This window comes from Microcoleus sp. EPA2, from assembly GCA_020882975.1.
In the GTDB taxonomy this organism is placed as follows: Bacteria; Cyanobacteriota; Cyanobacteriia; order Cyanobacteriales; family Microcoleaceae; genus Microcoleus.
In genome coordinates this window covers 1,453-46,319 of record JAHRFD010000035.1, presented here as the reverse complement: position 1 = coordinate 46,319, position 44,867 = coordinate 1,453, and the positions used below count along the sequence as shown (strand labels likewise).

Sequence of the window (44,867 nt, the reverse complement as noted above, 5' to 3'; positions counted from 1 at the left end):
AGTGACGGTCACTGTTGTACCTGCACCTGCACCAACTCCTGCACCTGCACCAACTCCTGCACCTGCACCAACTCCCGCGCCAGCACCAACTCCCGCACCAGCACCTGCACCAACTCCTGCGCCTGCCCCCGCACCAGCACCTACACCAGAAACCGTCACTGTTGTACCTGCACCAACTCCTGCGCCAGCACCAACACCCATCACAGTTGAGCCGATCGCCCCCACCATCCAAACACCAGCACCTATCACAGTTGTGCCTAACGCCCCCATCATCCAAACACCAACACCCATCACAGTTGAGCCTAACGCCCCCATCATCCAAACACCAACACCCATCACAGTTGAGCCTAACGCTCCCATCATCCAAACACCAACACCCATCACAGTTGAGCCTAACGCCCCCATCATCCAAACACCAACACCCATCACAGTTGAGCCTAACGCCCCCACCATCCAAACACCAACACCCATCACAGTTGAGCCGATCGCTCCCATCATCCAAACACCAACACCCATCACAGTTGAGCCTAACGCCCCCACCATCCAAACACCAACACCCATCACAGTTGTGCCTAACGCCCCCATCATCCAAACACCAGCACCTATCACAGTTGTGCCTAACACTCCCACCATCCAAACACCAGCACCTATCACAGTTGTGCCTAACACTCCCACCATCCAAACACCACCGCTAACAGTAGCAACAGTCTCACCTCCGGCAGTTTCAGTTAATGGGATACCTGTTGTGCCTGCCGTCGCGCCCATTAATCTCGACACCATACCCAAACCGACTCTGCCTCCCACACTCCCAGTGAATCCCCTACCGATCGCAAATCCTGTATTTTCCCCGAACTCACAACAGCTTTATCAAATATCTAATTCCTTACAACAGCCTAATTTACTTTCACCCAGCAATATCAATGTTTCTAATTGGCAAACGAACTTGGACACAGTTATTTTTCCCATAGAAGAAAGATTGACCAGGGATTTTGTTAATTATCTAAATTTGCCATCGACAAATGCGATCGCTACCCTAGAAGATGCTCAAAAAAAGCTTAGTGCGATTGAAAAAGCCACAGGCATTAAACCAGCTCTGATCTACATCACTTTTCTACCCAAAGGTAATACTATTGTCGATCGCCCCTACAGCGGTTCTTCAATCTTGCGAGTAGAACAGCAAATCCCCAACAGCGAGGAACTAGAAATAATACTGGTAACTGGTTCTGGCGAACCCATTCGCCGGAGGATACCCCTCACCTCCCGCACCGAAGTCCTAGCCTTAGTTAAGAAATTTCGCAATGAAGTTACTAATCCGGTGAAGCGCAATACTAAAAGTTATTTGCCTGTAGCTCAGCAGCTTTATCAAATGATGGTAGCCCCCGTCGATGCCGAGCTTCAAGCGCGAGGCATTAACAATTTATCTTTTATCTCAGATCTGGGGCTGCGATCGGTACCCATGGCCGCCCTCCACGACGGCAAAGGTTTTCTGATCGAACGTTACAGTGTCGGCTCCATGCCCAGTCTCAGTTTGACCGATACCAGCACTAGCAATTTCAAAGATACCCAACTTCTGGCCATGGGGGCATCCGAATTTGCGAATATGAGTCCTTTACCTGCGGTGGAAATAGAGGTATCCACCATCGCTCGGCAGGAGTGGCCTGGCAAGTCTTTCTTGAACCAAGCTTTCACTCTGGCCAATTTGAAATCCCAGCGCCAGCAGCAACCCTTTGGCATGATTCACCTGGCTACCCACGCCGAATTTAGATCGGGAGACCCCAGCAATTCTTTCATTCAATTGTGGGATACTAAATTGCGCTTAGATCAGTTGCGACAAATGAACTGGGACAGCCCGCAAGTTGAACTGTTGGTTTTGAGTGCTTGCAGGACTGCTGTGGGCGATCGGGATGCAGAGTTGGGCTTTGGCGGGTTAGCGGTGCAAGCAGGTGTTAAATCGGCTCTAGCTACTCTCTGGTATGTGAGCGATGAGGGGAGTTTGGGATTGATGTCCGAGTTTTATAGCCAGTTAAAAAATGCTCCGATTAAGGCAGAAGCCCTGCGACAAGCACAATTAGCGATGTTGCGCCAAACCGTCCGCATTGAAGGGGGAGTGCTGCACACTTCTTCTGGAAGCTTGCCTCTGCCACCTTCAATGTCCAATACAGGCAGTGGGAATTTTTCTCATCCCTATTATTGGTCGGCTTTTAGAATTATTGGCAATCCTTGGTAGTCAATATTAGTCGATCGACTCTCCCAAGCAACCGCTAACACCACAGCATACTCAGAGTCCCCACTTCTGAAAAAAGTCGGGAATCTAAAGCCCCTCTCCATCACCCAAAAATCCCGAATCCCAGTACGATCGATCTAGTTAGTATCAAACAAATGAAAACTTTACCGGGGTAATTTTTATGGATCTGGTTGTACTCCAGAACTGGCTGGACAACATCTCCTTTGCCGTTCTCCTCTCAACAATGCTCGTTTACTGGGTTGGGGCTGCTTTTCCCGGCATTCCCTACTTGTCAGCCCTCGGTACCGCCGGAATGGCAATCGCCAATCTATCCATCGCCGCCCTACTCGGTGCTCGATGGATAGAAGCCGGCTACTTCCCTCTGAGCAACCTTTACGAATCCCTATTTTTCCTCACTTGGGGAATCACCGCCATCCATCTAGTCGCCGAAAACATGAGTAGATCGCGCTTAGTAGGAGTAGCCACATCCCCCGTAGCCATGGCCATTTCCGCCTTTGCAGCCCTCACCCTACCCGCAACCATGCAGTCGGCGGAACCCCTAGTACCAGCCCTCAAATCCAACTGGCTGATGATGCACGTCAGCGTCATGATGCTGAGTTATGCAACTTTAATGGTAGGAGCGCTACTGGCGATCGCCTTTTTAGTAGTCACCCGCGGTCAAAAAATCGAACTCACCGGCAGTTCCTTCGGTACCAACGGCAATCGCCACAACAACTACCGCCTCCAACGCCCTCAAAACCCCGAACCTCAAATTGCGGCCACCGCAGCCGACAGTGGATTAGCATTCAGCGAACCCTCTTTCAATTCCAGCAATAACGGTTCGGCAACCACCGCAGTCCTAGAACTAGCACCAGTTCAAACCTCTTCCCACCATCAATCTCAAACCGCAGAAATTCTCTCGCCCCAGCGCTTGAATCTCGCATCCACTCTTGATAACATTAGCTATCGCATCATCGGTTTAGGATTTCCTTTACTGACTATTGGCATTATTGCCGGCGGTGTTTGGGCCAACGAAGCTTGGGGTTCTTACTGGAGTTGGGACCCGAAAGAAACCTGGGCATTGATTACTTGGTTAGTGTTTGCAGCCTACCTCCACGCCCGCATCACCCGCGGCTGGCAGGGAAGACGCCCAGCCATCTTAGCAGCCACAGGTTTTGTGGTGGTTTGGATTTGTTATCTAGGCGTTAATTTGTTAGGCAAGGGTTTACATTCCTACGGTTGGTTTTTCTAATAAAAACCATTAACAGTTATTGTTACTGAGTTATTTGTTATTAGTTACTTGTGATTAGTAGCTGTTAACAAATAACTAATAACACCACCTATCAACCAAAATTCAACAGTTAGTTGTTGCGAATTATTTTAGGTTAATAGCTGCTAACAAAACACCACTAGAAACAGCAAAAAATCAACATCGAACAGTCAACTATTTCCTGAAAATTCAATAGATATGAAACAAGCAAAAGTTTTTCTCCGAGAAGACGATGTTTTGTCTACTCCCGCCAGCGCTTTGATGTATCAATGTACTTTCAAAGTTAGCGAATTTTTGACTATTATGCAGTCAAAACTCCTAGAAGAAAGATTGTTTTTAGACGGTATGGATTGCGAACTTTTGAGTGCAGGTAAAGCCTGGACAAAAGGAAAAGTCAGAGTGCGCCTGGAGTTTTACGCCGACGAACAGGAAATAGAACAAAAATCTCTTCCGGCTGCTTCCGAGGACTCAGATACCGCACCAGAAAATACCCAAAATATCACGTCTCCAGTTACGGAAAACAACGGCTTAACTCTCCAGGATTCACCAGAAAATATGACTTTTCCGCGGTATAAGTATCGCGATAACAACCGTCATAGTGTAGGAATGTGGAGCTAAAAACCAGTATAATTTAGTTGGTTTTTAGTTGTTGTTTGTTGTTTATTGATTGTTGATTCTTGTTTCTGAGAACTCATAACCAATAACTAAAAAATTCTTCCCCAACTCTAGCCAGCGCTGAGTATAGCCTTTCTCAGGTAGGTGGGTAATGGATAATGGGGAACCCCCCCCTGCCCCCCCCTTGGGGGGAAGGGCATTACCAATTACCAATTACCAATTACCAATTACCCATTACCAATTACCCATTACCCATTACCCATTACCAATTCTCTTCGGATGCCACCAGAATTGATATAATATCAAATGCTCTTTTCATCCTCCTGTATTAAACTCTCTCTTCTCTTCCTTCGCGTCCTTAGCGCCTTCGCGGTTAAATCATTCCGATACAACCGGAATTAATATAAAAACAAAATACAGTTTAGGGCTACTTAAAATTAAAAATTCGCGAACGCACGAGGCTTTCACGAATTCTTTTTTAAAGCTGGTGACAGGATTTGAACCTGCGACAGGCTGATTACAAATCAGCTACTCTACCAACTGAGTTACACCAGCAACATAAACTAATATAGCAAACCGATCGCCATTAGCGCAACCCCCCCAGCCAAGTTTTTTTTCTAATTCGCCCAAAAGCCCTCCCCACAAAGGCTGAACCCCAACGATCTTTCTCAGAAGCAACCACAAACTGTCCACCACCAACTGCGCACTGACTAATCACACCGCCAAATCTTAATCGTCTCATCCGCACTTCCACTGACCAGTATATTGCCCAAAGGTGCGATCGCCACCGAATACACCGTACCCCCATGACCCTTAAGAGTGCTCAACAACTCCCCAGTCTGCAAATTCCAAATTTTCACCGTATTATCATCGCAGCCACTAGCCAAAGTCAAACCATCCCCACTAATCACCACCGAATCGCCCCGACTCACATAATTCTGCAAAATATGCACACCCTCATTACTTCCTAAAGTCGGCACACCATTATCTTTGTCATAATTAAAATTTAAAATCCGCAACAAACTGCCAGTCTGCAAATTCCGCAACTTAATCGTATAATCATTACTAACACTAGCCAAAATCTTGCCATCAGGTCCGATCGCCACAGAATTCACCCCAACATTCAACCCCGAAAGAGTCCGCAACAATTTCCCCGTTTCCACATCCCAAATCTTACTCGTGGCATCAGAACTCCCGCTCGCCAAAATGTTACCATCCGGGCTAAAAACCACCGCATTCACATTATCAGAATGACCCTTCAAAGTCCGCAGCAACTCCCCACTACGCAAATTCCAAAGTTTAATCGTATTATCCGCCCCACCACAGCTAGCAATTACTCGCCCGTTGGGGCTAATCGCCACGGAATTCACCTCCATAGAATGTCCGGGAAAAGTACACAGCAATTCGCCATTATACAAATTCCAAAATTTAATAGTCTCGTCCGAACTACCGCTGGCTAGAATTTGCCCATCCGAACTAATAGCCACCGAATTTACTCGATCGGAATGTCCAGTTAGAGTACCAATTAATTCCCCGGTTTCTAAATTCCAAATCTTAATAGTTTTATCCCAACTACCGCTAGCCAAAGTGAGACCATCAGGACTAATCGCCAAAGAATTAACAAAAGATGAATGTCCCGGTAGCGTGTGTACGCAGCGCCATTGATGATTTTTTAACTTATAAGCCAATTCCTTTGCCCGTTGCGATACCGCCAAGGCTTCTTCTCTACGTTTGAGTTCATTCTCCTCCAAACGCTTGCGTTCCGCCTTAGCCTTAGCTTCTCGAAGTGCCAGCCGTCGCATTTCCCCCTCATAGGCTATTCGCTGCTGTTTCTGAATTTCTTTGAGAGTTTCAATGTATGGCAATTCCCAATCTTGAGAAAACCATTCTTGAGCGAATTCTTCCTTTAAATTAAATAGCTGAGGTTCGTGGGTAAAATCAATATTAAGATAATACAAATCTGCTAAAAATGCAGCCAATAACTTGTGAATAGTCACAATAATCTGCCGAATTATTCGCAGGCTAATCTTGGGATTTTTCCCCTCTGCTTCCAACTGATGGTAAACTTCTTCCCAATTCCAAGGCTGCATCGCCACTAAAGAAACACTTTGATTAATCACTCCCCAAAACCCGACATGAAAATTCACTTCATAGTCGCTGATATCGCTATACAATATAGCAGTCGGCACTGGAGACAATACAGTCTGTAACCGCTCCACATCAATATCAGAAATGGGCTTTTTGAAATAATCTCCGTAAAACTGAACAGGACACAAATCTCCGTACTGAGGATAGTGTTGGTTCAAAAAAGCTCTTAACTTTCCCGGAAGTTCGATATTCAGATTGTGGCGAAAGGAGTCGGGGCAATCTTGGCTAATTTTGGCAGGAGCAACTAATAACAGCAATCGGTGTTGCTGCTGCTGCAAAATTTGTTCGGTTTCCTGTCTGCTCAAATTAGAAAACCAGTTGTCTCGGTCCCAAACAATTTGAATTTCGCTCAGCTTAACTCGAATTGCTTCTGCTTGAAACTCGCGCATTAATTCGCGACATAGCCGACTAATTGCCCGTCTATCTCTCAATTCTTCTGCCTTAATGCGATTAGTGCGTTCTTCTTTGACCCATTCTTCATTTATATTGGCTATCTCCATTAATTCTTCTTCTCTCGCCTGTTGTCGCTGCAAATATTTAACCTGTGCTTTAATCCAGCGGGGGTCTTTTTTGATTTGTTGATTTAAAGTTGAAGAAGCCGATGGTTCAATTTCTGCAAAACGTTCGTTGACAGCGCTTGCTCCCAATCTTTCTCCCAGTTCGTTGGCAATCGGCTTCAACAGTTCAATTAGCGCGTCTGAAATGGGGGGGAATAAGGACATAAGTTACTACACATATAAAATGATGGCCAGGAAGAGGAACAGACGGAAATAGCTAAATTGTATAGTTGTGAGTTGGTGAGATTGCTGCATCAATCACAACACGAAGCGTTGCATGAGTTGGGGAATGGAAGAGTGTGAGCCTGTTTCTGATGCCTTTTTACCTTTGGTCTTTTGCCGATCGAGCGGGATTTTTTAGCGCCCGTTCAAAATGAATAAAAAAATCTACGATAGCTTAAAAGTTAAAATTTTTTGTGACTAGGCGGGGATTTATTAGCGTCGCCTTGGGATTTAACCGATCGCACCGCCTCACCTAGTTATCCACACCTTAAATTAATAGTTTGTATATTCTTTACATTTTACCGTAAATCCGCCTACAAAACACTGATAAAAGAGACTCAGGCATATTCGATCGCCCGGACCTGCTGCCTAGTAATTTTCCTATTGCCATTTTACTCGCTCTCGTATATGATTTGAACTCATGACAATAATTACGGTATTCCGACCTAATAACCGTACTTTCAGTAAAGGAACCAATATAATGAGTCCGTGGCAACGCCTAAGTCAACGTCTTCGCCAATCACAACCGCAGCCAGTGGGCAAAAGTCAATTATTGACTTCGCTTAAAAGCTTTGTGTCGCTATTTTTACTGGGAATCACATTAAGTTTTGCGATCGCATCATGCAGCCCCAGTAGCAACAACAATCCCGGAGCCAATCCCGGCGGGGCTGCTAGCCAAGGCGCCAACAAAAGCAACGTAGAATTAACCCTCGTTTCCTTCGCCGTCACCAAAGCCGCCCACGAAGCCATAATTCCCAAATTCGTAGAAAAGTGGCAAAAAGAACAGGGCCAAACCGTCACCTTCAACCAAAGCTACGGCGGTTCCGGTTCCCAAACCAGAGCCGTAATTGACGGCTTAGAAGCAGACATCGTACACCTAGCCCTCGCCCTCGACACCAAAAAAATCGAAAACGCCGGACTAATTGAGCCTGGGTGGGAAAAAGAAGTCCCTAACGAAGCCATAGTCAGCAAATCTGTAGCAGCCATAGTCACCCGTGATGGCAATCCTAAAGGCATCAAAAACTGGGAAGATTTAAGCAAAGGCGGAGTGAAACTGATTACCGCCGATCCCAAAACATCGGGGGTAGCTCGCTGGAATTTTCTCGCACTTTGGGGTTCGGTGCTCAAAACCGGAGGAGACGATACCAAAGCATTGGACTTGACTAGCAAAGTCTACAAAAATGTCCCCATCCTGACTAAAGATGCCCGCGAAGCCACCGACGTATTTTTCAAACAAGGCCAAGGCGACGCCTTAATCAACTACGAAAACGAGATTATTTTGGCTGGTCAGAAAGGGGAAAAACCGACTTATACTATTCCCGAAGTCAATGTTTCTATCGACAATCCCATCGCCATTGTTGATAAAAATGTCACCAAACACGGCACCAAGGAAGTAGCCGAAGCCTTCATCAAATTTCTGTACACCCCAGAAGCTCAACGAGAATTTGCCAAAGCCGGATTCCGCCCAGTAGATGCGACAGTGGCCGCGGAACCAGAATTTGCCCAAAAATATCCCGCCATCAAAACTCTTTTTACAGCTCAAGATTTAGGAGGTTGGGGAGAAATTCAGAAAAAATTCTTCGATGACGGAGCTGTTTTTGACAAAATCCAAGGTTCAATTAAACGGTAGTAGCTGTAGGGACATAGCTAAAGTCTTCGGTCGAGGACTAATGAGTTGAAAATTCTTCTCTTGAGTCCTATGCAAGAGGACTTTAGCTTTGAGGCAGGGGTTTCAACCCTTGCCGGACTATGAGTTGTACTTTAATGCGATCGGTAAAACCCTCCCCTAGGGCAATTCTTCTCAACTCAAAACTATTCTTATATGACTGTATCTTCTCCAACCAATAATCCTCAATCTCCGATTAAGCAGATCAAAAGGGCGATCGGCAAAATCACACTACCTTGGGGAATCACCCTCGGCTACCTGAGCCTCATGCTATTGCTCCCAGTGGCCGCCATGCTCTTGAAAGCCAGCACCGCAAACCCCGCCGAATTTTGGGCAATTGCCACAAGTCCCATCGCCCTTTCCGCCTACGATGTCACCTTCGTTACGGCATTAATTGCAGCATTAATTAACGGATTGTTCGGAACATTAATTGCCTGGGTTTTAGTGCGTTACAACTTTCCCTTAAAAAGGATTATCGATGCGATCGTCGATTTGCCCTTTGCACTGCCCACTTCCGTTGCAGGTTTAACTCTCGCCACAGTTTACAGCGACAACGGCTGGATTGGTTCGCTGTTTGCACCCTTGGGAATCAAAATCTCCTTTACTCGCTTGGGCGTAGGTATAGCGATGATATTTATTTCCTTGCCATTTATCGTCCGAACTGTACAGCCAGTTTTAAACGAGATGGAAAAAGACATCGAAGAAGCAGCTTGGTGTCTAGGTGCTTCTCAATTTCAAACCTTTTGGCGAGTAGTTTTGCCGCCCCTATTTCCGTCTATTTTAACCGGAGTTGCCCTAGGATTTTCGCGAGCGGTTGGCGAGTACGGTTCTACTGTAATTGTCGCCTCTAACATACCGTTCAAAGATTTAATCGCCCCTGTTTTAATTTTTCAAAGATTGGAACAGTATGACTATGCAGGAGCCACAGTTATCGGTACTGTCATGTTAGGTATTTCCCTAAGTATGCTGTTTGCAATTAATCTTTTACAAGCATGGAGAAGGCGCTATGACGGCTAATATCAATTCATCCACCGATTACAAACTTCCGGGGGGTAGTTCGACGCAGAGTCAGGAAAAACCCTGGGTTAAGCCAACTTTAATCACCATTGCGATCGCCTATCTGGCTCTCGTCTTATTTATCCCCACCCTCAACGTTTTTTACCAAGCTTTCAAAAAAGGAGTAGAGCCATTTTTTGCTAACTTAACCTCGCCAGATTTTCTGCACGCCGCCCAACTTACCCTGGTGATTTCTTTAATTGTTGTGCCTATTAATACCGTATTCGGTTTGTGCGCCGCCTGGGTAATTGGTCGCAATAAATTTCCGGGCCGCACGCTATTAATCAGCATTTTAGATGTCCCATTTGCCATATCTCCCGTAGTGGCTGGCTTAATGATTGTACTGCTTTACGGTCGGTTGGGATGGTTCGGTCCGTGGCTGGAAGCTGCTAATATTAGGGTAATTTTTGCCTTTCCGGGAATGGTGCTGGCTACTGCTTTTGTCACTCTACCTTTTGTGGCTCGCGAAGTAATTCCGGTGTTGGAAGAAGTCGGAACCGATCAAGAAGAGGCGGCGAAAACTTTGGGTGCAAATGACTGGCAAATTTTCTGGAATGTCACTCTTCCCAGTATTCGCTGGGGATTGCTTTACGGAGTAATTTTGACTAATGCTAGAGCCATGGGAGAATTTGGAGCTGTTTCTGTGGTTTCGGGAAATATTGCTAAAAAAACCCAAACTTTGCCTCTGTTTGTAGAGGATGCTTACAAGCAGTATGCGACGCAAGCGGCTTTTTCCGCGGCGGTTGTTTTGGGTCTTTTAGCAGTTGTTACTCTCGTACTTAAGGAGATTTTGGAACGAAAAACTAGCATCAAAGAAGTTGAAGAATAGTCAGTAGTCATTGGTTATTATTTATTAGTTATTGGTTATTGGTTGTTGGTTGTTGGTTGTTGGAAGCAAGTAGCAAATAACCAATCACCCTTCGACTCCGCGATTTATTAATCGCAAACGTTGCCATCACAAACAACAAATAACCAATAACAAAGAACAAATAACCAATAACAAAGAACAAATTAATTGTAACAAACATTCGGAGGTTGAAATGTTAGATCACAATCGTAGCGAATCTCAATTTGAACCCATCGACAATTTTCATAAAACTCAAGAATCAGACCTTCCCAAATCTGAAATCGGTGATACCAGACCAACTCAAACCCGGATTCGCATTCGCGTTCCTAAAGAATACCATCAGGAACCAGTCATCTCTAACCTGATTTCTGAATACGGTTTAAAGGTTAATTTTAATGCTGCTTTCTTGGGGGTCAAAAATTCTGATGACGGTTGGTTTGATTTGGAACTAAATGGTCCGGCGAATCAGATTGAGAGTGCTCTGATTTATCTCAATGATTTAGATGTGGAAATTTGGAGTAATTCCAATAATCCCGTTGAGGAAAGTTGGTAACTCACCATCACTAATTACCCCGAACTCATCAAATTAATACGGGATGGGGGAAACGAGGGAGACTTCAGTCCTTCCTAGGGAAGCTGCGCGAGGGACTTCAGTCCCCGTCTTTTTTTTTTCTTTATTTCTTTTTTTATTTCTTTATTTCTAAATATTTTATTGAGGGAGCTTGAGATATCTAGTATAATAGCTAAAAGTAGACAAATCAACCAATATTCAGGAAAATAGAGGTGACTAAACCTCAAAACAAAATGGGAGTTCAGCAAGTATTACTGTCTCCAACCAAAGAAGTTAAAGCATTGTTGGAGTATCTCTGCCAACAATCAGGTAAACTTTACAACAGTGGGGTTTATTTCGCTCGTCAAACTTTTTTTAAGACCGGAAAACTCTTTGAGTGTCAAACTCTAGGACTAATTAACCATCACTAAGGACCCAGGGCTGTGAGATACCCGACCTGTTCAATGGGTATTCTGTTTTTTGCAACAGTTATTTACCTATCTTAGTATTGACATTTTTCATGAATTGTGGTAATAAGTTTAATTTAAACAGAAAATGTGGGGCGTAATAATATATAAAAGTATATAAAAAGATGTTTGTAAAAACAGGAACAAATTTGCTAGGGGAGAGTTCTAAGCAATCAAATTAAATAACTTATTGTATCCAAGCACAAAAAAACGTTGCTGTCAATAGATACAAAAGCATATGTGGAAGCAGGGGCGATCGACTTTATGGGCACAGGAACAAAAGGCGATCGCTGCTAGGGCTGGTTTGTGTTATGAATTTGATGTGTGGGTGTACCAGAGGAATTAAATCATGGAATTTGACAAAGTACGAAACCAACAGATAGTTTTTGTAGATCCCAAAGTTAAAAATTGCGAAATTTTAACGAAAAGCACTGATTTCGATACAGAAGTTATTGTTCTCAAGGGCGATCGCGACGGCATCGAGCAAATAGCAGCAACACTCAAACAACGGCAAAATATAGGAGCAGTTCACATTCTGTCTCACGGTGCCGAGGCGTGCGTGCAAATCGGTGCAACAGAACTGAACCTAAGTAACATTGAAACTTATCGCGATCGCCTAGAAACATGGTTTGCTTTACCAGCAGAGGAAAACTCGAACTCTCGAATTACAGCTAAACCCGAAATTCTACTTTACGGTTGCAACGTCGCAGCCACAGAAGCCGGTGTCGCTTTTGTCCAAAGGCTGAGCCAGCTCACCGGAGCAGAAGTTGCCGCTTCCAATAACTTGACTGGGAATGCAGCCTTGGGTGGAGACTGGGAACTGGAAGTCACTACAGGCAAAATAGAGACGGCTGTGGCATTTTCCCCAGAGGCGAGAGAGGCTTACAGCGGTGTTTTGGCTGACTTGCAACAAAAAGTTGCTAACTTTAACGAACTGGTAAATGCCATCAATGTTGCCAACACCAACACTGGGATTGACACGATCACCCTCACTGGCAATATCACCCTCACAGGCCTATTACCGAGAATTACGGACACCACCACAATTGTTGGTGGTGGCTTCAGGATCAGTGGCAATAATAACAACCGTGCCTTCGTAGTTGATAACACAACATTTAACCTCTCTAACCTCACCATAGATTCTGCAAAAGCAGTAGGCAACCCAGGAACCACTGGTGGTGGTGGGGCTGCGGGTTTAGGAGGCGCACTTTTTATCAACGGTGGGAATGTAATTGTTGACAAAGTAACTTTCTCCAGTAACCAGGCTGTCGGCGGTGCAGGTGCTGCGGGGAATGGTGGCAACGGTGGCAACGCGGATCTGGCTACTGTCTTTGAAGGCACAACAGGGACAAATGGTAGAGATGGTAGAACTGGTCTAGCAAGTAATGGCCTTGCCGGTGGGGTTGGCGAGGCTGGCGAGGCGGGGGGTGCTGGTACTGCTGGCGGTACTGGCGGTAAAGGTGGTACTGGCGGTACTGGTGTTGGCGGCACAAACGGTGGTGATGGAGGTATTGGTGGTACTGGTGGTGCTGGTAGCGTTGTCGGTAGTGGCGGCGGTGGTGGTGGTGCCGGTGGTGTTGGCGGTGCTGCTGGTACTGGTACTCAAGGTAATGGTGGTAATGGTGGTACTGGCGGTGCTGGCATCTTTGGTGGCGGCGGCGGTGCTGGCGGTGCTTTTGGTACTGGTTTGGCGGCTGGGACTAACGGCCCAGGTGGCCCAGGTGGCTTCGGCGGTGGTAGCGGTAGCGGTAATGCTGCGATCGCTGGCGGGACTTTTGGCGGTGCAAGTGCGATTGGTTTTGGTGGCGGCGGTGCTGGTTTAGGCGGCGCAATTTTTATCAACGGTGGCACATTCACCATGACCAATAGCACCCTGTATAGCAACACCGTGACGGGGGGTGCTTCCGGTGGTGGTACCGCAGTTGCAGGTCAAGCTGCTGGCGGTGCAATTTTTGTCAACACTGGTGCTACAGCCACTCTCACTAACAACACCATCGCCTACAACAGTGCCACAGCGGGAACTACAGGTGGCATTTACAACAACGGCGGTACAGTTACGGTCAAAAACACGATCGTGGCTGGCAATACTGCCACCACTAACCCCGACCTTACTGGAGCATTCGTCGGGAACAACAACCTGATCGGGGCTCTCGGCACTAGCACTGGTTTGACAGTAACTCAACAACTAACCGCTCCTCTGACCATTGCCAATGTATTAGCACCAGTGGGCTCTGCCGGATTGAATGGCGCCACTGCTCCCGCTCCTTTTACCCTGGCCCTAGTTGACAACAGCCCCGTTACCACTAGCACTAACCCTGCCATTGGCGGTGGCGACAACACTGCCGCTACCGGTACTACAGACCAACGCGGCACAGGTTTCCCTCGAAAAATTGACAACACTCTTGTCAGTAAACCCAATGTTGACATTGGTGCTTACGAGTACGGCCCAGTCGTCCAGGGTCAGAAATTCAACGACAGCAACGGCAATGCGGCCAAAGACGGGACAGAAGCAACTGTAATAACTCCAGTCCAAAACTTTGTTGTTTATGTAGATGACAACAATAACAGCACCCTAGATGGTGCGGAAAAACGGGTGACAGTCGCAACGGGTGGGAATTACACCCTCCTCGACACCAAGAGTAATAGCCCCGTTCGAGAACAGGCAGTAACTAATTGGCAGCAAACTTTCCCTACAGCTACCGCTACTCCCTACAACACAGGTATTGCTGACTCTAACAGCAAAGACTTTGGCAACTTCCAGTCCATGACCATTAATGGTCTCATCTTTGATGATAAAAACGGCAATGGAGTCCAAGACACAGGAGATACCGGATTAGCAAACATCCCAGTCAACTTAATCAACTCCGTCACCGGAGCCACTATCACCACCCAAAACACAACTAACACTGGTGCTTATAGTTTCCTGAACCTTGGTCCGCTGACCGGCGGTGCTAGCTACCGAGTCCGCGAAGTAGTGCCGACAGGTTCCACAAAAACCACAGTCGATCCCGCCGACATCCCCCTCCAAAGCGGTGCAACTGTCGCTGGCGGAAACTTCGGCAACTTCACAAACATCACCATTAGCGGCACCAAATTCGATGACAAAAACGGCAACAGTGTCCTAGATACCGGAGAAGTTGCACCGGCAACTCCTTTTGATATTCAGTTACTTAACGCCGCCGGTGCAGTGGTCAAAACCCAAACCACAGCTACCACAGGCAACTACACCTTTACCGATGTTGGGCCAGGCACCTATACCCTAAAGGAAGTGGCACAGACTGGTTGGCGGCAAACTCTTACCCCTACTGGTAGCATCACTGCAACCAGTGGTGTCAACATCACCAACACCGCAGCCACTCCCACCAACTTCGGTAACTTCCTGCTAGGCAAAATCGGCGGGCTCAAATTTAATGACTTCAATAAAAATGGTGTCCAAGATCCAGCAGAACCAGCCCTAGGAGGCTGGACAATCTACCTGGATGCTAACACCAACAGTACCCAAGAACCAGGAGAAACTGCCACCGTTACTGATAGCGCCGGTAAGTACCAGTTCATCAACCTGACAGCCGGCACTTACAACGTCCGGGAAGTGCTGCAACCGGGCTGGACGCAAACGGTACCGGCTGCCCCAGGTGCGTTTACGATCGCCGTCACCAGTGGTACAGACTCCCAAAACAACAACTTCGGCAACTTCAAGCCCAACTCGATTAGCGGTATCAAGTTCAACGACATCAACAAGAGTGGCTTCCTGGATGCAGGGGAAGCCGGACTACCCAACTGGCAATTTTTCCTTGATACCAACAGCAACGGCACTCCCGACACAGACGAACCCAAGGCCGACACCGATCCCGCCGGCAACTACAAATTCCTCAATTTGCCCGCAGGTACTTACAAGGTGCGGGAAGTACCGCAAACCGGTTGGACACAAACTACCCCCAACCCGGCAGATATTACTGTCACCAGCGGTCAAGACATCGCTAACATTAACTTCGGCAACTTCAAGTCGAGTACAATTAGCGGGCAAAAATTCAGCGACGCTAACAACAACGGCATCAAGGATACCGGGGAATTGGGGCTGCAAAACTGGCAAATCTTCCTGGATATCAACCAGGATGGCGTCTTTCAACAAACCGAACCCACGACTATTACCAACACCAACGGTAACTACACTCTGGTTGAGATTCCCGCAGGCACTTACCAGGTAAGGGAAGTCCAGCAAAATGGCTGGACGCAGACTACTCCTAATCCGGCCCCGGTGACGATTGTTGGTGGTAATAGCATTACGGGTATTGACTTCGGCAACTTTCTGCCCCAACCGGCTACGATCCGAGGTCTGAAGTTCCGAGACTCTAATAATAATGGCACTCAAGACAGCGGAGAACTGGGTTTGCCCGGTTTCCAAATTCAGTTAACTAATGTTACGACTGGGGTAGTTGCTGCTACTCCTGTTAACACCACTACAGACAATAGTGGGAACTACCTATTCACGAACCTGACACCGGGAACCTACCGCGTCCGGGAAATCGCGCAAACTGGGTTTAGCCAAAGCACCCCTAACCCCGCCGACATCGTGCTGGCTTCTGGGGCTATTGTCAATAACGTCAATTTTGGTAACTTCCCGGCACCGACTCCGACTCCGACTCCGACACCAACTCCGAGGCCGACTCCGGTACCGACTCCGGCACCGACTCCGACACCGACTCCTGAACCAACTCCGGCACCGACTCCGGCACCGACTCCCGCACCGACTCCGGCACCGACTCCGGCACCGACTCCGGCACCGACTCCGGCACCAACTCCGACTCCAGATACTCCTCTGAGCTCGCAAACCACGGATTTGGTTTGTCCTGACAGCTTCCCCAGGGTGGATACTCCTAATGAGTTGGGTATCCCGATCGCGGGTACTGTGATTAATGGCCCTAATGGTGATGATACGATCTTCGGTAGTGCAGCCCGTGACTCTATCTTCGGATTGGGTGGCAGTGATTTGATCTTTGGGCGTCAGGGCGGTGACTATATCAATGGCAATATTGGCAACGATAGTGTCTACGGAGGTGTCGATAACGATACTCTGCTAGGTGGCAAAGGCTTTGACGCTATCTTTGGCGATCTCGGCAACGATGTCCTTTATGGTAATCGTGGCAATGATTCCATCTCTGGCGATGAAGGTGATGATTTATCCTACGGCGGCAAAGGCGATGATGTCCTCTTGGGTGTCAGTGGTAACGATGTGCTCTTTGGCGATCAAGGTAATGACACTCTGTGTGGTGGCGACGATAACGATAGCTTACTTGGCGGCAGTGGCGATGATGTCTTGTTTGGCGACACTGGCGATGACTTGCTGTTTGGTGGCCTTGGCAACGATACTCTGATTGGTGGCGACGGTAGCAACAGTTTCTTGTTGACAGATGGCGGCGGTTTGGACACGATTGTTGACTTCACCCAAGGAGTTGATTCCCTGGTTTTGACCGGTGGCTTGGATTTCAGTCAATTGTCGTTTAGTCAAACTAATGGATCGGCTGCGATCGCCGTTACCGCTACTGGTGAAGTTTTGGCTATTCTCAATGGCGTGCGATCGAGCTTGCTAACAGCTCAGGATTTCAACGTATTGGTATAGTTCATTAGTGTGGCAGGGGAATAATACCCACCCCTCGCCCAGGGCTGTTTCATTCTCAAACAAATCATCGTTTTGTAGGGGTAGTGCCCAGGGCTGTTTCATTCTCAGGAAAACGATGATTTTGTAGGGGTAGTGGATGGTGCGTGCCTACCCTCCTCATCCACGATTTTGTATGTGTTTGGTGAGATTGGGGCGGGCACTCACAGGCACCCCCCCTACAAGAGAATGAAACAGCCCTGGCGTGAGTCCGACTTTGCTTTCTGGTTCAAATTTGTTCCAGATATATGAGCAAGTCGGCCATTTCTTGGGGACTTGGCTGGAATTGTGGCATGGGTGGGGTTTGTCCGCTGGTGACTTGGCGGATTAAATCGAATTCGGATTTGCGCTCGGATACTAAATGTAAGTTTGGCCCCACTTGACTGTCGGACAGGGATATGTGACACCCGGCACAGTTCATTTGAAAGATGGCTGCACCCTGAATGGGGTCTCCAGTCAAGGATAGTACGCTGCTGACGTAGGGATCGACCGCTTGAAAGTGGCGTATTGCTAAGCTTGATAACACGATCGCGAGTAAGAACGCTAGCAAAAATATGCCAATTCGCTCGATCGGGTTTTCAGTTTCATTTTTGGCAATTTGGTTATTCAAAGGAGTTCAATTAAAAAAAGTATCTACAAGAAAATTTATTTCTCATAACATAGCTTAATCCTTCCCCGTGGGGAGATCAAGATCTCAGACCGCTGTTATCGTTGTTTTCCGAAAATTCATCTGTGTAAGTGCTGGTAATATTAAAAATAGGTTGTTAAATCTTAACGATAAGGAGCTCTCATGGTAGAACCGTTGCTTTCAGGTATTGTTCTCGGCCTCATCTTTGTTACTCTGTCGGGGCTGTTTTTTGCTGCTTATCAGCAGTACAAGCGTGGCGATCAGTTGGGTATCAACAAGTAAATCGGCTTGTAGAGTCTTGGGGAGATGGGGAGATGGGGAGAATTTTTCCCTCTTCCTTCTTCCCTTTTCCTTCTTCCCTCTTGCTTCCTTAAACATAGCGATCGAGAATAGCAGCAGTTTCCCCACCAGTTTTTTCCCAGCTAAATAGTTTTGCTCTCGCCAAACCTAGTTCCCGTAAGTGCGATCGCACTCCAACATCCCTTACAAGCTGGTGCATAGCAGCGGTAATTTCATCCACGCTGTAAGGATTCACTAACAACACTGCATCCCCCCCTACCTCTGGCATAGAAGACAGGTTAGAGGTGATGACAGGAGTGCCACAAGCCATTCCTTCGAGCACCGGGAGGCCGAATCCTTCCCAAAGACTAGGAAAAACCAGGGCGATCGCCTGATTGATGACTTTCGGTAAATCACCGGGGGGAATGTAGTCTAAGAATTTGACGCGATCGACCAATCCCAATTCTTGCACCTGCGCTTTCAGCAGTGGCGTATAGCGTTTATCTTCCGATCCAGCTATCCACAACTCATACTCACCACTGCTGGGTAAAGCAGCAAATGCTGCTACAACTCGCTGCAAATTTTTATAAGGATTGTGACGACCAATATAAAGAAAATAATTGCTAGTTGGCAAGTCTAAAAAACGGAAAAAACTGCTATCATATCCAGGGGAAATTGACGTAATTAAATCTCTCGGAATTTTACAAAATTCAGCAATATCTTTAGCCGTTGCTTCCGAATCGCAAATAACGTGTTGAGCCTGTCGCAGCACTTGGGGAATATAGTAGCGGTGGTAGGGTGTGAGCGGATCGAAACGGCGGGGAAATCGGAGTGCAATTAAATCGTGCACTGTAATTATATAGCGACAAGCTGCAAATACCGGAGCTTCTGGAATTGGCGAAAATATTAAGTTGGATTTTAACTGTTTGTAAATTTTGGGAAGCTGGGTTTGTGTCCACAGCAATCGGTTGATGTGTCCTTTGGTTCCTTGTTCGGGAGTTAAGTTTGATGGGATTTTATAGCAGCTATAATTGGCAATTTCCGTGGCGCTTAGTAATGTTGGGTTGAGGGATTTTAGGTGGGGAAAGAGGTTTTTGGCGTAGATTGCTAAGCCTGTTGGTTTGGAAATTAGGAAGGAGAGGTTGATTAGTAAGTTGGATTGGGGATTTGGCATGGGATAATATATTCGATATAATTAACCATAATTCCTGTAGGGGCGGGTTTTACGAGGAATATTTGATGAATACAAACAATCTAGATAAACCCGCTAATTAACCATAATTCCTGTAGGGGCGGGTTTTACGAGGAATATTTGATGAATACAAACAATCTAGATAAACCCGCCCCCACACAGTATTTGGATTGTGTGTTGGGTGGGGGCGGGTTTTACAGATTGTTAGTTTCTCACATAGATTATTGGTGAAACCCGCCTCTACAAATATTTTTGTAAGATTTTTTTTAACCGCAGAGGGCGCAGAGGGCGCAGAGGGAAGAGATTAAGAGAGATGATTTAAAGGTGTTTTTGTAAAATATTGGCAGTGGCTTCTCCGGTTTTGTTCCAGCTAAATTGCTCTGCTCTAGCTAAACTAGCAGTCTTTAAGTGCGATCGCAATTTTGCATCTGTGGCTATGGCTTGCATTGCTGCGGCGATTTCTCCAATGTTGTAAGGATTTACTAATAATGCCGCATCTGAGCTCACTTCTGGCATTGATGACAGGTTGGATGTAATTACAGGAGTGCCGCAAGCCATTGCTTCTAAAATTGGTAAGCCGAATCCTTCCCAAAGTGTTGGGAAAACTAGGGCGATGGCTTGATTCATTATTATGGGTAATCGATCGTAGGGAACGTAACCCAAAAATTTGATGGCAGATTCTAGTCCTAATTCTGCAACTTGTGCTATCAATTTTGGTGTGTACGCATTGCTTGGCCCCGATAGCCAAAGTTCGTAATTTGCCCGATCGCCCAAACTCGCAAAGGCTGCAATTAACCTTTCCAGGTTTTTATAAGGATCGTGTCTCCCTGTATACAGAAAATAATTTTTGACTGGTAAGTCTAAATATCTAAAATTAAGGCGATCGCAAGCTAGGGGAATTGCCGTCATTTTTTGGGTCGGAATTTGATAAAATTGAGCCACATCCTCCACCGTAGCTTGAGAATCGCAAATAATGTGTTCCGCTTGTCGCAAAACCTGGGGTATATAGTAGCGGAAATAAGCTGTCAAACGCGAAAATTTTTGGGGAAATCGCAAAGGGATTAAATCGTGTACTGTGACTATATAGCGGCAGCCTGAATACAAAGGTGCTTCGGGAATTGGAGAAAATATCAGGCTTGAGTTCAATTTTTGGTAAATTTTAGGTAAGTTAAATTGAGTCCACAATATTCTGTTTATCTGTCCTTTACTCCCACTATCGGGGGTGAGATTTCCCGGAATTTGATAGCAAGTATAATCCTCAATCTGTTGGGAACTAAGTAAGGTTGGTTCTAGTTTTTTAAGTTGGGGAAACAGATTTGCTGCATAGATGCCAATTCCCGTTGGTTGGGGAGTTAAAAATGACAAATTAATTAACAGTGAATTGGACATGATTTTAGGAAACACAATTTATCTATATTTTAGGGGCGGGTTTTACCAAAAATAATTGCCGAAAACCCATAATCTCCTAAACCCGCCCCCACTCAGAATCAAAATGTACATTTTTATGGTTGGACAGAAGTCAGATTTGGTGTAAGTTATTGGCGCTGTGGGGGCGGGTTTATATAAATTGTTTGTCATCATTAAATATTGTTGGTAAAACCCGCATCGGAGCAATTTATCGAGCGCGATCGATATCGAGCATTTGAGCTACATACCCTGGATTGGGCAGAGGCATTGTAGCATATTCTTGGCGAATGAGATCAAAAAATTGCTTGACTTTTGCCTCGAAATATGCACTGCTAAAACCTTCGCCACGCTGTTCAGCAAACCCTTGAAATTCTACTAACAAATCAGGATTAGCAATCAGTTGATGGGAATGGTGACACAGTTCCTCCACAGTGTTGAATAAAAAACCCGATCGCCCATGTTCCACAATTTCCGGTTGTCCACCACCGTTGAAAACAATCGGAACACAACGGTTTTGCATTGCTTCCACCGTCGCCATCCCGAAATGTTCAAATCTTTGGGGATTGACTTCTCCCAAACCGCAGCCGTGCCAAAATATACTGGCTTTAGCATAAAGCGATTTTACCTCTTCCAAGTCAGCATTGACTTTAAGTTCGATCGCCCTAGAATCTTGCTTCAATAAACTTTGAACAGTCTTTAAATAAGGATTGCGAGGAACACTACTTCCCACCAAAACTAGCCGCCATCCTTGCAGTTGTTCTGGATAATTCTCCCGCAAACTGCGAAAAGCTTTAATTAATTCAATTTGCTTTTTGGTTCCCCCAGCTTCCCACTGTCCCACAGCTAAAATAATGTTTTCTTTCGGCACTTGAGAAGTTGCCATTTCTACGGGCGGATACAGTAAAAAAGTGGGTTTGAGATTCCAGCGTTTCTCCAACCATTTGACAGTAAATTGACTGTTAGCAATCATGAACGTGTAGTCATCAACCGCAAAATGACGGTTGCGAAAAGTATTGGGAAAATGGCAGAAAAATACTGAAATTGGGGACAATGGTTTGACTTTTTCCAGTTGATTAGCGTTCACAAAAATATCATAATTTTTGCTTTCTTTGGCAATTTCATCAAAGGGATTTTCCAAGTCATCGGTAATCATGCTGGAATCAATACACTGCATTCCGCGCTTTTCGTAAAACTGCAACGGAATCACTTTTATTTGACATTGGGAAAGGTTGAGTCCGTACCAGGATTCTAAATCCGAAATCGCCACTGGTTTGTTAGTAATAAAAGTGATACTAAATTGATTTTGCAGCAGGGAAGCCATTGTCGCTACATATTTTTGTCCCCCACCAATAAAATGCAGTCCGTGATCGTAAATCCCGATCGACATTTGGCGATCGCCTCGAACCACCTGTAACCGAGACAAAATGCGATCGACTTTTAGCCGACTATAAATCACCGCCAACTTTTCCGACAATTGCGACAGCACAGTTTCTACTATTTCCGGCTTCTGATACTCTAGCAATTTTTTAATTGCTACAAATATGCTCTCGAACAACAAATCATACTGTTTATTCGTAAAAAAATCCGAAGTATGAATCGCAGAAACTAATTGCAAAGGTTCGTGTTTTGCTAAATACAAAAAACGATTACGGTTACAAAAATACTCCGTGAGTTTACTTCCCCGACTTGAGCCTCGGTATTCGTGATGTGCGATCGCATCGGGAATATAAAGCATTTCCCAACCCCGCTTTTGACAGCGTTTCGCAAACTCAACATCCTCAAAATACATCACAAAATCTTCATCTATCGGTCCCACATCTTCGAGACATTCCCTACGAAACAGCACCGTAGCCCAACACAAACCTTCTACGGTGCGTTCTGTATCATATTGTCCTGCATCTTTCTCCCCAAAGCCCACATCTCGCCAATAAAAATTAGGTAATTGCTGAATTCCCACACTATTAATTCGCCCGTCTTTGAACAGCAATTTGCCACTAGCAGCACCAGCCTTGGGGTTGCTTTCTAGTTGTTTAATTAAAATTTCTAACCACCGACTTTCTAGAGTAGCATCGTTATTCAGAAATGCGATGTACTGTCCTCGAGCTTTGCTGATACCCAAGTTAAGAGCTTTGGCAAAGTTGTTGACTGAATTTACCACAATGCGAACTTTAGGAAAGGATTCCTGCAAAGATTTAACTGAGTCGTCTTGAGAACAGTTATCTATTAAGATAACATCTAGTTTTTCTTCGGGATACGCAAGTTTTTGGAGCGATTTTAAGCAATCTTTAGTTTGGCGAAAACCGTTATAGTTAACTATAATTAGCGAGCATATTGGTAGTGCGATCATCAAATTTTAGATTTTAGATTTTAGAACTTAGATTACTCTCGCGACTAAATTTATAGACTTAGAGAACGAAAATTGCTTGGTGTGATTTTTGATATTTTATCGCGGTAGATCTAGCAATCTCACCCGGATTTCTTCTAACATAGCAGAATGCTGCTCCTGTATAGCTTTTATTTGCTCTATTTCAGATTGCAGTGCTGCGATCGCTGTTTGTTGAATCTCAAGTTTAGCTCTAACTTCAGGAGACTCGTTGCTAAATTCAGATTGAATTTTTTTCTCTAGGCTTTGCTGATTCTCCTGCAATTTTTGCAATTGATTGCTCAATGTTTGAACGACGCGCGTATTGGCAAAATTATAAATTACTTGTCTTTCTAGTACAGGTCTTAGCAATTTTCTGACTATTTTTCTAACCGCGATTACTGCGGAACCAAGCCTCCTTTGGTAAGAGGTTATTGGGATATTGTAAATATCAAAACCAGTTTTTAACAGAGCGATATCTTCATCTTCTTCCTCAAGCGCCATCGCACTTTTTTCTCTCACAGACAATGGCGAATCAACAATACCAATTCGTGGTTCCAAAGTTTGTCGTAATTTATCAATTATTTGTTGAGTTGGTATTTCTTCAGACTGCAAACTTTCCTCTCCTTTGGATAACTTAGTATCGATGCTTGGGAAACACCCATCTTAACCTGTTAAGGGGGCGGGCTTTCGGGCCCACCCCACAAAAACATTTATTTCTTGTCAAACCGCATGATTGCTGCCGATATTGGCAATATCCAAACTTACACCAACTCGATTTGACTGTCATCCCCAATCATAAACCTCAGCGCTTTCGGACGGATAGGAGCATTAGTTAATTGAGCTCGCTGGCCGATTACGCTGTCCACAATTCGTTGCTCAATCCCTGATATTTTAGCACCTTCCAAGATGACACTGTGTTCGATATCCGCATCAATCATCGTGACTCGATCGGCAATACTACTGTAAGGTCCGATAAAGCAATTTTCAATGTGGCAATTTTCCCCAATCACCACTGGTCCGCGTACCGTGCAGTTAACTATTTCACTACTTTTTCCAATTTGTACTCGCCCGATAATTTGACTTTTCGCATCTACTTTTAATTCTGTCGAAGCTACAATACAGCTATCTAGGATAATTTGGTTAGCACTTAGCAAATCGTCTTTTTTGCCCGTATCCAACCACCAACCTTCTAAATTGCAAGCTTCAACTTTTTTTTGCTGATTAATTAGCTGTTGAATTGCATCAGTAATTTCTAGTTCGCCACGGGCAGATGGTTGAATTTGAGCGATCGCCTCGTGAATCGTAGGAGCAAAAAAGTAAACCCCAACTAATGCTAAATTAGAAGGGGGGACTTTCGGTTTTTCTACTAGCTGCAATACTCGCCCTTTTTCATCCACTGTCGCTACACCAAAAGCAGTAGGATTCGCCACCTGCCGCAGCATAATCAAAGCATCTAGTTTGTTGTTGTTAAAAGTCTCTAAAAACGGATTTAGTTTACTTTCAATTAAGTTGTCTCCTAAGTACATGATAAACGGAGAATCTCCCAAAAATGGTTGGGCGATTTTAACCGCATGAGCTAATCCCGCTGGTTTTTCCTGCAAAATATAAGTAATTTTCGCACCAAAGCGATCGCCATTTCCGGTTTTCGCTTTCACTTCTTCACCAGTTTCGGGACTAACAATAATCCCAATATCCGTAATCCCTGCCGCCACAATTAGCTCAATTCCGTACCACAGTATGGGCTTATTTGCCACAGGAACCAACTGCTTTGCACCCGTATAGGTGAGGGGACGCAAACGTGTTCCTTTGCCGCCAGAGAGGATTAATGCTTTCATTTGGTTAACTCTGAGTTATCCTTGCTTGGTTTGCGGTGCTGACTGGATTTGTCTGCACTTGTTCGCTTTCGTTCATCTTAAAGCACCATTCCTCCCGTGGCAAGAGTCTGGGTCTATTCTGATTCCATGGATTGAAGGCGATCGACTTTTTAGCAAAATCACAGCCACCCTCAATACCTTGAGGACATTCTTAATTGCTCAAACCCTCGCTCCCAATTGTTTCTTCCTGATTCCTCACTCCCTTACCCCACCCTAGTAGAAGCACCTTTTTCCTGGTTCCTGAGCGAAGTCGAAGCACCTTCTTCCTTCTTTCAATAACGGCCGTATCGGGCGACAAATTGTTTGTCCCTCTGTTGTTCACCCATGGACCAAGCCCACATCTGATCTCCCAAGGAAAAATGCCACCACTCGTGAGGATGCTGTCGAAAACCAGCAGCAATCATCGCATTTTTTAATATTTTTCTCCGACAATGAAATGCTTGTTCGGCGGGTTCCTTACTGCTGGCAAAATAATCAGGATAAGAACGTTCTGATATTTCATCGATGGGAGAACCCATATCAATTGGCCCGTTTTGGCGATCGACTAAAGTCACATCTAAGGCTGCACCCGTACTATGGGGTGGCGGTGTAGCGCGATCGAGACTCGGCACCGCCCAAAATTGATACACTTGCTCTAGAATTACTTGTCTTTTATCTTCGGAAACTGGCAATTCATAGCCTTGAGCTTTGGCAATTTCAGCAAAAGTAAAATCCACCATAAACTGCTGCACTTCCACTGGTCTATAAGCATCAAATATCAGAATTTGCCAATCAGGATAATCTTGCTGCAAACGCTTTTGAACCCCAATCAAACTATCTATAACTCCTTGGCGTAGATAGTAAGGAGAATCAACTTTGCTTTCCTGATAAGGAGCCCCTAATTTTTGATAGGGATGTGGCTGTTCCAAAGCAAATATGTCAGCCGGAATTGCCACTAAAGCTTCTCCGCATTCATCGATCGCTATTTGCTGATATGGTTTCATAAACTGAGCTACACCCCAAATTTTAAATTCAATCTTTTCTACTCACTATCCCAACTCCCGCATCATTGCTGAGTTGAACCCGCATCCAACTCACTCTTTTTTGGGAGCTAATTTAGGCAGACTCGACGGGATTGGGGCAAAATTCAAATATTCATTTTTATCTGCCAGTAAATGTGGTTTTGAAGCTTGATATTTTTTGGATTTACCAATATGATTGGCAACGGTTCCTAAACAAGGAATACCAAAGTTTTCTAATTGAGCGAAAACTTTCTTCACTACAGAATGCTTCACCTTGAGAATTGATACCACCATCAGTATGCCATCAGTCCGTGCCGCCAAAAAATTAGCATCTTTACTCTCAACCAGCGGGGGCGTATCGTAGATCACCAAGTCAAATATCCCATTAAATTCTGCCATTAAATACTGCATCTGAGACGAAGCCAGCAGTCTGGAAGTGCCCGGTTGAGGAATCCCCGCAGTTAGTACAAACAAATTATCCGCTACAGGCGATCGTTGAATCGCTTCCTTAAATTCAATTTTATTTTGCAACAAATCGCTCAATCCCTTTGCATTTGGCAAACTTAACAGCAAATCAAGACTGGGATCGTGCAAATTTGCATCTACTAACAGCACTCGCTGACCTGCTAGCGCGGCCACATGAGCTAAATTGAAAGCGATGATAGATTTGCCTTCCCCCGCTGTAGCCGAACCGATGACCACAGAGGCGATCGCCCGATGGGAAGACAGAAAGCGAATGTTAGTATAAAGAGAGTCAAAAGCTTCTATAAATTCCGCAGCATTTTTTTTATACTTATTCTCCTTGTTTTCCAGAACCTCATAGGCATTTGCAATAGACGGATAGAAATTTTTAGCAGTTTTGTTGACAGGAATTACACCCAACAAAGGGGAATCGACTGCATCTTTAACATCGTCAGCACCGTAAAATGTATTCTGTATTTTTTCGATGATTATCGCCAGCACCAGACCCAAAACTAGCCCCCCAAGCACCCCCATCATTAATTTATTGGTATTTTTAGATGCCACAGGAATCATCTTCCCATCAGGATCTCGCGGTATTTGAGGCTCAGAAATTATTTCCCAAGGTACTTGACTTTGAGCCGCTTGCACCCGTAGCGTTTCCCGCTGAGTCAAAAGTTGATCCCGCGTGCGCGCAGCTATATCTAGTTGCTGTTGCAGTTCGTTGTAGCGTCTGGCTACGGTAGGAAATTCTTTTGCTTGTCGATCCAAATTGTTTCTTGTCTGCGTAATCGCTTGATTGCGAGCCTCTAAAACTTGAACTTGGTTAGCAGTATCAACCAATTGCTTAATCAAGCCAATACGAATGGAATTCTGGAAATTTTGAACTTTAGAATTAGCCTGAGTTCCTACTAAATTTTGACCCAAAATTCTGTCAGTTTGCTTATTTAGTAATGCTATTAAATTTGCCCGCTTCCGCTCTAAAGCTTCCACTATCGGATTCGCCGACTTAAACCGAGCTGTTTCTACCGCAATCTGACCTTCTACTTCCTTCACCTTCGTCAGCAGTTCTTTATATTGAGGTTCTTCGCTTAAAGCTGACGCTGCAATAGCTTCATTTGGTGTAAAATCCAATTGTTTTTGCAAGTTTGCATACAGAATCTTCTGCTCTTTTAGCAGCCTTTGGGTTTCTAGTTGTAAGGTTTCTATATTCCGAACTTGCTGGATCAATTGCGCTCCTTGTTCTTTCGGATCGGCGATCCTTTGCTGCTGTTGGATAATCTGCAACTCCGACTTTAAATCGTTGACGCGCTTATTCAGTCCTGGAAGCTGGTCTTCAATAAATTTAACACCTTCACCAATGCGACTTTTGCGTTCGTCAAGACTGTACTTTAAATATTTCTTTTTAGTTTCTTGTAAAACCAATTCCACTAACTTAGGATCTTGACCCAAGAATCTCACTTCCAAAATTTTAGTTTTATTTAGTTCAGTATCTCCCAGGCGCAATACTAGCAATCCTTTTTTGAGAAACTCTTCAGTAAATTTGGGATCGTGCTTTCTGACTTGTTTTGTAATCTCTGAGAGCATTTGAGGACTCTTGAGAATTTCCAGTTGAGTTGCGTAATCGAGACTAAAAAAATCTCGACTCGGCACTCCGCCTTCGCGATTCGCCAAAGCAGAGGGATCGGCAATCCTGGCTTCCGTTGTTACCGGTTCCACTAACATCCGAAAATCACCTTGATAGGTTTTCTTGCTACCTTTTATCTGGTAGACTATGCCACCACTTGCTAGGGCTACAATCCCAATAATTATCAAGGCTTTCCGTTTAAAAGTCCTCAATAGCGGGGCTATATTCAAGGATTTTTGAGGCTTTTCGCCTGACTCTTCTCCTTCCTCGGCGGAGAATTGCTGCACCGGTCTGGTTTGGGTGCTAATTTCTACGATATTAGGGTCTTGTTCTGTTTCCATGTTGACCTCTTTATATTTTGCTACTAAAAATAATCGCTTATGAGCATATTCCGATTGACAGTTTCACCCTTTACTTAACGATATCACACGAGATTCTTGGTGTGTCAATGCCAATTACCTTACTTCTAATCATTATCAATGTTGACACATTGTACTCTTACTCATAGACAATAGGTATCAAGTAGATTTTAATCTTAAAACAAAATAAATTCACCCCCTCCCAAAACTCCCAAATTCTTTGGTCCAAAGGTTGATGAGTGTGGTAACTCAACGGTAAATCACTCAATAATCCAGGGTGACATCAGGGCTTGAAGATTCTCGTTACTCTGGATTTGAGGAAGATGTATGGGGATTTTCATTGAGTTTTTTTTGACCACCTGAGAACAAAAAATATCTACAGCGCTGAGGATTAAGCATAACTTGTAAGTAGCTACAGCATCACATATAATATTATTCCCATCGATCGCAAATGTAGATGTTGAAGTCTAACCCCCTGGAAGGTAGAAGAGTCCAGTGTTTTTAAATTTTAAGTTGAGAGTTGAAATTTAATTGCCCTACCAGGAAAACTCGACTTCAATATCCTAAGATTGGCGGTAAGCAACTACAGCATAAAAAGGATCGCCACTTCCTATTCCCAGCATTTTCATGAAACTGGGCAAACTGGACTGCTTATAAATTATTTCCGGTTTGCTAAATCCGGGTATATTCGCTCCTTTGACAGCATCAAAGTAACTCTTGACCAATTCTACCCGATCGCCCTCCGAACCTTCCCGCCAAGCCGCAATTGCTTTTTGATAAAACATCCGGTTAGAAAAGCTGATAATTGCCACACCACCCGGTTTCAAAATACGGTGGATCTCCGCAAAAATCAGATCGGGGTGTTGCAAATACTGTACCGAAACGCAGTTGACAACAGCATCAAACTCGGCATCGGCTAGTGGCAATTTAGGATTGGCATTCAAATTCTGGACAAAATAATGGTTCAGTCTCGAATTTTTCGCCAACTCTTCTTGATTCATGCCATGCCCTTCCACATGGGCAAACTCGATGTCATCTGGTAAGTGAGAAACCCAACTACTCATCATATCGAAGATCCGAGTATGCGGTTTCAACCGCTCCCGATACAAATCCGTTAATTGCTGAATAAATCCCTCGTCAACATGAGTCACAAACCGGGGATAAGCATAGAACAAGTTGTCGTCGGTGTCGTCTAACTTGGTTCGTCGATCGTCTGGAAGTAACATAGATTCAGATATCAGGAAGAATGAAGAATGCAGAATGCTTTTGGGTAAAAGCGATGGAGAATCACTTAAATGTCGCAAAGGTTGCTACATCCACAAACAAACTCGTTTGCGCTCATTTCAACCAAGCCCGATGAGCCATCAAAGCCGAAAAAGGCTGCACGCCCCGCAACTGATTAGACAGCGGCAAATGACCCCTAGGCGCGCTCAAATCCCAAATAAACTCTTGGGGATACCTAGTCCAATTATTCCCCTTCTTCCAGCCAATTAGGGGCCACAACTTATCCCAATTTTTACCCGAACTTAGCCAAATTTCCCGTTGCACCGAAAAGCCGAATTTTCCTTCAGAATGAACCTTCCACAGTGTATTGATTGTTTGTAAATCTGCCACGGGCAAACTTTCCACCTGGGTAAAATACAGCCACTTTCTTGCCGAAGCTGTTTCCCCCGCCAATTCACAAAGTTTATCTAAAGTCAAGCGATCGGCTTCTTGAAATTCCTGTAGGGCCAATAATTGTTGCAGTGGAGTGTAATCAATATTCGAGTCCGATCGCAGTGGCACAACCCCTGTGGGAAAATGCACTTGCAAAAACTCCGTCGCTCTCGGAGAATTAGCACTATACAAAATTTGGTAAGCCTTACCCATTACTGCCGTCGGTTCATCCGACTTGCGCTCTAATAAAAATTCCATCAATACATCCCAACTGGAATCTGCCATCTGTTGCAGAAATTGCAGTTGAGTTTTTTCCGAACCCGACCTCAACAGAGAGCGGAGTTCGGCTGATACAGCCGCCGAGTCTAATGGAGAAGTAGAAATCGAGTCAGTCATGAGAAACAATCAGCTATCAGCTATCAGCTATTAGCTGAAGCCCTGGTTTTTCCCCATTGTACAATGGTACTGACTCCGATTCACTTCTATCTGTTGGGATGTCCCTGCCCAAAAGGGGGAGGAACATCAGAGTTCCCCCACAGTCATCAGGAATGGGAACCAACAAAAATAAATTGAGGAGCGGCATCTGACGATCCGATTTAACTTACACCGCCGGGAAGTCCCCCACCATACCTGGTACTCCAGGTGAGCGGTGAGTAGTTCACAACAGTTTTCTAGAGCCTAATCGTCCACTACCGAAGCCCAGGCAGAGAACGAAGGCGGAAAATAGTTGATATCATATCCCGCAAGTTCCCACTCTTTCACCCACAGAGGCACCACCCCAGGGCAGGGAGTAGCCGAAAATTGACGTTCCTTAACCTCGATCGAATGAAATAGCTGTTTTAAAGTATCTCCCCGATCCAAAGCTTCGCTGAGGATATCATCCAAATCAGGATCGACTCGCTTAACCCGGTTGTTATCCTCTTCCGTCCACAGCAGTTTCAAAGACTTCAAATCCCTAGGACTGAGGATGCTCTTGTAATACACCCGCTTCAGGGCAGCTACAGGCTCCAAACTGCGTTCGATCCGGCGAATTTGCTCAACTCGCAGGTAATGCCATTGGGCCAAAAGCTTCCGTTCCGATGGCGGGAGTACCCCCTTACCGCTAGCGTGCTGATAGTCATACTTCACCAAACTGCAAGCCATATTCGCCAGCAAGTGAATCAGCTCTTTTTCTTTGGGTGTAGCTTGACGCCGTTCCTGGGTTCTTGTCAATACCCGCTGTCTGCGAGTAGTCACGAGTGTGTTTTCCATTGGGTTTTTATGAACTTAAATAGGATCGAAGCCTGCATCTGATTGGCCAGAAAATCAGAAGCTAGCTCACTTGAGAGATGGGGAAGATCTATCCCAAGACTGGCCTCATCTTTTTATTTTCCCACTCACATCTGGAATTTAGGTAGACTGATAGCAGGATGAAGTCTCAACCGCTTCCCACAGGTACTACAGGACAACAGCCATAACCTCATCCCCTAGAAGTTCCTATCCTTTTCCTGTTTTTACTTCTTCTTGCTCCCCATCCTCATTCGTTCCAGTGTAATGGAAGTCGGGATAACTCTCCAAAGCCCCACCACTGCGAACAAATTTTCCAGAAGCAAGACCAGCCACACTGGGGCTACCTAGATCGAATACGCCTAAAACTAAGATGCTGTATTTCATTTTCGATGACCCTGATTTGCGTAGATTGACACTTGTTGGCAACTCCAACCAGTCAGAAGTGGGTTGATGCAATAGCCCACTTGCCTTTGGAGAAATCTGCCTGTCATAATCAATTCAGACAGGCACACCCTGAGCGATCGGCCGCGCCAAAAGTGACGTGTTAGTAGTATCCACGATCATCCACCAACCCGATTATTTTGGGTAGTGGAGCTTATGCCATCAGGGCCACGATCTATCAGGGAGTTATGCCATCAGGGTGCTAATCCATCGGGTAGTTAATCCATCAGGGCGCATCTTTTACCTGCATGAAATTTCATGCAATCTAAGTCAACTTAAAAAAACGCAGATTAACGATATCTCCCACTCAAGCAGTCCTCAGCAAAAAAGCTGGGGTTTTTTATTGCCAGCCATGACTGAGCCAGTATTTTCCGTAGAAAGCTACTGGGCCTGAAGGCAAAGGTAGCTGAAAGCAGAAACTTAAAGATTATAAGTTTCCCCGATCGCATTATACCACCGACTGAATTTTAAAGTATTATTGTAAAACAATGTAAACACACAGTCTAAATACAAAGGTATTGGGGGATTCTCGATCGCCTCCCAGTAAAAATTAACATACTTATAATGTCAACCAGTATAAATAACCACAACGGGTCGGAGGACGATCGCTCCGTGGGACGATTTCTTATTGCAAAGATACAATAAAGATTAAAAATAACCAGGATAATTAGTAGATAATGGAGTAAAAGACAGTCAAAGTTTCAACTAAATCCACTGGCAAATAACGGAAATTTGTAACCCTTCAATCGGACAAAATAGAGGTGAACCGTCTTGATCGATCAGCAGGTGACAACGGCAATAAACACAACTTATCAATATCAAGTAGGAGGATATCTCCCCGTCAGCGCCCCCACCTATGTCAAGCGGCCCGCAGACGAAGAACTCTACAAACAACTCCTAGACAGGAACTTCTGCTATGTCATCAGTCCGCCACAAACCGGAAAGTCCAGCCTACTGCTGCAAACCGGGAAAAGACTGCAAGCAGAAGGTACATTGATTGCAGCAGTTAACTTGAAAAGCATCAGCCATCCCAATATCACCCCCCAAAAGTGGTATCGGGGAATTATGTATCGCATAGCCAGCAGTTTTAACCTCACAAATAGGTTTGATGCTCTCAAATGGTGGAACGACCGCGAACTACTCTCACCGGTGCAGCGATTAGAGATATTTATCGAAAAAGTTCTGTTAAAATCACTTAAAAATCAACAAAATATCGTAATTCTCCTCGATGACATAGACAGTATTAACAACTTAAATTTCTGTGTTAAAGATTTTTTTGCCTTAATTCTAAATTGTTATTCTAAGCGAAGCACTCAACGGGACTACGAGCGCATTACTTTTGCCATGATGGGAGTAACCGTACCATCAGAATTAATCGAAGACACCAGGTGCAACCCGTTTAACATAGCACGACAAATTAATTTAGGCCGATTGGAATTACACGAAAGTTTCCCCCTCGCCAAAGGATTAGCGGTCAAAGCATTTAGACCTCAAAAAGTGCTCCAAGCCATTTTAGCTTGGACAGGTGGTCAACCGTTTTTGACTCAAAAGCTTTGCGGGTTGGTACTGGAGTATGGCTCTTTTATTGGCAGAAATTGTGAAATAAAAGAAATTGAAAAATTAGCCAAAATTAGAATTATAAAAAACTGGGAAGATTGGGACAAGCCAGAACATTTAACTGCAATTCGCCGAGGCATTTTCCAGAACTCCGGCGACAGCAGTCGATTGTTAGAATTGTACCAGCAAATTTTGCAGACCCCCGCTTCTGAAAAATTAGGGGAAACTGGGGGAGTAGCTGCGGACTCATCTCCCGAAAAAATCGCGTTACAACAATTAGGATTAGTTGTCAAAAATTCGGGAAATAAACTAATAGTAGCCAACCGAATTTATGAATCAGTATTTAATGTTTTTTGGGCAGAAAAAGAGTTGGGGAATCTGGCTCCCTACAAAGCATCACTCACAGCATGGCTGGCTTCCGAACGTCAAGATAAGTCCCAATTATTGACGGGGAAAAGTTTGCAAGCAGCCTTAGAGTGGGCCACCAATAAAAAACTAAGTCCAGAACACTATAGCTTCTTACATCCCGATCGAGATTTACCGGAAAAACCAGCAGTGGTTTTGGCACCAATTTCCGAAACTATTACAGACAGTAGTATTGTCAACCCAGCACCCTTAGAGACTGTTCCAGCTAGCAGCGACGAACAGAAACTTTACAACCACATAGTCTCCTGCGTCCAAACAGAATCGCCGGTACAGGTGATAGAGCGTTTCCGACAGCTATTTATAGACGGTATGGGCTATCCCGATCCAGACATAGAAGCAACTTTGTATAGTATAGTCTCTCTCAAGCGATCGGAACAGGATTTTAAATACATCCTCCACCGCTGCTGTTACATCCCCATCAACCGATGGCAATTGAATTCCCAATACAAATTGGCGATCGCAAATTTGGTAGCTCTATTTAAGCAAACTTCACCCAGATTTGGGATGGAGTTTTACATAGTCAAATGCTTGCAGCGTCAAATAGATTTATTTACAAAAAGTGAAGAGTTTGTTAATTTAGAACGCTTAGTAAAAGCTCTAGAACAAGGCTCAGAACCTCAGCCAAAACAGACTCACACTACCTTGGGAGAACTAATTTTTCGATATCCTTATTTATACGGCTATTCTCTCTTGAGCAAGGAAAGCATTGCCGAAGAACAGCAAACAATCCAACGACTGCAATCTCAAAGGCAACGGCAATTTGAAACAGACTTATCTCTTTATTTAAACTATTTAGTTGCGCCGGGACATACCGAAATGGGCATTGTAAATCCCGCGCCCAATCCCACCCTTTTGAATGATGCAGAATTACATTTAGCAGTCCGGGAATTTGCGGGAAAAGTGAGTGAAAATCGCACTTACAAAGAATCGGCTCATTTGTTTTTACGCCAGAGTAAAAACACGAAATCTTATCAATCATTTAAAGTTGATTTGTATGAATATTTAATTTCCGCGGTGGAACCTGAATACGGTCGCCGTCAATTTAGCGGTCGTTTGTACAAATACATCAAAAACACCCTCCGTGAAAATGACTCGGTGAAGTTAAATAATTTGTTATTAGTTCAGACTTGTCATGAATTATTCAATTTTTTAGTAGTGGAAAACGAACACCATCCCAGTCACTACATTTTTTATGATTTAGTTTACAATCTCGGTCCTAGCAGAACCATGGGTTTACTGCTGAAATTGGTACTACTTTCTGGTAAAGTTAAACCAGATTTAGAAAAGCGATTTTCTATTTTATTCAATCACTATGAAGGAAAAGGCGCTGAGGAAATCCTGTGGTTTATCAAATCTTTGGAAAACTTAAATGTGGCTTTGGTGGTGAATTTTGGGAAACCCGATTTGTCGGTCGTTAAACGGAATTTAATTTTGAATTGAAATAACGGTATATAGCCTGTCGAACTCTCATAGGAGGTACGATGGAGAATTGGTAATTGGTAAACCGATTACCGATTACCGATTACCGATTACCGATTACCCATTACCGATTACCCACCTAACTGAGAAAGGGTATATTATTTTTTTATGATTAGCTATCTCAAAGGCACTGTCGCCGACATCACCAAAGGCAGTAACCGCCTCATCCTGACTCTGGAAGTCAACCAAATTGGCTATGAAATCCAAATTTTGCCCCGCGTGAGTGGTCAATTACCTCCCTCTGGGGAAATCACCCAAATCTTTACTCATCAACAAGTTAAAGAAGACCAAATCGTGTTGTACGGTTTTGGTAGTGCAACGGAACGAGATTTATTTCGACTGTTAACCAGTGTGAGTGGGGTGGGTGCTCAACTGGCGATCGCACTTTTAGATACCCTAGGATTACCAGATTTAGTCCAAGCCATCGTCGGCGGCAATACCCGCATCCTCGCCAAAACCCCAGGCGTCGGCACCAAAACCGCGGAACGTTTAGCCCTGGAACTTAAAAGTAAACTTTCACAATGGCGACAACAGGAAGGTTTGACCACCTCAGTCGCCGCCGGAGTACCTGCGGCTATTCAAGAAGAAGTGGAAATGGTGTTGCTGGCGATGGGTTACACCGGGGCCGAAGTCTTGCAAGCCCTGCAAACCCTGAGTCAGGATAGTAATTTAGCAAAAAAAAGTAATGCCGATGATTGGATCAAAGAGGCCATTACTTATTTGAGCCGATAAATCTCCAGAAACCGGGTTTTTCATCCGTATCTAAGACTGGGCGTCCAGTATTTTCGTAAACAACCCGGTTTCTGCCTCGATGACTAATCTCGCAAGTGCGATCGCAAATTTGATCGTTTGTGGTTCCCCTGTGATATAATCAGGGATTGTGAGATAGTACAAAAAAACCTAAAATCAATTCATGGCTCTTACACAACAACGCAAGCAAGAAATCATGGGCGACTACCAAACCCATGAAACCGATACCGGATCGCCAGATGTTCAAGTCGCAATGCTGACCGATCGCATCAGCAAACTCAGCGCCCACCTCAAAATCAACCAAAAAGACTTCGCTTCTCGCCGTGGTTTGATGATGATGATCGGCCGCCGCAAGCGCCTCCTGGCTTACCTGCAAAAGGAAAATGTTGAGCGCTACAAAGCATTAATTGCCCGTCTAGGCATCCGCGGCTAAACACCAAAGCCCAAATTTGCGACAATATTCATTAGTCATCTCAATAAAAATCAGTTAAGGGCAGGTAAAATGCCTACCCGACAAGAGTTTTGGGAGATGCCTATTGAATAAATGTCAGAATAAATGTCTGAAATGCCCCCTGGAAAATAGAGAAACCACCAAGACGGTTAGGACGTTCTGAATCGCTGAAACTATTACTATACATAGTAGGATTTCTATTGTTCCTGATTCCTGATTCCTTCTGCTATAAAATATGTCCTCCGAACCACCCCGCCAGCGCCTCCCCTTTGAACCGGCAAAAAATCGTAAAAAAAACCCTAAAAAACCCGCCCAAGCGGAACTAACAAACACAGCATTAGAACTAAATCCTGCCGATAAGCAGCCCAAAGCCAGCCAAACGAAAAAACAGGACCCATCTATCCCAGAAGTAGTCAGCAAGCGCATGATATCCCGCATAGCGGTATTTTGTGGTGTACCGACACTCTTGGGAATTGCGACATTTTTTGTGAGCTATTTGATAGTCAGCAAAGGCTTGTTTGATTTACCAAACACAGCGGTATTGTTAGTAAGTATGGGTTGTTTTGGTTTGGGTGTACTAGGATTGAGTTACGGAGTCCTGTCGGCTTCCTGGGATGAAGAAATTTCAGGAAGTGTTATGGGTTGGGAAGAATTTAATACCAATTTTGGACGGATGCGAGAAGGATGGCGATCGGCTAAATCAAAAAGTTAGTTATTAGTCATTAGTCATTGGTCATTAGTCATTAGTCATTAGTCATTGGTCATTAGTCATTGGTCATTAGTCATTGGTCATTAGTCATTGGTCATTGGTCATTAGTCATTGGTCATTGGTCATTAGTCATTGGTCATTAGTCATTGGTCATTAGTCATTAGTCATTGGTCAACAGTCATTGGTCAACAGTCAACAGTCAACAGCCAACAGTCAATCCGTGTCATAATCCGTGTTTAGCCCAAGAGAGAAGGCAAAAGAAATATGATTATTGTAATGAAAGCCGGTACTCCAGAAGCCGAGATCGATCGCCTAGACGCAGAACTCCGCACCAACTGGGGTTTGTCCCCAGAAAAAATAGTGGGACGCTACAAAGTTGTCATCGGTTTAGTAGGTGACACCGCTGAGCTCGAACCGATGCAGCTTCGGGAAATGAGCACCTCGATTGAGGAAGTATTGCGAGTGGAAAAACCCTACAAGCGGGCTTGCTTGGAATATCGCCAAGGAGAACCAAGCGCCGTAGAAGTGGCTACTCCCCTGGGAACTGTGACGATCGGCTTAAATCACCCGATCGCGGTCGTAGCAGGCCCTTGTTCCGTCGAAAACGAAGAAATGATTGTCGAAACGGCAATGCGGGTGAAAGCTGCTGGCGCTCATTTTCTGCGTGGTGGAGCTTACAAACCGAGAACTTCTCCCTACGCTTTCCAAGGACACGGCGAGAGTGCTTTGGGGCTGTTAGCCGCGGCGCGGGAAGCTAGCGGTTTGGGAATTATTACCGAAGTTATGGATGCGGCGGACTTAAGTGCGATCGTGGAAGTAGCCGATGTAGTTCAAGTCGGGGCCAGAAATATGCAGAATTTCTCCCTATTGAAAAAAGTCGGAGCACAAGACAAGCCAGTTTTGTTGAAGCGTGGGATTTCTGCAACTATTGAAGAATGGTTGATGGCTGCTGAGTATATCATGGCAGCGGGCAATCCCAACGTGATTTTGTGCGAGCGCGGCATTCGCGGCTATGACCGGCAATATACCCGAAATACGCTAGATTTGTCTGCGGTTCCTGTGTTGCGAACTCTGACTCACTTACCAATTATGGTTGACCCCAGTCACGGCACCGGTTGGGCCCAGTTTGTACCTTCCATGGCCTTTGCTTCCATCGCCTCTGGTACTGATTCCCTGATGATTGAAGTGCACCCAAATCCCAAAAAAGCTTTGTCTGATGGGCCACAATCTTTGACACCGGATCAGTTCGACAAATTGATGGAAGAATTGGCGGTAATTGGGAAAGTCATGAAACGTTGGCCGCAAGTACCTGCTTTAGTGTAGGTTATTGAGTTAATTAGGGCGATCGCTATTAAAGCCCGGACTTCCTCAAGAAGTTCGGGCTTTAGCTATGTTGGATTCATCCCCATCCATCTGCGGTTAAAATTCCAAAGTAATTAACTGAGCAATTTCCTCCGTTTGAAAACCCAAAGCCATCGGCTTTTGCACTCCCGAAATCACCTGCACATCATACAATTCCGTGACAATTCCTTCAAAGCGCAACCAATGCACGATCGCACCAGTAGTCAAATCAATCACCATCATCCCACACCGAGCCTCAGCATCCTTTGCTAATAACAACTCATCCAACTCTAAACCGCTAAAAGTGTTGTCACCACCCCTCGGTTTCGAGAGTCCAACAATTGCCCAATTTTGCCAAAAAGCCAGTCCTCGCACATATCCCGGACAAAAGGTAATGGCCACAAATTTCCCTGTCTCTAAATCCACATAACCAAATTCCCCTCTCCCGGAATTCAGCAACCACAACTTATCTCGATACCAGCGAGGAGAATGCGGCATTGACAATCCCGTAACGATGATATCATTAGATGCGACATCAATCACTATACCGCCGTTTTTTCTGCGATCGCGCCAGCCATCCACCACATCCGACTGACTCGACGCCGTGACATATTTCGCCTCCCCATCCACCATCGCCAAACCGTTGAGATGACAGCGGTCTTCGTTGATGTATTGTGAGATAAACGGCGGTTTCCAGAGAGGTTTGCAACTGTGGCGATCGCTCAAAGTAGCGATACAATTAAACAACGTACTAATAAAGATGATTTGATTATTTTTATCGACAGCGATATCGTGAATGTCGATATCTCCTGTGGTGTGGGCGATGCGAGGGACGTAAAGGCGATCGTAACCTTGATGTTGTCCACCCGCAGCCAACACGTTATCTAATTGCCAGAGTTGATATTTTGAGCTTAGATACAGGCGTTCCGCTGTGCAGTAAAGTCCCATTGCGCGATCGAATATTCGCCAAAAAGCCGAGATTCTGTTGGTTTCTGACGCAGCGCCGATTAACATCAACCTGCTCGTTTGATAAGTAGTGCAAGCAAGGCTGATTCGTTGTTCGGTTAACCAAGATGGCAAATCGCGATCGCCAAAAATCTCATGTTCTTCGACTGTATTGACATTTGTGTCGTTATTCATAGAATCTGTAAAATTTACATTCCCGTAGGGGCGGGCGATGCCCTGAGCTTAGCCGAAGGGAGCTTAGCCGAAGGGTTCACCAACCATAATTGCCTACAACCTACAATCTCATAAACCCGCCCCCAAGCAACTCGTTTGTATCGAAGTCTAGATCCCCCTAAATCCCCCTTAAGAAGGGGGACTTTGAGACTCTTGCTCCCCCCTTCTTAAGGGGGGCTGGGGGGGATCTGTCTTATCTGAACTGTATTGTCCTAAAACCCAGAATCTCACAAACCCGCCCCCACCTCAACCTGAGATAATTCCCGTAAAATACCCCAGACAAGTATAAATATTTACACATAATTGATATAATTTATTGTAGGTGTAAAATATGGGGATTTAATAATGGTCTGGGATTTAAATATTGAAATCAACGATCCAGAGATATATATTAAGCAAGTATCGACTCTTACTAAACATATTGCCTATTCCAAAGATTATAAAATTCAATGGCGGTTTGCTAAATTAAAAAACTTCGAGTTCGTGAGTGTTCTTTGGGAAGCTGGGAGTACATATACCGCAGGATATACTTCTCCAGGAAAAATAGGTTTCACATTTTTTAACGGCGATCATTTATTGAAAGTTGGGTCTAACGAATTCCTCATGAACGATCGAAATGTGGTGATAAGTCAGTCGGGAGTCGAACTAACCCGTCTTCAGCACTCAGCCAAATACAGCGGAATATCAATTTATATAGATGAAGCTCTATTTTTAACTGAAATGAGCAAGTATCTTGACAAATCCATTGAACGTCCTAACCTACTGCAAGTTATCGATCGCACTACTGTTTACGGTCGATCGCTATATCAACTGGTCATAACGCTGTCGAATTTGATTGACACTAACGGACATCCACTGGTAATTGACAATTTAGAAACCGCTATTTTTTCTACCTTAGTCCAAGGTTCATCTTACAACACTTTAGAACCATCGATTATTAAAGTATCCGAAATCTCGATCGCCCGCGTGCGAGAGGCGGCCGAATACATCCGAGCAAATATGAAAAAAGACCTGACAATTGCAGAAATTGCTTCCGCCATGAACTGTAGCAATCGTTCTTTGCAAACAGCATTCGCTCGTTATTACGGTGTTTCTCCCAGTCAATTCTTGCGAAATGCTCGACTTGAAGCCGCTCATACGGAGTTAATCGAGAGCAACAAAACGATTACGGAAATTGCGTTTGAATATGGCTTTTACAATCCTAGTCGCTTTACAAAATATTTCCAGCAGCATTTTGGGAAAAAGCCTTCAGACATTTTGCGAAACTAATCTTTCGCAATTTGGCTAGCGCAACCAGGAAGCAGCAAGATATAAATCTTGTTAGGGAATAAATTGATACACAGGTTAACGGAATTCAGACGAAATATTAATGCGTAAGTCCTACAAAACAAAGGTTTCGAGTCCTTGTCCCGGTTAGAAGTATCTTCCTTGCCCTTTTGATTAATATCATTCCGATGCTAACGGATTTGATACAGCGTATCCCAGGTTTATAGGTACTATCACTATCCCGTAGGGACACTTCCTTTAGCCTTTCGGAGTGTCAACTTAAGCTTAAACCGACAGTCCGACAGTCCGACAGGGAATGAATTCCCTGTCTCAAAGCGAAAGTCCTCTAAAGAGGACTGAGAAGAAAAATTTTAAACTCATTAGTCCTCTTCAGAGGACTTTAGCTTTGAGCCAGGGGTTTTAACCCCTGGCGGACTTGGCGGGTGAGCGAGAAAACTTGGCGGACTAAAAGCTTAAGTTGACACAAATGGGCACGGCGCCGTGTCCCTACAACAACTATGTACCTCACATACCTCAAAAGTCCTGTATTACTCATCACGATCGGCGAGTGTCATCCACCACCAGGTAGAAATATCACAAACCAGCATCAAATCGGGGGCATATCCCGACTCAAAAACCACGAACTACATTAAAAGCAAAAATCATGAAAACTCTACCTCAAATTAACCATTCCATAAACAAAAATATCGGTAGTTCCAATTCCTGCACCAGCAACAAGCCCACAGAAATAGTCATCCTTGACCCCACAATACCCGATAGCCAGCAGATAGCCCAGGGCATCAAACCCCACACCGCCACCTACATTCTCAAAAACCAGCCCGATGCCGTAGAGCAAATCACCACAGTCCTAGCTCAGCATACAGGCATCGCAGCCCTCCACATCATCACCCACGGAGATTCTGGCAGCCTGTACCTAGGCACAACAGAACTCAACAGCAGCAATATCCAAAACTACAGCTACCAATTCCAACAGTGGCGCAACAGCCTCACTGACAACGCCAACATCATATTATATGGATGCAACGTAGCAGCCGGAGACAGAGGAAACCAATTCCTGACTCAACTGCACCAACTCACAGGCGCAAACATCAGCGCCAACTCCCAACCTACAGGTAACAGCGCACTCGGTGGCAGTTGGGACATCCCTCAACTCATCCCCCCATCTTCTAAAGCGCCCCAACTAGCCCTCACCGAAACCACCCTCAACAACTACAGTGGCGTACTAGGCTTCGCCACCCAAGTCACTTTCCCTACTGGCAATGGCCCCATCTCCGTCAGCATCGGCGACTTCAACGGCGACTTGAAACCTGACTTAGCTGTGGCGAACAACTCCGGCAGCAGCGCCTCCATCCTGCTCAACACCACCCCCACGGGAGCCACCACCCCCACCTTCGCCACCCAAGTTGACTTCCCAACTGGCACTAACCCCATCTCCGTCAGCATCGGCGACTTCAACGGCGACTTGAAACCTGACTTAGCTGTGGCGAACAACTCCGGCAGCAGCGCCTCCATCCTGCTCAACACCACCGCCACAGGAGCCACCACCCCCACCTTTGCCAACCAAGTTGAATTCCCTACTGGCTTTCGCCCCTTCTCCCTCAGCATCGGCGACATCAACGGCGACGGCAAACCAGACTTAGCTGTGGCGAACAACTCCGGCAGCAGCGCCTCCATCCTGCTCAACACCACCCCCACTGGAGCCGCCACCCCCACTTTCTCCCCCCAAGTCACTTTCCCTACTGGCAATGGCCCCATCTCCGTCAGCATCGGCGACTTCAACGGCGACTTGAAACCAGACTTAGCTGTGATGAACCGCGACAGCAACACCACCTCCATCCTGCTCAACACCACCCCCACGGGAGCCACCACCCCCACTTTCGCCGCCAAAGTAGACTTCTTTACTGGCGCTTTCCCCTACTCCGTCAGCATCGGCGACATCAACGGCGACGGCAAACCAGACTTAGCTGTGGCGAACGCCGGCAGCAGCAGCGCCTCCATCCTGCTCAACACCACCCCCACGGGAGCCACCACCCCCACTTTCGCCGCCAAAGTAGACTTCTTTACTGGCTTTACCCCCACCTCCGTCAGCATCGGTGACATCAACGGCGACTTGAAACCAGACTTAGCTGTGGCGAACCTCAACAGCAACACCGCCTCCATCCTGCTCAACACCACCCCCACCGGAGCCGCCACCCCCACCTTCGCCCCCCAAGTCACCTTCCCTACTGGCGCTATCCCCTTCTCCGTCAGCATCGGCGACATCAACGGCGACGGCAAACCAGACTTAGCTGTGGCGAACGCCAACAGCAACGATGTCTCCATCCTGCTCAACACCAACCCCAAAGTTACCGCTGTCACCGCCACCACCCCCGACGGCAGCTACGGTGTCGGTTCCACTATTGCCATCACCGTCACCTTCGATGCTGCTGTCAACGTCACCGGCACGCCCCGACTGCAACTAGAAACCGGCACAACCGACCAATTTGCCACCTATGCTAGTGGTAGTGGCGGTACAGCCCTCACCTTCAACTATTTAGTGCAAGCCGGAGACACATCCCTCGACTTACAATATCTCGCCACAACTGCCCTCACCCTCAACGGCGGCACAATTAAAGATAGTTTGACTGCGGATGCCGATTTAACCCTCCCCACTTTAGCCACAGCCAACTCCCTCGGCGGCAGCAAAGCCATAGTTATCGATACCGTTGCACCAACAGTTGCCCTCACATCAACATCACCAACCACCACAAACGCACCATTCTTAGTCACAGCAACCTTCAGCGAAACTGTCACAGGATTTATCGACACTGACGTGACTGTTGCTAACGGCACTGTTAGCGGATTTACAGGTACTGGCACAACTTATAGTTTTACAGTTACACCAACTGCAACTGGCAATGTCACCGTAGATATTCCCGCAGCTACAGCCACAGATACAGCAGGTAACAACAATACCGCAGCCGCCCAACTTATTCGCACGGCGGATATTACACCGCCTACTGTTGTCTTAACATCCGCATCACCAACCACCACAAACGCACCATTCCTAGTCACAGCAACCTTCAGCGAAACTGTCACAGGATTTATCGACACTGACGTGACTGTTGGTAACGGAACTGTTAGTGGATTCACAGGTACTGGTACAACTTATAGTTTCACAGTTACACCCACTGCTACGGGCGCTGTCACCGTAGATATTCCCGCCGCTACAGCCACTGACACCGTTGGTAATAGCAATACCGCAGCCATCCAACTAACTCGCACTGCCGACATTACACCGCCAAATGTCACATTAACATCCGCATCACCCGCAAACACAAACGCACCGTTTTTAGTCACAGCAACCTTCAGCGAAACCGTCACAGGATTTATCGACACTGACGTGACTGTTGCTAACGGCACTGTTAGCGGATTCACAGGTACTGGTACAACTTATAATTTCATAGTTACACCAACAGCCACTGGCAATGTCACCGTAGATATTCCCGCAGCTACAGCCATTGACACCATTGGTAATAGCAATACCGCAGCCGCTCAATTGACTCGTACTGCCGATATTACCGCACCCACAGTAACCCTCACATCCGCATCACCAACCAACACAAACGCACCATTTTTAGTCACAGCAACCTTCAGTGAAACCGTCACAGGATTTATCGACACTGACGTAACTGTTGCTAACGGAACTGTTAGCGGATTCACAGGTACTGGTACAACTTATAATTTCACAGTTACACCAACAGCCACTGGCAATGTCACCGTAGATATTCCCGCAGCTACAGCCATTGACACCATTGGTAATAGCAATACCGCAGCCGCTCAATTGACTCGTACTGCCGATATTACCGCACCCACA

The 44,867-nt window shown here is 45.4% G+C and carries 31 protein-coding genes and 1 tRNA gene; 17 read left to right on the top strand and 15 right to left on the bottom strand.

What is annotated here, in order from left to right:
- The 3 genes from AAFP14_RS23010 to AAFP14_RS23000 all read left to right on the top strand — a co-directional run.
- Positions 1 to 2,227, top strand: a 2,227-nt coding sequence (locus AAFP14_RS23010; protein WP_341734515.1) for a CHAT domain-containing protein, incomplete at its 5' end; no start/stop codon positions are given.
- 178 nt (positions 2,228 to 2,405) lie between these two features.
- Positions 2,406 to 3,476: a c-type cytochrome biogenesis protein CcsB gene (gene ccsB, locus AAFP14_RS23005; RefSeq protein WP_341734514.1), complete on the top strand. Its 1,071-nt coding sequence runs from the start codon at positions 2,406 to 2,408 to the stop codon at positions 3,474 to 3,476.
- 216 nt (positions 3,477 to 3,692) lie between these two features.
- Positions 3,693 to 4,112: a KGK domain-containing protein gene (locus AAFP14_RS23000; RefSeq protein ID WP_341734513.1), complete on the top strand. Its 420-nt coding sequence runs from the start codon at positions 3,693 to 3,695 to the stop codon at positions 4,110 to 4,112.
- A gap of 479 nt (positions 4,113 to 4,591) precedes the next feature.
- Here the strand turns inward: AAFP14_RS23000 and AAFP14_RS22995 are convergent.
- A tRNA-Thr gene (locus AAFP14_RS22995) sits at positions 4,592 to 4,664 on the bottom strand.
- A 155-nt stretch (positions 4,665 to 4,819) separates the two neighbouring features.
- Positions 4,820 to 6,979: a WD40 repeat domain-containing protein gene (locus AAFP14_RS22990; protein ID WP_341734512.1), complete on the bottom strand. Its 2,160-nt coding sequence runs from the start codon at positions 6,977 to 6,979 to the stop codon at positions 4,820 to 4,822.
- A gap of 538 nt (positions 6,980 to 7,517) precedes the next feature.
- Here AAFP14_RS22990 and AAFP14_RS22985 point away from each other — a divergent pair.
- The 6 genes from AAFP14_RS22985 to AAFP14_RS22960 all read left to right on the top strand — a co-directional run bounded on the left by AAFP14_RS22985 (position 7,518) and on the right by AAFP14_RS22960 (position 17,239).
- Positions 7,518 to 8,666, top strand: a complete 1,149-nt coding sequence (locus tag AAFP14_RS22985; protein WP_341734511.1) for a sulfate ABC transporter substrate-binding protein — start codon at positions 7,518 to 7,520, stop codon at positions 8,664 to 8,666.
- 192 nt (positions 8,667 to 8,858) lie between these two features.
- Positions 8,859 to 9,719 (top strand): sulfate ABC transporter permease subunit CysT, encoded by an 861-nt coding sequence (gene cysT, locus AAFP14_RS22980; protein ID WP_341734510.1) that lies wholly within the window; start codon positions 8,859 to 8,861, stop codon positions 9,717 to 9,719.
- Complete coding sequence (gene cysW / locus AAFP14_RS22975) at positions 9,709 to 10,587, top strand: sulfate ABC transporter permease subunit CysW (protein ID WP_341734509.1); 879 nt, start codon at positions 9,709 to 9,711, stop codon at positions 10,585 to 10,587. Before cysT ends, cysW begins: the two co-directional genes overlap by 11 nt.
- A 211-nt stretch (positions 10,588 to 10,798) precedes the next feature.
- Positions 10,799 to 11,158 carry an NIL domain-containing protein gene (locus AAFP14_RS22970; RefSeq protein WP_341734508.1) on the top strand — a complete coding sequence of 120 codons (360 nt, stop codon included), beginning with the start codon at positions 10,799 to 10,801 and terminating at the stop codon, positions 11,156 to 11,158.
- A 230-nt stretch (positions 11,159 to 11,388) separates the two neighbouring features.
- On the top strand, positions 11,389 to 11,586 hold the full coding sequence (locus AAFP14_RS22965) for a hypothetical protein (protein ID WP_341734507.1): 198 nt from the start codon (positions 11,389 to 11,391) through the stop codon (positions 11,584 to 11,586).
- A gap of 385 nt (positions 11,587 to 11,971) precedes the next feature.
- Positions 11,972 to 17,239, top strand: coding sequence for an SdrD B-like domain-containing protein (locus tag AAFP14_RS22960; protein WP_341734506.1), 5,268 nt, complete (start codon positions 11,972 to 11,974; stop codon positions 17,237 to 17,239).
- Between the two features lie 265 nt (positions 17,240 to 17,504).
- Here the strand turns inward: AAFP14_RS22960 and AAFP14_RS22955 are convergent, their stop codons facing one another.
- The gene (locus AAFP14_RS22955; RefSeq protein WP_341734505.1) at positions 17,505 to 17,885 is read right to left on the bottom strand and encodes a c-type cytochrome; all 381 of its coding nucleotides are present in this window, start codon (positions 17,883 to 17,885) and stop codon (positions 17,505 to 17,507) included.
- 180 nt (positions 17,886 to 18,065) lie between these two features.
- Here AAFP14_RS22955 and petG point away from each other — a divergent pair, with 180 nt between their 5' ends.
- Positions 18,066 to 18,185, top strand: coding sequence for a cytochrome b6-f complex subunit V (gene petG, locus AAFP14_RS22950; protein ID WP_015174208.1), 120 nt, complete (start codon positions 18,066 to 18,068; stop codon positions 18,183 to 18,185).
- A gap of 88 nt (positions 18,186 to 18,273) precedes the next feature.
- On the opposite strand, the gene AAFP14_RS22945 is transcribed toward petG, so the two are convergent.
- The 11 genes from AAFP14_RS22945 to AAFP14_RS22895 form a co-directional block, all read right to left on the bottom strand.
- On the bottom strand, positions 18,274 to 19,356 hold the full coding sequence (locus tag AAFP14_RS22945) for a glycosyltransferase family 4 protein (protein ID WP_341734504.1): 1,083 nt from the start codon (positions 19,354 to 19,356) through the stop codon (positions 18,274 to 18,276).
- A 336-nt stretch (positions 19,357 to 19,692) separates the two neighbouring features.
- Entirely contained in the window at positions 19,693 to 20,763 is a 1,071-nt protein-coding gene (locus AAFP14_RS22940; protein ID WP_341734503.1) for a glycosyltransferase family 4 protein, read from the bottom strand.
- A 226-nt stretch (positions 20,764 to 20,989) separates the two neighbouring features.
- Positions 20,990 to 23,128: a glycosyltransferase gene (locus AAFP14_RS22935; protein WP_341734502.1), complete on the bottom strand. Its 2,139-nt coding sequence runs from the start codon at positions 23,126 to 23,128 to the stop codon at positions 20,990 to 20,992.
- Between the two features lie 96 nt (positions 23,129 to 23,224).
- Positions 23,225 to 23,758, bottom strand: coding sequence for a hypothetical protein (locus tag AAFP14_RS22930; protein WP_341734501.1), 534 nt, complete (start codon positions 23,756 to 23,758; stop codon positions 23,225 to 23,227).
- Between the two features lie 149 nt (positions 23,759 to 23,907).
- Complete coding sequence (locus tag AAFP14_RS22925; RefSeq protein WP_341734500.1) at positions 23,908 to 24,981, bottom strand: glucose-1-phosphate thymidylyltransferase; 1,074 nt, start codon at positions 24,979 to 24,981, stop codon at positions 23,908 to 23,910.
- A gap of 311 nt (positions 24,982 to 25,292) precedes the next feature.
- Positions 25,293 to 26,003 (bottom strand): M15 family metallopeptidase, encoded by a 711-nt coding sequence (locus tag AAFP14_RS22920; protein ID WP_341734499.1) that lies wholly within the window; start codon positions 26,001 to 26,003, stop codon positions 25,293 to 25,295.
- A 90-nt stretch (positions 26,004 to 26,093) separates the two neighbouring features.
- The gene (locus AAFP14_RS22915; RefSeq protein WP_341734498.1) at positions 26,094 to 28,448 is read right to left on the bottom strand and encodes a GumC family protein; all 2,355 of its coding nucleotides are present in this window, start codon (positions 28,446 to 28,448) and stop codon (positions 26,094 to 26,096) included.
- A 581-nt stretch (positions 28,449 to 29,029) separates the two neighbouring features.
- Positions 29,030 to 29,692, bottom strand: coding sequence for a class I SAM-dependent methyltransferase (locus AAFP14_RS22910; protein ID WP_341734497.1), 663 nt, complete (start codon positions 29,690 to 29,692; stop codon positions 29,030 to 29,032).
- 112 nt (positions 29,693 to 29,804) lie between these two features.
- Positions 29,805 to 30,518, bottom strand: a complete 714-nt coding sequence (locus tag AAFP14_RS22905) for a GUN4 N-terminal ARM-like repeat domain-containing protein (RefSeq protein ID WP_341734496.1) — start codon at positions 30,516 to 30,518, stop codon at positions 29,805 to 29,807.
- A gap of 282 nt (positions 30,519 to 30,800) precedes the next feature.
- A complete protein-coding gene (locus tag AAFP14_RS22900) occupies positions 30,801 to 31,373 on the bottom strand; it encodes a hypothetical protein (protein ID WP_340523647.1) in 573 nt (190 codons plus the stop codon).
- A 225-nt stretch (positions 31,374 to 31,598) separates the two neighbouring features.
- Positions 31,599 to 31,775, bottom strand: a complete 177-nt coding sequence (locus tag AAFP14_RS22895) for a hypothetical protein (RefSeq protein WP_341734495.1) — start codon at positions 31,773 to 31,775, stop codon at positions 31,599 to 31,601.
- Positions 31,776 to 32,618: 843 nt separating this feature from the next.
- On the opposite strand from AAFP14_RS22895, the gene AAFP14_RS22890 reads away from it, so the two are divergent.
- The 5 genes from AAFP14_RS22890 to aroF all read left to right on the top strand — a co-directional run bounded on the left by AAFP14_RS22890 (position 32,619) and on the right by aroF (position 38,527).
- A complete protein-coding gene (locus AAFP14_RS22890; RefSeq protein ID WP_341734494.1) occupies positions 32,619 to 35,255 on the top strand; it encodes an AAA-like domain-containing protein in 2,637 nt (878 codons plus the stop codon).
- Between the two features lie 147 nt (positions 35,256 to 35,402).
- Positions 35,403 to 36,026 carry a Holliday junction branch migration protein RuvA gene (gene ruvA, locus AAFP14_RS22885; RefSeq protein WP_341734493.1) on the top strand — a complete coding sequence of 208 codons (624 nt, stop codon included), beginning with the start codon at positions 35,403 to 35,405 and terminating at the stop codon, positions 36,024 to 36,026.
- 181 nt (positions 36,027 to 36,207) lie between these two features.
- On the top strand, positions 36,208 to 36,477 hold the full coding sequence (gene rpsO, locus AAFP14_RS22880; RefSeq protein ID WP_341734492.1) for a 30S ribosomal protein S15: 270 nt from the start codon (positions 36,208 to 36,210) through the stop codon (positions 36,475 to 36,477).
- Positions 36,478 to 36,730: 253 nt separating this feature from the next.
- Positions 36,731 to 37,207 carry a PAM68 family protein gene (locus AAFP14_RS22875; RefSeq protein WP_341734491.1) on the top strand — a complete coding sequence of 159 codons (477 nt, stop codon included), beginning with the start codon at positions 36,731 to 36,733 and terminating at the stop codon, positions 37,205 to 37,207.
- 261 nt (positions 37,208 to 37,468) lie between these two features.
- On the top strand, positions 37,469 to 38,527 hold the full coding sequence (aroF, locus tag AAFP14_RS22870) for a 3-deoxy-7-phosphoheptulonate synthase (RefSeq protein ID WP_341734490.1): 1,059 nt from the start codon (positions 37,469 to 37,471) through the stop codon (positions 38,525 to 38,527).
- Between the two features lie 96 nt (positions 38,528 to 38,623).
- Here the strand turns inward: aroF and AAFP14_RS22865 are convergent, their stop codons facing one another.
- Positions 38,624 to 39,685, bottom strand: coding sequence for a TIGR03032 family protein (locus AAFP14_RS22865; RefSeq protein WP_341734489.1), 1,062 nt, complete (start codon positions 39,683 to 39,685; stop codon positions 38,624 to 38,626).
- A 384-nt stretch (positions 39,686 to 40,069) separates the two neighbouring features.
- On the opposite strand from AAFP14_RS22865, the gene AAFP14_RS22860 reads away from it, so the two are divergent.
- Positions 40,070 to 40,993 carry a helix-turn-helix transcriptional regulator gene (locus tag AAFP14_RS22860; RefSeq protein WP_341734488.1) on the top strand — a complete coding sequence of 308 codons (924 nt, stop codon included), beginning with the start codon at positions 40,070 to 40,072 and terminating at the stop codon, positions 40,991 to 40,993.
- 661 nt (positions 40,994 to 41,654) lie between these two features.
- On the top strand, positions 41,655 to 44,867 hold a 3,213-nt coding region (locus AAFP14_RS22855), incomplete at its 3' end, for an FG-GAP-like repeat-containing protein (RefSeq protein WP_341734487.1).

Coding starts and splice junctions, on each gene's coding strand:
- ccsB (WP_341734514.1), top strand. CDS start 2,406: ATGGATCTGGTTGTACTCCAGAACTGGCTGGACAACATCTCCTTTGCC.
- AAFP14_RS23000 (WP_341734513.1), top strand. CDS start 3,693: ATGAAACAAGCAAAAGTTTTTCTCCGAGAAGACGATGTTTTGTCTACT.
- AAFP14_RS22990 (WP_341734512.1), bottom strand. CDS start 6,979: ATGTCCTTATTCCCCCCCATTTCAGACGCGCTAATTGAACTGTTGAAG.
- AAFP14_RS22985 (WP_341734511.1), top strand. CDS start 7,518: ATGAGTCCGTGGCAACGCCTAAGTCAACGTCTTCGCCAATCACAACCG.
- cysT (WP_341734510.1), top strand. CDS start 8,859: ATGACTGTATCTTCTCCAACCAATAATCCTCAATCTCCGATTAAGCAG.
- cysW (WP_341734509.1), top strand. CDS start 9,709: ATGACGGCTAATATCAATTCATCCACCGATTACAAACTTCCGGGGGGT.
- AAFP14_RS22970 (WP_341734508.1), top strand. CDS start 10,799: ATGTTAGATCACAATCGTAGCGAATCTCAATTTGAACCCATCGACAAT.
- AAFP14_RS22960 (WP_341734506.1), top strand. CDS start 11,972: ATGGAATTTGACAAAGTACGAAACCAACAGATAGTTTTTGTAGATCCC.
- petG (WP_015174208.1), top strand. CDS start 18,066: ATGGTAGAACCGTTGCTTTCAGGTATTGTTCTCGGCCTCATCTTTGTT.
- AAFP14_RS22945 (WP_341734504.1), bottom strand. CDS start 19,356: ATGCCAAATCCCCAATCCAACTTACTAATCAACCTCTCCTTCCTAATT.
- AAFP14_RS22940 (WP_341734503.1), bottom strand. CDS start 20,763: ATGTCCAATTCACTGTTAATTAATTTGTCATTTTTAACTCCCCAACCA.
- AAFP14_RS22935 (WP_341734502.1), bottom strand. CDS start 23,128: ATGATCGCACTACCAATATGCTCGCTAATTATAGTTAACTATAACGGT.
- AAFP14_RS22925 (WP_341734500.1), bottom strand. CDS start 24,981: ATGAAAGCATTAATCCTCTCTGGCGGCAAAGGAACACGTTTGCGTCCC.
- AAFP14_RS22920 (WP_341734499.1), bottom strand. CDS start 26,003: ATGAAACCATATCAGCAAATAGCGATCGATGAATGCGGAGAAGCTTTA.
- AAFP14_RS22915 (WP_341734498.1), bottom strand. CDS start 28,448: ATGGAAACAGAACAAGACCCTAATATCGTAGAAATTAGCACCCAAACC.
- AAFP14_RS22910 (WP_341734497.1), bottom strand. CDS start 29,692: ATGTTACTTCCAGACGATCGACGAACCAAGTTAGACGACACCGACGAC.
- AAFP14_RS22905 (WP_341734496.1), bottom strand. CDS start 30,518: ATGACTGACTCGATTTCTACTTCTCCATTAGACTCGGCGGCTGTATCA.
- AAFP14_RS22900 (WP_340523647.1), bottom strand. CDS start 31,373: ATGGAAAACACACTCGTGACTACTCGCAGACAGCGGGTATTGACAAGA.
- AAFP14_RS22895 (WP_341734495.1), bottom strand. CDS start 31,775: ATGAAATACAGCATCTTAGTTTTAGGCGTATTCGATCTAGGTAGCCCC.
- ruvA (WP_341734493.1), top strand. CDS start 35,403: ATGATTAGCTATCTCAAAGGCACTGTCGCCGACATCACCAAAGGCAGT.
- rpsO (WP_341734492.1), top strand. CDS start 36,208: ATGGCTCTTACACAACAACGCAAGCAAGAAATCATGGGCGACTACCAA.
- AAFP14_RS22875 (WP_341734491.1), top strand. CDS start 36,731: ATGTCCTCCGAACCACCCCGCCAGCGCCTCCCCTTTGAACCGGCAAAA.
- aroF (WP_341734490.1), top strand. CDS start 37,469: ATGATTATTGTAATGAAAGCCGGTACTCCAGAAGCCGAGATCGATCGC.
- AAFP14_RS22865 (WP_341734489.1), bottom strand. CDS start 39,685: ATGAATAACGACACAAATGTCAATACAGTCGAAGAACATGAGATTTTT.
- AAFP14_RS22860 (WP_341734488.1), top strand. CDS start 40,070: ATGGTCTGGGATTTAAATATTGAAATCAACGATCCAGAGATATATATT.